The sequence below is a fragment of the Mycobacterium sp. Aquia_213 genome (assembly GCF_026625985.1).
Lineage (GTDB): Bacteria > Actinomycetota > Actinomycetes > Mycobacteriales > Mycobacteriaceae > Mycobacterium.
The window spans coordinates 5,774,918-5,830,269 of sequence record NZ_CP113116.1; the positions used below are offsets into that span (position 1 = coordinate 5,774,918).

Consider the following 55,352-nt stretch of genomic DNA (forward strand, 5'->3'; position numbering starts at 1 on the left):
ATACTTGATGTTTCGCCAGACACCTCAGTACACGCCCTCGATGACCGGCTCGCCCTCGAAGGTGGCGACCGGCCGTACCGCGCTGACCGAATCGCTGAGTTCCGCTGCGGGACCGGGCATCCGGATCGCCATGTCGCGTTCCAGGTTGTTCGGCAGGAACATGCCCTTGCTGATGTGGTTCATCACCACCTGGCCGAGCTGCCCATAGGGCACTTGCTCTCCGGTGTCGGGATCGATCACCCAGAACACGACGTAGGGTGTGCGCGGGTCGAAAACGAATGCGTCGCCGTCGGTTCGGGTGACCGCCTGCGACAGAATCATGGTGCTGCCGAACGCCATCGTGATCGTCGTCTCGGGGAAGATCTCACGCAGCAGGTCCAGCGTGTCGGCGTCCACGTGCGCACCGCTGAGCAACAGGTAACGAATCTTGGCGTTCACCAAGTCCACCAGGTCGTCGTTGCGGGCAATCGCCTCCAGCAACGGCGGCGTGGCATGCAGGTTCGCGACGTTCTGCGTCTGCAGAACGTGTACCGCCTGCTCGAGGACGTGGTCGACGTAGGCCGCCACTTCCCCGGCGGCATTGCGGGCCGCGATCTTCTTCACCCACCGGGGGTCAAGGTCGATCGCATGGAACGCCGCGCCCAGTCGCTCCGAGACCAGCCGTGAGAAATAGCTCACGCCATGTGGGCCGCTCGGCATCAGGCACAGAAAGCCCTGGCCTCGCACGAAGCCGCCGGTGGCGAAGTCCTCGGTTTGCCATTCGATGACTTGCGCGACCCAATCCGGAAGTTGCGCAGTACGTTTCGGAGCCCCGGTGGTGCCACCGGATTCGAAAACCTGCGGCACCGGCGGCGGTGAGCCATATCCGCGTGGGATCAGATCTTCGACCGGCACATTGCGCAGCTCGCTGAGCAAGTTCGGAAATAGCCGCAAATCGGTGAAGGTCTTGATATCGGTCAACGGGTCGAAGTCCAGCGTCTTGGCGATCCGCAGCCAAAAGGCGGAGCCGGTGTCCTCGCCGAAGTGCCAGGCGATCGCCGCACGCAGGAACGCATCAGGGTCGTCGACCGGTGCCGATCTCGGGACGTCCAACAACGAAAAGTCGGTCTCGGCCATGTCATCGATCCTGTCGCATGCCGGTCCCGCCCGCCACGCAGGCTCAGGTCTGACCGGGCATACAAAGACTGAACGTTAGGCCATACCGCAGCGAATTCTGGGTTACCGCAAGGGTTTCACTTGCCCGCGGTCCGCTGCCAGGCCGTGATCGCCTCGTTGAAGGCGGGATAGATGTCGTGATAGGTGCCGTCGCGCTCGGCGTAGCGGAAATTCTTGACGCGCTCCACCACGATCTCCGCGGCCTGCGGCTGCGACTGCAGCAGCGCCATAGTCTCGGCGACATACTCGTCGAGCGGCATCGCTCTCGGGTCCATTCCGCGCTCGCCTTGCAGCGCGGTCTGCACGTGGGGCGGAATGATTTCGATGACCTGGACCGCGGTGTCGCGAAGCTGGAAGCGCAGCGACTCCGTGTAGGAGTGCAGTGCGGCTTTGGAGGCGCAATACGTCGGCGTAAGTGCACTGGGCATGAAGGCCAGGCCCGAGGTCACGTTGAGGATCGCCGCGCGCGGCTTTCGCAACAGCGCCGGGAGCAATGTCGAGATCAGCCGGATCGGGCCCATCAGGTTGATCGCGATGCTCTGCTCCGCCGCGCCGGCATTGCTGGCGGTGAGGTCCTCGACGCGCTGAGTCCCGGCATTGTTGACCAATACGTTGAAGTTCGGATAACGGTCTGTCAGCTCGACGGCGAACCGCCTGACGTCGGCCGCGTCCGATTGATCCAGCGACAGGTAGCCGATGCCGGGATTGGCTTCGACGACGGCCTGCAGCAGCTCACGACGGCGGCCCGCGATCACCACCTGGTTGCCGAGCCGGTGCAACGACTCCGCCAAACCGCGGCCGATTCCGGTGCCGCCACCAGTGACCAGCACGGTATTACCCGTCATTTGCATGCTTGTGCTCCTCACGCTCGGGGCTGACGTAGCGCAATGCCCCAATCTACTGTGGGCTAGCCCACAGTTGCCGACCCGTATGCAGCCAGCTTGTATTCACTTCACGCATGTATGCCATGCGAGATATTCATTTCACAAATAGCGGTACCAAGCGCAGAGTCGAAGGAGGACCGAGCAATCCGACAGTGAGGAAAGCCGATGCGGTACATCGCCCTAGAGGAAGCGTTTTTCATCCCCGAGCTGGCCGAGCGCCAGCCCACCACCCAGCATCAGCAGCTGCAGAAGCGCATGGCGCCGGAATACGCCCAGCGCTGCGGACTCCGGCTCCCCGACCTCGGCGAACACCGGCTGGCGGAGATGGACGACGCCGGCATCGACATTCAGGTGCTTTCCCTGACGTCACCCGGTCTGCAGGTCGACATCGACGCCGAACGGGCCCGCGACAATGCCCGCTTCGCCAACGACCACCTGGCGAAGGCCATCAGTGAAAATCCGGATCGATTCCGCGGGTTCGCGGCGTTGCCCCTGCAGGATCCCGCCGCCGCGGTGGCCGAACTGGAACGCGCCGTCACCCAGGACGGCTTTTGTGGCGCCCTGGTCAACGACTGCATCACCGGACCCGGCGGCCGCTACCTGGATGCGCCCGAATACGACGAGCTGTGGGCAGCGCTGGAATCCCTTGGCGTGCCACTGTATTTGCACCCCGGCGCACCGCCGGCCGACCACTGGCAGGTCATCGAGGGGCGACCCGAGCTGTACGGCGCCACCTGGAGCTGGGCCGCCGAGGTCAGCGGGCATGCACTGCGAATCCTGTTCAGTGGCGTGTTCGACCGGCATCCGGCGGCGACGATGATTCTGGGTCATATGGGCGAGTTCCTGCCGTTCCAGCGCAGCCGAATCGACTCTCGATTCGCGTCGACGTCCCTAGGGGCGACCAGCACGCTTCGGCGGGCGCCGTCGGCCTACCTCGGCACCAACATCGTCTTCACCAACAGCGGGGTGTTTTCACCGGCGGTGATGCTGGGAGCCGTGCTGGAGGTCGGCGCCGACGCGCTGATGTTCTCCATCGATTACCCCTACGAGTCCTCCTACGACGCGGTCCGGGGATTCGAGCAGACGACGCTGTCCGCCGTCGACCGGGAGAAGATCGCGCACGGCAATGCCGAACGGCTGCTGGGGATCAGCTAGCCGGCGCGGGTGTGCAGCAGGCGCGGGTCAACGCCCGCCCGGCGCCATGCCGCCGCCGCCCACGGCGTGTAGAGGAACCACAGCGGAAAGCGGCGGAGCACCGGATTCAACGCGCGCACGACGGCCGCAAAACGCTGAAACCGCTTCTCCTTCTTGGCATCCCACTCCAGTTGGCACACCGCGCGCATCTGCGCCGGCATGGTTCCGACCAGCACGAGACGGGTGTAGGCGTTCAGCGGCGCGGACAGGATCTTCCACAGCGGCTTGGGCATCCAGCGCGGTCCCGGAATCCCCTTGCGGATGTACCCGGTGCCGTACAGAACGGTCTTGTGCGGCACGAATCGCTCGAGCATGTCGTCCCAATAGGTGACGAAGTCGGCGTAGGTCTCCGGTTGGCCGCGCCCGCTGACGCCGTAGAGGCTGTACCAGACCTTGCCTTCGGTGAAGATCTGTTCCTTCTCCGCGTCCGACAGCCGCCGGATGAACATGTCGGTGTTGTAGATGACCTGGTCGACGAAAGTGGCGTGCGCCCAATAGAACAACTCGGGATTCAGGGCGTGGTACCGCGAGCCGTCGCTGATGGTGCCCTTGATCGGTTTGTGGAAGTCGCGGACCTTGCGACCCCACTCGTGCGGGTCATCGGAGTAGACGGTCTTCATCAACGGCGGTGCGGTTCGCTTGGCGCGGCCCAACGTGTCGCTGAAGATCACCGAATGGTCGAGCACGCCTTGGGCAAGCTGCTCGATGCAGTTCTCGACACCGGCGACGCGCTGAAAGCCGAAGAATTGCGTGCGGTGATCGCCGTAGAACTTCCAGATCAGGGATTCGGGCCCCAGGCGCGGTGCGGTCTCGGCGATCTCGTCGTCAATTGGCATCGGGACCGCTTCGCGAACGCCGGTATCAAAACGGGTGCCGGCCGTCGGGCCGGCCAACTGGCCATTCCGGGCAGTCATGCCCACCTCCCCTGAAGCGTTGACACAAAAGTGTATCTTTGTTCCAAAGCTAGCATTCGTGCGCCGAAATAGCCGTGGGGGTGGTGATCCATGCAGAGCCTTGACGGCACTCTCGCCGAGATCGCCGATATCGACCGCACCATCCTGGACAACGCGCGGGCGGTCTTCGAGACCTACGGGGTGCGCCGCGCGAATATCGAGGACGTCGCCGCCCGGGCCGGGGTCAGCCGCAGCACCATCTACCGGCGTTTTCCCACCAAGGATGACCTGGTCGAACAGGTAGTGCGTCGGGAGGGCGAACTCTTCTTCGCCACCTTGGACCGGGCCACCGCCGGCTGCAATCCGGCCGAAGCGGTGATCGAGGCGTTCACGCTGGGTGTGCACCTGGTCCAGGACTCGCCGTTGTACTCGCGCATCGTGGAAAGCGAACCCGAGCTGTTCGGGCTGTTCTCCCGATCGCACGCCTTCCCGATCAGCCAATTCGCCGACGGGATCGCCCACACCCTGCGCAGATGCGGGGCGGACATTCCCGAAGCCGACCTGGCCAACATCGCCGACGTTCTGTTGCGCGTGGCGCTGGGCATCATCGTCTTCCCCACCGACCGGCTCGACATCTCGGATCATGCCGCCGTCCGGGCGTACGCCGCACGCTATCTGGTCCCCATCATCGGCGACTTGTCATAGCCCTGCATTAGCCTGATGACGTGGCGCCGGTTCCGCGGACCCGGTACGCCAGTTGCGGCGAGATCGACATCGCCTATCAGGTCTTCGGCGATGGCCCGATCGACCTGCTGGTGCTGCCGGGTCCACTCATTCCGATTGACTGTGTCGACAGCGAGCCGTCGATGTACCGCTTTCACCGTCGGCTGGCGTCCTTCTGCCGCGTGATCCGGTTCGACCAGCGCGGAATCGGCCTGTCGTCGCGGCTTCCTTCGCTGGACATGATCGGGCCGAACTCCTGGGCACAGGACGCGATCGCCGTGATGGACGCGGTCGGCTGCGAGCGGGCGACGGTCTTCGCCCCCGGTTTCACCTCGCTGGCCGGGCTGGTGCTCGCCGCCGATTTTCCCGAACGAGTGAGCAACCTCGTGATCTTCAATGGTGCGGCAAAGACGCTTCGTGGTCCCGACTACCCGATCGGCAGCGACGAGAGCGCCGCGGAACCGTACACGACGGTCGGGGTCGAACCGGACGCCGTCGAGCAGGGCTTCGACATGCTCGGCATCATCGCTCCGTCTGTGGCCGCCGACGACGCATTCCGCGCGTGGTGGGACCACGCGGGCAACCGCGCCGCGTCCCCGAGCATGGCTCGTCTCTTCATCGAGACCATCCGGCGCTCCGACGTTCGCGACACGTTGGAGCGCGTCGCCGCACCGACACTGATCCTGCACCGCGACAATGCGGAGTTCAGCCCGATCGAGCACGGCCATTACCTGGCCGAGCACATCGCCGGGTCGCGCTTCGTCGAGCTACCCGGCGAAGACGCGCTGTACTGGGTGGGCGACACCGCGCCGATGGTCGACGAGATCGAGGAGTTCATCACCGGCGTGCGCGGCGGCTCGGACGCCGAGCGCCTGCTCACCACGATCGTGTTCACCGACATCGTCGGCTCGACCGAGCGCGCCGCCCTGCTCGGTGACGACCGGTGGCGCGATCTGCTGGACAACCACGACGCGATCGTGCGCCACGAGCTGCAGCGCTTCTCCGGCCGCGAAGTCAACACGGCCGGAGACGGATTCGTCGCCACCTTCAGCAGCCCGAGCGCGGCGATCGCGTGCGCGGACGGCATCATCGACGCGGTCCGGGTGCTGGGGATCGAGGTGCGGGTCGGAATTCACGCGGGCGAGGTGGAGGTGCGCGGCGGCGCCGTGAAAGACGATATCGCCGGCATGGCTGTGCACATCTGCGCCCGGGTCGCCGCCCATGCCGGCCCCAGCGAGGTCTTGGTGTCGTCGACGCTGCGCGACATCGTCACCGGATCGCGGCACCGATTCACCGACCGCGGCGAAAGCACACTCAAAGGCGTGCCGGGTGAGTGGCGGTTGTACGCCCTGGTGACCGCGCACGCGGTCGTCAAGCGTTAACGAAGGCCACATTCTCGGCGGGTCGAGGCGACCGAAGGCCGCGCGTAGGCTGCGTTGGGGGAAGCGTCGCCATCGCGGCCCCCGGATTTCGGCGTACAGCTTGGCATTTGATCGAAGGAGTACGCATGACCGACGTGCACGTCTCGCTTCCTCCCGCGTTGCGCCGAGCGCTGGATCTGCTGACCGATCCGCCGGCGGACCCGGACGCGAGCAAGGGTTATCTCGATCTGCTCGGCAAATCGGACGACGTCCCGAAGAACACCGGTCCGATCCAGGCGGCGTGGGCATCGCCGATCGGCTCAATGCTGTACGACAACGCCCAGGCTTTCTCGCGACGGCTTTTCGCCGCGTTGCAACACCCCGCCGAATGGCTGGACATCCCGCCGGGCGGAACCGTGTTGGATGTCGGTTCCGGTCCGGGCACCGTCACCGCGTCACTGGCACGGGCCGCGGGCAAGGACGGACTGGCCCTGGGCGTGGACATTTCCGAGGCGATGCTCACGCGTGCCGTACGCAACGAGGCAGGCCCGCACGTCGGCTTCATCAGGGCCGACGCACAACGACTTCCGCTGCGCGACAACACTGTCGACGCGGTGGTCTCGATGGCGGTACTGCAATTGATTCCGGATCCGGCCGCCGCCCTGGCCGAGATGGCGCGGGTGCTGCGACCCGGCGGACGGCTGGCCATCATGGTCCCGACCGCGGGACGTGCCGCGCGGGCCTGGCAGCTGCTGCCCAACATCGGGGCGCACATATTTGGCGAAGACGAAATCGGCGACATCCTCGAAGAGAACGGGTTCGTCAGCGTGCGCGTCAAAAACATCGGCGCGTTCCAATGGGTGCGGGGCAAAAACGGTTGAGGCTCAGTCGTGTTTGAACGCCGGGTGACCGCGTACCAATAGCGGCAGCAACGACTCGGGCGGCGCGATTCGGAAGAACGCCGACGCGATCCGGTTGAGCCGGCCGGGGACCACGACCGCCTTGCCCGCGGCCAACCCGTCGATTCCGGCCTGCGCGACCTTGTCGGCGGGAATCCACATCACCCGCGGCAGAGCGGCTTCGGCTTCCTCCTTGCTGAAGCCCGCCGCCTCACCGAATCCGGTGTCCACCGGCCCCGGACACAGCGCGGTCGCGGTCACGCCGGTACCGCGCAATTCACCGCGCAGGCTGTGGGTGTAGGACAACACGAACGCCTTGGCGGCGCCGTACGCCGCCTGGCCCGGCAGCGGCCCGAATCCGGCCACCGACGAGACATTCAATACGGCGCCTCGACCCCGGTCGACCATTCCGGGCAGAAACCTGCTACACAGATCGACCACGGCGGCCACGTCGACCTCGACGAGGTTAACTTCTTTCTCGGGAACAGATTTCGCGACGAGCCCGAGTGTCGAGAGCCCTGCGTTGTTGATCAGGATGTCCGGAGTCAGGCCGAGGGCGGCGACGCGGTCCGCCAGAGTCGCACGCGCCGATCGATCGGACAGGTCGGCGGGCAGTGGGTGCGCGTTCGGACCGAGGCGTTGGGCGAGTCCGTCGAGGCGGTCGGCGCTGCGGGCTACCAGCACGACCTGATAGCCGCGTCGCGCCAGTATCCCGGCGAACTGTTCGCCGATGCCCGAGGACGCACCGGTAACGATTGCGGCGCGGTCGCTTCCTGCTGGGGGGAGAGGCATACCGAGTTCTTACTCGAAGCGCTGGGCGAGCATGGCGAGCTTGTCCATCGACTCGCGCAGCATCTCGGGCGTCATCGAACGCGCCTTCTCCAGCCGCTTCGCGTCGGTCAGCGCGGTGAAGTCGTAGGTGTGGGTGACCGTGGTCAGGGTCGAGTTGATCTCGCTGAGCTCCCAGCGCCACAGGTGGCCGGGCGGCGGCTTTCCGGGTTCCGCAGGCTGCCAGGCGATCTTGGTCGCTTCGATGAATTCCACGACGTGGTTCTCCCGCACGGCACCGTTGGTCAACGTCGTCTTGAACACGTCCCCGACGCCGCGGACGCGCTGCCCGGGAGCCGACGAGGCGAGGTTGTCGTTGCCGTCCCAACTGGGCTGGCTGGACGGCTCGGCGATCAGCTCGAAGATTCGCTCGGCGCTGGCCGAGATGGCGCGCGTGGCGCTGACAATGCCTTCGGGATCGGTATCAGCCATACGCCAATCCAAGCACGCCGAGCACGCCGATGGGGGCCGGCATCATGCCGACCCCCATCACGTGATTTCTCAGTGCGCGCCCACCAGCTGGGCCGGGCTCGACAGCGCCGCCTTGGCCTGGCGGCTGTCCTCGTCGGCCAGCACTTCGACCTGGCCGTCGCGGATGCCGTCGACGATTTGCCGTGCCACATCTCGCGGGTCGTTCTTCGGCACGTCGAACGCGGTGGTCATGTCGGTCTCGGTGTAGCTCAGGTGGACCGAGGTGACCAGCGTGTTCTGCTTCTCCAGCTCGATGCGCAGCGAGTTGGTCATCGACCAGATGGCCGCCTTGGAGTCACCGTAGCCGCCGAAGCCGCCCACCCAGGCCAACACGGAGCTGATGTTGACCAGCGCCCCGCCGCCGTTTTCGGCCAGCACCGGCGCGAACGCCTGGGCCACCCGAAGCGCACCGAAGTAGTTGGTCTCGAACACCTCTCGAACCTCGTCGATGTCACTGGTGACCAGCTTGGGCGCACCGAGGACGCCGGCGTTGTTGATCACGATGTCGGCATCCGAGGCCACAATCGCCAGTGCCGCAACCGAATCCGCCTTTGTAACGTCGAGCGCTACGCTGACGACGCGAGGGTCGTCGCTGGGCTTGGGTGACCGCGCCGTGGCGTAGACCTTGGCCGCGCCCTGGCTCAGAAACTCGTCCACGATGGCCTTGCCGAGTCCGCGCTGTCCGCCGGTGACCACGACCGTCGATCCCTTGATGTTGACCATGATCCGTACTCCTTGACTTAGGTGAAATAGCTTTGCTTCTGTCACGGTAATTGCTTGATGCGACATAGTCAAGTAGAATTTGGTTATGTCTGAATGGCCTGCGTCACACCGCTTCGAACTCGCTACAGCGCCCGGCGGCCTTGGGTTTGTCCACGACTTCCTGAACACGGCCGACGAGCCCGATCTCCTCGCCGACACCACGCTCGCGCAGGATTGGTTGGCCGGTGCGGTACCGACCTGGGCGGAGCTCCGCGGCGTTCCGGCCGAGCCGCCTGCCGTCACCGGCGCGGACCTACCGAAGCTTCGCGCTTTGCGCGCCACGATCGCGCAGCTGGTGCGCGGAGAAGCGCCGGGCACGGCCCCAATTTCCGCGTCGCTCGCGGTGTCCGAGAACGGTGAGGTCCGGCTGGAGCCCGCCGGCAGCGGGTGGCGCTGGCTGGCCTCGGCGCTCTGGGGGGAGATCCTGCTGAGCCAGCAGGCCGGCACCTGGCGACGACTAAAGCAATGCCACAACCACCCGTGCGAGTCGACGTTTTACGACCGTTCGAAGAACAACAGTGGCGTGTGGTGCAGCGTGAAGACGTGCGGCAACGTCGCGAATCTGCGGGCCTCGCGGGCCCGCCGGCGCGAACGTGAGCGCGCCGCGGAAGACGGCCGGCTCAGCCCAGCGCCGGGAGCAGGTGCAGCAGGACGCGCGCCGAACTGATCGCGACCTGCTCGACAAAGAGATTGAAATCGACGCCGGAGTCGGTGCCGGCCAGGTCGGATAGTGCACGGATCACCAGCCAGGGAATGCCGAATGCCTCGCAGACCTGCGCGAGCGCGCCGCCTTCCATTTCGATGGCGAGGCCGCCTAAGTCGTCGTGCAACCGGCTGCGGGTGGACTCGCAGTGCAGGTACTGGTCACCGGTCAAGACGGTGCCGTAGGTGATCGCCGGCGGGGTGCCGGTACCGCCCGCCGCCGGGGGCAGCGCCGGAAGGGTGAATCCCTCCAGACGGCGTGTGACGCGATCGAAGAGTTCGGGTTCGACCGGGTAGCCGAAGCGCTCGGTCGGGTTGATGAACGGAACATGCCCCGGCTGATAAGGCGTTAGCCGCCCGTCCTCGATGAGCCCGAAGTCGTGCTGCGCCACCCGGTCGGCGATCACGATGTCACCGATGTGCAATCGCGGATCCAGTCCGCCCGCTACCCCGGTGAAAACAATTGTGTGGCAATGGAATCGGTCGGCCAGCAGCGTTGCCACCAGCCCCGTGTTGACCTTGCCCATGCCGGCCGCGGCCAGCACCACCCGGTGCGCATCGAGTTCGCCGGTCTCGAACGTGGTCTGTGCGATCTGTTCGCGCTGCGCTTCCGACATGATGCTGCGCAGATAGGCCCACTCTTGCGGGATTGCGCAAATGACGCCGATCGTCACCGCGATCCGCTCCCGCGCAACTCGAACTCCAATCGCCGCGCACCGGCCCTGGTACCGCCGGCGATTGTATCGACCCGGTCAGGGGGTCAGCAGCGCTCCGCACCTCGGCGCATGACGCGCGAGTCATCTCCCTGCCCGCGCGACTTGCTTCTGCGCACAAGGTTCAGCGCGTCACAGGCGCGCGCTTTGATCGGGGCAACTACGTCAAGGTTGGTAGCGCTCTGGTTGATCAAGGTCTGCAGTGTTGGCACAGTCTCGACCCCTCCTCCACCGGCCTAGTCAGCCGACTCGTCAATTTCACCGCGGCTGTTTTACAAGTGTGCAGCAAGCGGGTAAACGCAGTGCTAATGCGGTTTGTGGCGTGGCGCACATTCCCGGGCGCGCTGTCCCGTCGACCACTTCCGCGGACCGCCCTGACCAGGGCTAATCCGGTTGATGCCCAGAAATCGCGGCGCCCGGCACACCCACGGCATCGTGGTACGCCGACGACACAAGGTTGGATTCACGCTGGCGAAAATGCTGCTGCCACAAGGGAAATCCCCTAAGCCCAACGCTGGACGGTTCCAGTGTGCCACATGCGGGGCCGCCGCGTTGCGAACGGACTGTTAGGTTGCCTATATGTCTGACGAGATGCTCTGCATTGACTATCGCCGGCTCGAATCGGTTTACGGTCCGCTGGCCGAGTCAATCCGGCGACTCGTCGACCTCAGCATCAGGACCGAAGCCGATCCCTCGACCGTCGCGGCTGCCAAGGCCAAAATCGACAGTGCCGCAGACGAATTGAGCTCCTCGGCGCGGCCGGGACCCTTCGGTGTACAGGTGACACCGGACGGCGAGACCATCGCATGGGGCAACGCGGTGGTCGGTCTGCGCAACCCGGTCGCCCCACCGCTGGTGCTCCATCACGAAGCCGACGGACTGGTGTGGTCCGAGTTCACCCTCGGCGCGGCATACGAAGGCCCGCCGGAGCACGCTCACGGCGGGGTGTCTGCCCTGATCCTCGACCACGTGCTGGGCGCGACGGCCCACAAGCTGGGTCGGCCTGCCTACACCGGCACCCTGACCTTGCGTTACCGGCGCCGTACGGCGCTGGGGCGTCCCTTGCGGGCCGAAGCGCACATTGACCGCATCGAAGGGGTCAAGACGTTCTCCGTCGGTCATATCGCCGACGAGGACGGCGTCACCGTGGCGGCCGAGGGCATTTTCATCAGCCCAAAGACGTGACCGTCAGGTCGTCATAGCGGCCCGCTCGACGTCGAGCAGCTGCTCGCCGCGTCGCTCCTCGTCGTAGGCCTTGCGGCCGCCACGCGCGCCGAACAGCCGTTTGGAGACCACTAGGTAGATCACCGCCAGGATGTTGATGCTGAACGTAACCAGGCGCGTCATCGTGATGCCCTTGGCCAGGTCATGGATCTCCAACGGCAGGAACACCGCGGTGGCGATCACCGCGAAATATTCGCCCCAGCGCTTGAGTAACCACAGGCCGACAGCCTCGAGCACCTCGATCAAGGCGTAGGCGGTCAGCATCAGGGTCAGCAGCGCCAACGTGGAGGGTTTGGCGGCCAGCGCCTTTTCCAGCTCGTGCACGAGCGTCATTTGGTCGACCTTGAATCCGGCGGCCCGCAAGATCGGCAGGTCGCGATCGAGGGTGGCCTGGATGGATCCCCGTGCACCGCGAAACGTCCACACCGCGTACGCCGCGAGCGCGATCACCACCGCCCGGAACACGCGCTCGACCGCGAGCGCACGAATGATGATGGCTTGCCGTAAGGCCTTGCCGCGCATGATCATCGGGGCGTCTTCAGCGTGACCTCGGCCATGCGGCTCGCCGATGACGAATTCCCCGCAGCGGAGGCAGCGCCAGACCTCGCCGAGTCCGGTGGTGCCGCTGAGCCGGTCGGCCAGTCGCTGTTCTTCGGGCGCGTAGGTGACGTGGCCTGCGAGCGCGCAGGTGACTAGCTCCCACCGGTTGATGCCGCGATCTTTGCGCATGGACGATCATTCAACGCGGGCAGCAAACGATGCAAGAGGGCGCGCGGGTCAGAACCGCGGCCGGCTGCGCGGACGCTGCGGCACCGCGCTCACCGCGCCCAACAGTCCGGTGAGCTCGCCGATGGCGATCTCGTCGATATGTTCGACGGCAGCGACGATGTCGGCCCGCAGCAACTCGTCGCAGAACGGCTCGGCAAGCCATCCGAACTTGTCCACCACCCGGTCCCACGTCATCGGCCGGGTTGGTGATCCCTCGTAATCGCTTTCTTCGCGCGCGAATTCCCGTCCATCGCGGGTGCGGACATACACCCGCGTCGCGGTACGTTGCGGATAGTCCGCGGTGAGGTCGGCCGCGGCGACGACGTCGACGCGAGCCAGCAACTCCTGGACATCGCTGCGCAGCACACGTTCGTTCTCCAGCTGTTCGGGGCCCACTCCACCGTCGAGCAGCGCAACGGCGCTGAGGTACTTGAGGTTGTAGTCGGCCTGTTCTTTGGTCTGCGGATGGTCTTTGGCGCCGTAGGCTCCCCCACCGGCGATGTCGTACGCGGTCTGAAAGACTTCGACGGTCACCCGCGCGACGTCGTCGCCGCGCAGATTGTTGTCCGTCCGAATCGCCAAGAGCGCGTCGATGATGGCCTGTCCGTGGATCAGTGCGCAGTACTGCTTGAGGTAGGTCTGTTCGACCGCCGTGAGTCCGCGGTCGGCGGTGTTGAAATCGATTGGCTGATCGAAGAGTTGGACCAGCCCGTGCGGGCCTTCGAACAACGACCTGGGCCCGGTGATCCCACGGCCGGTCAATATCGTCGTGTACACCGCGCGCATGCCGGTGATGGCCGGGGAAATGCCTTTCCAGTTCGAAACCGGCTCGGCGTGGACCGCGGCGACCGAGACGTTGTCGGCCGCCGCCGCCGCGATCGCGTGCGCGGTGCGCTCGGCGTCCAGCCCGAGTAACTTCGCAGATCCGGCCGCAACCGACATCGCCAGCTGCAGCGCGTGGTTGAGGCCGCGCGCCATCACGGGAACCTGTGCGCTGAAACGACATTGGACCTCGTAGGCGACCGCGAGAGCGAGCAGGAAATCGGCGCCGGTGGCATTGACGTACTCGGCCATCGCCAGGACGGCACCGAAGTTGTCGGCCGGGTGACATAGGCCGCCGACCGTCAGGTACGTGTCGAGCAGGTCGGGATAGCGCACCAGCACCGCGTTGAAAAATGCGGCCTGATCCACCGAGGCCCGGCCACCACCGACGAGCGTCGCCGAGGCGCTGCCGCTGAACTGTCCGGTGTGCTCCCGGATCGTCGCGATGAGTTCACCGTCGAGTGAACCGACGGCGCAGGCAATGCTGTCCAGCACGTTGCGTTTCAGCAGCGCCCGTGGGTGCGCACTCAGGTCCGACGGCTCGGCACCGACGACGAATCCTGCGAGATCGTCCACAACATACTGATGTGCCATCGCTTTTCGCCCTCCGCCGCCACCTGAGACCTTAGGCCCGGCGGCGACGCGCGCCGGTGTGCTCCTCGAGGTCCACCACCGGCGGGTGCTGCTGGGCTTCGCTGATCGTCGTCGTTTCCGCGGTGAGCTTGTTTCCGATGACCTGGATCTGCCGCGAGCTGAGCGGAGACAGCGGGTGCACGGCAAGCATCATGGCGACTTGGCCGCGGCGGTCGAAAACCGGTGCGGCGATGGTCACCACGGGCTGTTTGCGGCGACCGGGGTTGTCGTCCGACAAGAACCCGATGGTGGTGAACTCGACGAGCAGTTGGTCCAGAATGTGCCGGACCGGGGTCGGCATTTCGTTGCTGTCCAACGTGCCGACCACCTGGACGGCCTGAGCCAGCGCGGGCGTTGTCCAGTCGACGTCGAACCCACGCTCGCGGGTATGCGCGAGGATGCGTTCCAGCCGCTGGATGCGATCGGCATTGCTGCCCGTGCCGCGACGAATCCACGCGCGCTGCTCTTCGTCGGTGTCCCAAGCGGCGAAAGCGACGCCGAACGGCGGCGCGTACGGGATGCGATCGCCGGGTATCCCCGCGGGCTGGGTGGCGGGATCGCCTTCGAAAGCGGTGACTACCAACGAATCGCCGAACCGCTCGACCACCGAACCGGCGTAGCCGACCTCGCGGGAAAGTCGCAGCGCCGCCGAACGTGCGGCGTGCGCCAACGGCCGAGCGGTGTCCATCCGCGCCGCCACCACGGCGAGCGCCGGTCCCAGCGAGAAGGTCTTCGCGACGGGGTCCCGGCTGGCCCAACCACGATCGCACAGCGTCTTCAGGATCGCGTGCACCGTCCCCTGCGTCAGGTCGAGCTCGCGCACGATGTCGGAGAAGCGCATCCGCGTGTTTCCGGACCGCGCCAGCAACTCGACAACGTCGAGTACCCGCGCGGTCGGCGCCGAGGTGGATCCGCGAATGGCTTGACTCCTTTGAGACCGGGTTCCTACAGTTATAGCGAACATTCGACAGATTAACTCGATTATTCGAGAAAATGAGGCAGACGCTTTGCGTGCTGTGGTTTTGAGAGACGGTCGGCTGACGGTCCGCGAGACGGCCGACCCCGAGCCCGGGACGGGTGAGCTGCTGCTGCGCACGCTGAGCACCGCGATCTGTGCCTCGGATGTGCACTTCATGGACCACCCTGAACTCGCCATCGACGACCCGACCGGACGTTCGCTGTACGACACGGATCGCGACATCGTGCTCGGCCACGAATTCGTCGGCGAGGTCATCGGACATGGACCCGGCTGCTCGGACCAGTTCGCCGTGGGCACCCGGGTGACCTCGATACCGATACGCCTGGTGGATGGCGGGGCCGGCGGGGTGCGGATCATCGGCCAGCACCCCGAAGCGCAGGGGAGTTTCGGTGAGCTGCTGGTGATTTCGGAGGCGGCCGCGAAAGCCGTCGCCGGTGACATTGGCAGCGACGCCATCGCGGTGGTCGATGCCTTCGCGGTCGGCGAGTTCTACGTGCGCTCGGCAGACATCCAAGCGGGCGAGATCGCCATCGTCATCGGCGCGGGGGCGATCGGCCTCTCGGCCGTCGCCGCCTTGGCATCCCGCGGCATCGAGCCGATCATCGTGGCGGACTACAAGGCCGATCGGCGCGCACTGGCCCGAGACAGCTTCGGCGCGCACGTCGTCGTCGATCCCGCGGAGAAATCGCCGTTCGACGCCTTCAGAGATGTTCGTGCCGAGCGTGGATTGCCCGGCCCCGCAGTCGTATTCGAGTGCGTCGGTGCCGCGGGCCTGATCCAGAATATTGTCGAATCCGCCGAAATGCTGACTCGTATCTACTGTGCGGGCGGCTGGTACACCGGGGATACCCTGGACATCACCACCGCGACCCGCCAGGGCGTCACGATCCAATTCGGCGGCGGACCGCACCCCCAGGATTGGTACGGAACGCTCGATGCCATCGCCTCGGGGGAGCTGGATCCGCTTCCCAGCGTCGGGAAGGTGATCGGCCTCGACGAGGTTCCCGACGCGCTCGATCTCGCCCGCCGATCCGACGGGCCACCGCGCATCGTGGTCCACCCGAACGGAGACATCGCATGACCGAACGAGAAGACCGGCAGGACATCTCCGATCTGCTGGTGCGCTACGCCACCGGGATCGATCGTCGCGACTGGCCCTTGTTCCGCACCCTGTTCAGCGACGATTGCGAACTCGACTACGGCGAGATCGGCACCTGGCGTGGCGTGGACGAAGTCACCGACTTCATGGACAAGACGCACGCGATGGCGGGTCATACCCTGCACCGCTTATCCAATCAGGCCATCACCCTCGATGGCGACAAAGCAACGGCGCGAACCTATATCGACGCGGTCATCATGATGGGCGACAACCAATCCGGCGTCAACGCCTGGGGCTTCTACGACGACGAGATCGTCCGGACCGCCGATGGCTGGCGCATCGCGCGACGGCGCTTCACCCAGGTGCGCATCACGGCATTCGGGCCAATGACGGAGCAGGGGTGAATCGATGACCTTCGCAACCAAATACGGACCGTGGGCTCTGGTGGCCGGCGCCTCGGACGGCGTGGGTGCCGCATTCGCCACGGGCCTCGCCGAGCGCGGCGTGAACGTCGTGCTGCTGTCCCGCCGGCAGGCCGTCCTCGATCAGGTTGCGGCCCAGATCGAATCCCAGACGGGCGCCCAAACCCGCACTCTCGCGATCGATCTCGCCCGCTCGGACGCGGCCAGCGCAATCGCCGAAGCGACCGGGGACCTGGAGATCGGCTTCCTCGTGTACTGCGCGGGTGCCGACCCGAATTATCAGCACTTTCTTGATAATTCGATCGAAGCCGCCGAGGCGATGGTGCAGCGCAACTGCATGGTGCCAATGCAGCTATGCCACCACTTCGCCCCCGCGATGGTCGAGCGAGGCAGCGGCGGGATCGTCATCTTCTCCTCGGGCGCCGCATTGGCCGGCAGCCCCAACATGGTCGCCTACGGCGCATCCAAGGCATTCGACATGGTCTTCACCGAAGCGCTCTGGGCCGAACTGCATCCCAAGGGCGTCGATGTACTCGGTCTGATGCTGGCCAAGACCAACACGCCCGCATTGCGGGAACTCGAATACAGCCGTGGCCAGATAAGTTCGCTGGACGAGATTCCGGCGGGTGCATGCTCGGCGGACGAGGTCATTGCCGAGGCGTTCGAGAACCTGACCAATGGGCCGACCTGGATGGCCGGCGACATGATGCGCGCCGGCGCGCAAATGATCGCGGGGCTTACGCGGAAGCAGGCAGTCGAAATGTTCACCCAAGCCGCGGTTGCCGCGATGGGTCCAGACCACTAGCGACTTGCCCCGGCGGGCTTGACCCGGGCGATCAGGAAGCGGCCGTAGCGCGGCCGACGCCCTATCCGATGTCGAGGACTCGCAGGGCGTCGGACGGAACCCTGGGCTCCAGCAATGCGTCGTAGTGGACGTTGACGTTCCACGGCTGCTCCCCAGGCTGACCGAACACTCCCCCGAATCCGTCCCAAAGCCCCCAGAGTCCCCGCAAGACCCCTAGATCGGTTTGCCACAATCTGAAGTTAGTTGAGCCTAACTTTCGATATTGAGTACTCTGGCCAGCAAATATAGGTGGCCGACCGGCGCCGCGTGGCATACTCACAACGTTGCTGGATCTGGGTATAGCGGGGTACCTTTGGCGGGCAGGTCAAGCCACGGCCGCGAGCCAAGTAGCCATTCATGATCGGCACCCAGAGTGAAGGATGACGATGCTCGCCACTGACAGGGCCATCGCCTCGGCTCCGACGACGGCACGCTCGCCGCGGCGGACCCTCCTCCGTTCAGCACTGATCACCGCGATGTTCATCGCCCCCGCGGTCGTGGTCCGAGTCATCGGCCTGCGTCCGGACCCGGTACTCGCCCTGCTGATCTTCGGCGCCGCGGTCGTGTCGGCCAGCTTCCTGCTGGCGTGGGCCGCCGAGGCGGCGCAGATCGACGTCTCCGGCGGACTGGCGATCGCGGTACTCGCCCTGGTCGCGGTGCTGCCCGAATACGCCGTGGACCTCTACTACGCATTCGTGTCGGGTCACAACCCGGAATACACCCAGTACGCGGCGGCCAACATGACCGGATCCAATCGGCTGTTGATGGGCCTGGGCTGGCCGGTCGTGGTGCTGGTCAGCATCGTGGCGGCGCGACGGGTCGGCTCGGGCAAAACGACCGGCCTGACACTGGAGCCCGCCAATCGCGTCGAACTCGGGTTCCTGATGATCGCCGGCATTGCCGCATTCGCGATTCCGGCCGCCGGCGAAATCCACCTCACGCTGGGGTTGGCGCTGCTGGCCTGGTTCGGTTTTTACCTGTACAAAGTCAGCCACGGCGACGTCGAAGAGCCCGACCTGGTCGGTACCGCCGCAGCTCTCGGTGAACTGTCGGACCGGACCCGTCGCATCGTCGTAGTCGGCCTGTTCGTGGTGTCCGGGGCAGTAATCCTGCTGTGTGCCAAGCCATTTGCCGACAATCTTGTCGCCGCCGGCACCGAGCTGGGCATCGACCGGTTCCTGCTGGTGCAGTGGCTGGCACCGTTGGCCTCCGAGGCGCCCGAGTTCATCATCGCGACCATCTTCGCCGCCCGCGGCAAGGGCACCGCGGCCATCGCCACGCTGATCTCATCGAAGGTCAACCAGTGGACGCTGCTGATCGGGTCGCTGCCGGTCGCCCACATGCTCGGTGGTGGCGGCTTCGCCCTGGAGCTCGACTCCCGCCAGCTCGAGGAAATCTTGCTCACGGCCGCCCAGACCTTGATGGGTGTCGCGGTGATCCTGGCGCTGCGCTTCGGCCGGGCGGCCGCGTGGACGCTGCTGGGATTGTTCATCGTTCAGTTCCCGCTGACCTCGACCTCAGAGCGACTGGTGCTCTGCGGTGTCTACGCCGTGATCACCATCGGCGGGCTGATCGTCAACCGCCGCCACGTGGCTGCCACCCTGCAGGCGCCGTTCCTCGGAACGGCCGTCCGGCATGCCGGTCATCCGCACCACCCGGCCGAGGAGTCGGTGCTCCCGACGTAGCACGCGCCAACTGCTCGAAGGGCTGCGATAGCGTCCAGGTATGAATCGAGTGTCGGTGATCACAGGCGGCGCGGGTGGCATGGGTCTGGCCACAGCCAAAATCGTCGGGCGCGACCACGCCGTAGTGCTCTGCGATGTCAGGCAGGAACGGCTGGACGACGCAGCCGCAACCCTGAAAGAACTCGGGATGGATCCCACCGTCGTCAACTGTGATGTGAGCGATCGGCACGCGGTCACCGAGTTGTTGGACAACGCGAGCAACCTCGGGACGCTGGACTCGGTCATCCACACCGCGGGAGTAAGCCCGAGCATGGGCTCCGCCGACTACGTGATGCGCACTAACGCAGTCGGCACCGTCAACGTCAACGAGGTGTTCTACGCGACGGCCGGCGAGGGCTCCGTGATCGTCAACGTGGCGTCGATGGCGGCCCACCTGTTGCCCGCGGAACTTGTTCCGACAGCGCAATTTCCGCTGGCGCTCAGCGACGGCGACGCCTTCTGGGACGCGATGATGGCGACGTGCGACCCCATTCCCGAGGACGCGCGTTCCGGTTTCGCCTACGCCGTGAGTAAGAGCTTTGTGAAGTGGTACAGCGAGTCGCAGGCCGAGCGATTCAACGCGCGGGGATTGCGCATCGTCTCGCTCTCACCGGGGTCCGTCGACACCGAGATGGGCCGGCTCGAGGAGCAGGCGGGCGCCGGGGCAATGGTTGCCGACTTCGCCGTCCCGCGGTGGGGCAAGGCGGAGGAGATGGCCGAGCTACTCGCCTTCTGCGCCAGCGACAAAGCGGGCTACCTCACCGGCACCGACATCCTCAACGACGGCGGAGTAGTCGCCTCGATGAGGGAGCGAGCAAGGGTGGCCGCGGCCGGCGGCTAGACCAGGTAGTAGAAGTTGGTCCGCTCGGGCCCGATCGGGGACGGTGCCCTCAATTTCAAGTCAGCCAACTCGCTGTGAGCGTAACGCACCGCCTTGAGCGTCGCCGAGAAATCCTCGTCCTCTTCGGGGAAGACATGCTCTGCGGTGAACCAACTTTGGAATCCGACATTGTTCAGCACCCCGAGCGTGTCGGGACGCACTCCGGCGAGTAGCACGGCGACACCGCGTGCGGTCTCTTCCCGGAGGAAGTGCTCGATGCGCTCGATGCACACGACGTCCGGGTGGCGCACCCGTTTGAGCCGCAGCACCACGAACTTGATCTCGTCATCCGCGATCCGCTTGCCGATCTCGGACAGGTAGCGATCCAATTCCGGTGCGGCGCCGAAGAACAGCTCACCTTCCAAGTCATAGATGACTACCAACGGGTCCGCGTCTTCACCCGGAATGCGCTCGCGCACAACGCGTTCAGGCGTAACAATGAGTTCCCGGGATTTCAGCTTGGCAGCACGGGGCACGAACAACAGGATCGACAGGACCACACCCAGCAGGACTGATTTGTCGAGATCGATCGCCACACCGGTGAATGCGGTAACGATCACCAAGCCCGCGTCGTAACGCGATGCCTTGACGGTGTAGATCAGGCGCTTGAAGTCGACCAGCCGCACCGCGGTGACCAACAGCAGGCCCGCCAGCGCCGGCTGCGGCACGTAACGCAACAGCGGCGCGAACAACAGCAGCGCGGCGGCAACCGTTGCGGCCGAGACGATCCCGGAGAATCGCGTTTTGGCGCCGGACTGAAAATTGATCGCCGACCGCGACAGCGAGCCCGAGCCCGGCAGGCTTTGGAAGAAGCCGCCGGCCAGGTTCGCGAGGCCCTCGGCCATGATCTGCCGGTTGTAGTCGATCTTCTGCTGCGTCTGGTAGGCAATGGCTTTGGCGATCGACAACGCCTCGATGATGCCGACGAAGGCGATCGCCAGCGCGCCGGTGGACAGGTGTGGCAGGAACTCGGTGTGGACTTCGGGAACATGCGCGCTCGGCAGGCTGCGCGGGATCTTGGCGGCCACGGAGACCGCGGTATGACCGCCGGCCCCGGGAATCGACCATCCCGCCAGGTAGGCGATCACCGAGGTGATGATCAGCACCGCAAGCATGTCGATCTGCGGCCAACCGTACCGCTGCACCAGCTTGCGCAGAACAACGGCCAAAACCACTGCCGCCGTACTCAATATCACGGCGCGGTAGTTGACGTGATCGCCGTGCGACAGGGTCAGCCACACCCGGTGCAACACCTGCATGTGCCCGTTGCCCTTGTCGCGCACACCCAGCGCGTTGCCCAGCTGTCCCACGGCCAGCAGAAATGCGGCGGCCGCCATGAAACCGATGATGACCGACTCCGAAATGTAGCGGGTCAGGTTGCCGAGCTTGAACAAGCTGATCACGATCTGAAACACGCCGACCAGGACAGCCAGCAGGAACAGACCTTCGAACAGTTGGGTGCTGTTTTCCGAATCGATGAAGGCAAGCGCGGTGAAAACCAGTAACGATATGGCGCTGGTCGGCCCGTTGATCAGATGCGAGGACGACCCGAAAATCGAGGCGACGATCGTGACGACGATTGCCGAATACACGCCGAACCTGGGATCGACACCGGCAATCAGCGCATAGGCCATCGCCTGAGGGAAGGAGATGGCGGCGACGGTCAGGCCGGCGATGACGTCATGCCGGCCTTTCACCGAGTCGTAATTCAGCGCGAAGCCCACCTTGCCCACGTCTTTCCGCTAGGCCCCCGCCGCCGAGGCGGGCGGCGCCGAGATCGTGTCGAGAATTCCGTTGCTGCCGAAGAACTGCTCGCGCGCATCGCTCCAGTCCTTGGCGATCTCGCCGATTCCGAAGAGCGCGAGCGGGGGCAGGCGGTCGGCGTGTTTGGCGAGGATCTCCGGTTTGAACGGCCGATAGCCGAATTGCGCGGCCTGCTCTTGTCCGGCATCGGTGAACAAGTACTCCAGATACGCCTTGGCGTAGGTCGCGGTCTTGGGCTCGGTGATGTTGGCGTCGACCCAGGCCACCGCCGGTTCGGCCCGGATGCTGACCGGTGGATAGACGAGCTCGAGATCGTCGGAATTGGCGGCGACCTCGCGCAGCGCCTCGTTCTCCCACGTCAGCTGCACGTCACCGATCTTGGCCAGGGTGAAGCTGTCGCCCGCACTGCGCGCACCGGCGTCGGACACCGCCACATGTTGCAGCAGCGACTTCACGTAAGTCTTCGCCTGGGCCGGGGTACCGCCGCGAGTGGTCACCGAACCCCACGCAGCCAGAACGCTCAGCTGGCCGTTGCCGGAGCTGCGCGGATTCGGTGTCACCACGGAAACGCCGGCATTGACCAAATCGGGCCAGTCATGAATGCCCTTGGGATTGCCCTTCCGGACAACGAAGACGACGGTCGACGTATACGGCACCGAACTATTCGGCAGGCGCTGCCGCCAGTCCGGCGCGATCAGCCCGTGCTTGCTCAACGTCTGGATATCGCTGATCAACGCCAGCGACACCACGGTGGCTTTCTGGGTGCCGTCGAGAACACTCCTGAGTTGGCGGCCCGAACCGCCGTGCGACTCCTTGATGTCCAGGGTGACGCCGGTCTGCGCCCGATATTTCGGGATAAACGCCTTGTCGATCGCCGCATACAGCTCGCGCGTGGGGTCGTAGGAGACGTTCAGGATTTGATTGGCTCCCGCGGCGGGGACGTTCTTGACCACAAGGGCGGTCGCGGCGAAAACGATCGCCACCACCCCGAGGACGTTGAGCCAGGGAATGCGGGGCAGGAAACGCTTCAGCGGCGGACGCGCTTTCAACATCCAGGCGTCCTCTCAAAACAATCTCCAGACGATGCGCCTGGCACCCAGCATTTTCAGCGATGTTAACCAAAAGGCCACGTCATGACAGCGTTGAGAATCAGTCTGACGCTAAATGCGCGTCGCTACGTATGCTGAGCAGATGCCGCAACGGGCGTTGCGTGACCGCCTTATCGACCTCGAAGTGCCGGGCGAGGATGTGGCGCGCGGCCGGACTCTACGCAAGACCGTCCCGCGACGCTCCCTCGCGCAGCTGACTCCCTCGGCGCGATCCGCGACGGACATTCTCGTCGCCCAAAATGCCGGGCGGCTAAGCGAACTCGTTCCGTTGCGGTTCGCCCGAATGCTCGCCGACCCGTTCGCTTTCTACCGAGGTTCGGCGGCGGTCATGGCCGCCGATCTCGCCGCGAGCCCGTCGAGCGGAATCGAGATCATGTGCTGCGGCGACGCGCACGTCTCCAACTTCGGCTTGTACGCCGCCCCGCACCGCTCGATCGTCTTCGACCTGAACGACTTCGACGAGGCCGCGGTGGCGCCGGCCGAGTGGGACGTCAAGCGGCTGATCACCAGCGCGATCATCGGGGGCCGCCATGCCGGCTACCCGGCCAAGGCCATCGCCCGCTGTGTCGAACAGGGACTGATCGGATATCAGCGGAGCCTCGAGGCGATGCTCGAGGAAATGGACGTGCTGGAGCGTTACTACCTGCGGGTGGAACCCGAGCACTACACCGGCACGGTCTCCAAGGGCCTGCAAGCGGTGATCCAGAAGACGATTTCCCAGGCGCGCACCCGAACGTCGGCGCGAGTCTTCAAGCGAATCACCGAGATTGGGGCCGACGGCACACCGCGCCTACGGGAAGCGCCCCCGGTCCTGCAGCACGTCGACGAGGACGTCGAAGCCTTCTTGGTGGAGTCGATCCAGGAGTACCTGACCGCGGTCCCGGCTGACATCGCGCTACTGCTGTCGCACTTCCGAGTCACCGATGTCGCGCTGCGGGTGGTCGGCGTCGGCAGCGTCGGTACTCGCTGTTACCTGGTCATCCTGGTGGGACCGAACGACACGCCGTTGATCCTGCAGATCAAAGAGGCCAACCGGTCGGTGCTCGACGAATACGGCGGGTGGGGTCAACCGGACGGCCTGACCGCGGCGATCGAGGCCAACGGCCAGGGGGTACGGGTCACCGACGGCCAGCAGATCCTGCAGGCGATGTCGGATGTGTTCCTCGGTTCGACCCGCAAGGACGGCCGCGACTACTACGTGCGCCAGTTCCACGACATGAAGGGCACCATCGAAACCGAAGGCATGAAACCTTCCACCTTCTCCGACTACGTCAGTGCGTGTGCCGTGCTGTTGGCGCGGGCCCACGCACAGAGCGCCAATGCGTCGATCCTGCGCGGGTACGTCGGCACCAGTAACGCGGTGCACGACGCGGTCGCCGAATGGTCGTACGCCTACGCCGACAAGTCCCTCGACGACTTTCATCAACTGCGCGCCGCGGCCGCGGCCGGCGAGATCGAGGTCGCCGAGGATCCCGCGCGATAACCCAACGCCTACTGCCGAAGGTCGATCACGAGTTGTAGGTCATCGGCACAGGTTTGGACGACAGCGGTAAACGCCGGCTCGGTCCCGGCAACGCGTTCGCGGGCAGCGGCAACCCGGGCGCTCGCCGCGTCCGGATCCGTCTCGCCGAGGATCAGTCCCGCCGCGAGGTCGCCGATCGCGTCGTGCACTGGTGGGGGAACCGACCCGCTGACGGTGCAGGCCGTCGTCACAGCACGCGCCAGGTAGAGCAGCGAGCCGGCGAGCAGGGCCAGCTGGGCGGCTTGCCGATCCGCGCCTCGAACGCTGCCGCGTGCGGCCCATCGCCGCGGCGCGATCCACGCGAGATGACGAGCGTGGGTGCGGGCCTTGTTGAGTACCTCCAGCCGTTCGTGCAGCCGATCGACGCCTGCGTACTGCCAGCCCGACGGGATCACCGCGCGGCCGCCGATCCGGTCCGCCGTCTCGGTGAGCAGGTCGTGCAGGGCGGCCAGTACGCCGACCCGGGCGTCGCGCACTGCGGTCCGCGGATTGGGCGGGAACAGCAGGATGCTCAACACAAGCGCCACACCGCCGCCGATCAACGCCTCCTGGAGGCGTTGAAAAACACTGTCGGTGCCGACCGACAACGCCATCACCAGAATCGCGGACCCAGCGGTCTGGTTGGCGAACGTCAAATCTCGTGCCAGGACTCCCCTCCCGAACAGCACAGCGACGCACAACGTGGCAAACACCGTGGCGGCCATGGCAATCCACTCGGTGCCGAACAGTTGCACCACGGTGGAGCCCAGGCAGATCCCCAGCGCCACACCGACAATGTTCTGGACCGCACGTTGTGCTTGAAACAGATTGCTCGCCGACAAGCACACCGCTGCGGCGATCGGTGCGAAGAAGGGGTCTGCGTGGCCCAGCACGTCATGGGCGATGTACCACGCCACGCCCGCGGCCACCGACGCCTCGGCGATCGCCCACAGCACATCACGCAACCGTCGAACAGCCGCAACGCCGCTGTCTATCGTCCTGGTAAGCGAAGCAGTACTCACGCTTGCCTACCCCAGCACAACCCGCGAGTTGACGAAAGGCCGAATATCGATGCGAAGCCGCGCGGCGATCCGCTACGAGGACGGCGGTCCCTGGTCGGTAGAGGAGTTCGAGCTGGATCCATGGGCAACTACTCCTCGACGAAATGGTCACCAAGCGCTACGGGCTCGACGAGATCAACGATCTACTCCGCTCTAGCCGCCGGTGAATTGATCCGCGGGGTAATCGATTTCGGTATCGGCTAGCCGACGCCCGCCGGCCGGAGCAACCCCGGTGCGGTGCAGCCAGTCTTCGGGTCGCAGCCGCCAAGTCCGGCGCGCGTACTCCAGTTCGGTGTAGGGCCATTGGGTGACGATGCGGCCGCTTGGCGACCGAAAGTAGCTGTCGCATTTGGTCCAGATGGTGCGCTCCAAGTCGGCGGAAAGCAGGTCGTTGTACCGCTTTTCGGCCTCGGGACGCACATCGAGATAGCCGCCGCGGCGCGCCAGCCGGCTTACCCCGCTGGCCACCAGTCGCGCGCCGGCCTCCAGGATGTAGACGATCGAGTTGCCGCCCTGGTTGGTGTTGGGTCCGTACAGCATGAAGAAATTCGGGAATCCGCCGACGGCCACGCCCAGGTACGCGCTGGGATCCTCGCCCCACCGCTGGTGCAAGCGCTGTCCGCCGCTTCCGACCACGTCGATGCCCGACAGGTAGCGCGCCGTCTCGAATCCGGTGGCCAGCACGACCGCGTCGACGTCGACGACGTCGCCCGCGGAGGTGACGACCGACGTCTCGGTGATCCGGTCGATGGGGTCGGTGACCAGCGTGACGTTGTCTTGCTGCAACGCCCGGTAGTAGTCGTCGCCGAGCAGCACCCGCTTGCAGCGGAACGGATAGTCCGGCGTCAGGGCGCGGCGCAGCCCCGCGTCGGCCACGGTGCGTTCCAAAAACGACGTGGCGATCTGGGTGCGCGCGGTGACGACCGGGTCGTCGGCGAAGGTCGCGGTGTTGTCGTGCTGGAATTTCCAGATCTGCCAGCGGGTGCGGGGCACCGCCAGCGGGTTATGCCGGAATTGCGCCAATTCGGTTGCGCTGTACGAGCGATCGTCTTTGGGAACCATCCACGGCGGGGTGCGCTGAAAAACCGTCACCTGCGCGGCGGTCTTCGCCAGTTCGGGAACAAGCTGTACTCCACTGGCGCCGGTGCCAATCACCGCCACCTTCTTGCCCGTCAGCGCAAGGTCGTGATCCCACTGTGCGGTGTGCATGACGAAGCCGCCGAATTCGCTCAGGCCGGCGATATCCGGAAGCTTCAACGAACCGAACAGCCCGACGGCGCAGACCACCACGTCGGCCGTCAGCGTGCTGGTGGCGCCGTCGCGTTCCAGCTGGCACTCCCAGCTCCAGGTAGCCGCATTCCATGCGGCGGAGCGCACTCTGGTCTCCAGCCGCAGGTGACGGCGCAGGTCGAAGTCGTCGGCCACCGATTCCAGGTAGGCGAGAATCTCGGGCTGCCGAGCATAGGTTCGGCTCCAGGATTTGTTGGGCGCGAACGAGAACGAGTACAGGTGGCTTTGGATGTCGCACGCGGCGCCGGGATAGGTATTGCGCCGCCAGGTGCCGCCGACGCCGTCGCCGGCCTCCAGGATCACCAGGTCGTCGATGCCGGCCCGTCGCAGCGCCACCGCCGCACCCAGCCCGCCGAATCCCGCGCCGATGATCGCCACCCTGGGCGAGCGTCGACGCCGGGTCGCCGCCCGGGCCCGGCCGAGCAGGTACTTCACCGCCCCGCCCCGCGAATGTCGAGGCCGGCCAAGTCTCCCTGGGCTCGCCAGGCCGCCAAGATGTCGGCGTATTCGGTTGGCGTGCCGAAGAAGAAACTGCCCTGGCGGGTCTTGGCATCGGCCTTGCCCTCGCGGTTGTAGTAACCGGGCGTGCAGGTCTTGGCGCGCTCGGCGGTCGCGGTCGAGCGGGCGACCACCGTGTCGACCCAGGCGGCTTCGGCAGCCGGCGACGCCTCGACCTCGGTGGCGCCGTGTTCGAGGGCCCACGCGATGATCCAGGCGGCGTGGCTGGCTTGGACGTCCAGCAGGTACGGGAAGTTCACCGTCAGCCCCGCCTGAGAGATACTTTCGATGAAGCAGTTCGGGAAACCGTTGGCGCACAAGCCCTGAAAGGTGCGCACGCCATCACCCCAGCGTTCGGTCAGGCTCACGCCGTCACGGCCGATCAGTTCGAAGCCGGTGCGACGGCTGTAGTCGGTGCCGACTTCGAAACCCGTTGCGAAGATCAGGCAGTCGAGTTGATAAGCCGCGCCGCCGACGACGACGCCGGACTCGGTGATGCGCTCCACGCCGCGACCGTGAGTGTCGACCAGTGTCACGTTGTCGCGGTTGAAAGTTTGCAGATAGTCGTCATGGAAACAGGGGCGCTTGCAGAAGTAGCCGTACCAGGGTTTGAGCGCCTCGGCGGTGGCCCGGTCGGCCACGATCCCGTCGACTCGGGCCCGGATCTCCTCCATCTTGGCGAAGTCCGCGAGCTCGATGTCGCGGCCGCGCTGCTCCGGGTCCACCGACGCGTCGTCGTGACGCATCACCGGGAGCTTGCGGGTGATGCTCGTCCACGCGTCGGCGACGAGATCCTCGGGCGCTTGTCCACCGGCGGTCAGGATCTGAAAGTTCTGGATGCGCTCGCGTTGCCACCCCGGCTGTAATGTGTTGGCCCACTGCGGATCCGTGGCCGCATTCGCGCGCACGTCGACCGAGGAGGGCGTGCGCTGGAAGACATAAAGATGCCCTGCGGCGGCACCCAGATGCGGCACGCACTGGACCGCGGTCGCGCCGGTGCCGATGATCCCGACGCGCTGGCCGGTCAGGTTCTCCAGCTTCGCGCCGGTGTAGCCGTAATCCCACCGGCTGGTGTGGAAGGTGTGGCCGCGAAACGATCCGAGGCCGGGAATGCCGGGCAGTTTGGGTTTGGCTTGATACCCGTTTGCCATCGACACGAACTTGGCTCGCATCTCGTCGCCCCGGTTGGTGCGGATGACCCAGCGCGATTGCGTTGCATCCCAACGGATCTCCTGCACGTCGGTGCGCAGGAGCGCGTCGCGATACAGATCGTATTGCTGCGCGATCCGCTGGCAGTGCGCAAAGATCTCCGCGCCCTTGGCGTACTTTTCCACCGGGATGTAGCCGAGTTCCTCCAGCAGCGGGATGTACACGTAGGACTCGACGTCGCAGGCGATCCCCGGATAGCGATTCCAGTACCAGGTGCCGCCGACGTCGGCGGCCCGGTCGATCAACCGCACGCTTTGCACGCCGAGCTCACGCAGCCGCGCCCCCGTCAGTAACCCGCCGAAGCCGGCGCCCACGATCGCGACGTCGACCTCGTCGGTACGGGGCTCGCGGACGAATTCCTTGTCGACCCAAGGATCTTCGGCGAACCGGGCGAAGTCACCGGCGATCTCCACGTACTGGTCGATCCCGTCGGGCCGCAATCGGCGCGCGCGCTCTTCGGCGTACTTGCGCCGCAGCGCATCGACGTCGAACGCGTACCCGACAGTTTCGGTCAAGATCCCGACTCCGCTCTTCGGCGTCGACTCTATAATCAATCACTTGATCGTATCAAGGAGTTTCCGCATGCTCCTCGAACAAAGTGCCTCTGACCAGCACCTTCGCCGAGCTCAGTGCGGCGTGGTAGTCCGCCGGCGGCAGCGTGGCCGCCAACTCCGTCAGGCCGTAGACCAGCCCATAGATCGCCGCAACGACGGCCCGCGAATCCGGATGGTCACCCAGCTCGCCACGCTGACGGGCGTCCTCGACGACGCCCTCGATAATCTCGCGGAACGCCTCGAACCCGGGATTTCTCGATCGCCCGCGCGCCGTCCGCCGCGCGGCAACGGTTTCCGCCCGGATCGCGAACTCGAACGCGGCCAGGTCCGGGTACTCACGCATCAATTGGCCGGATTCGTCGAGCACGGCTTCAATTCGGTCGACGATATTGCCGGGGCGTTGCGCGGCCCGGCGCAGCCGGGGCATCGCCGTGTCGGTTCTGGCCGCGATGGTCGCCTTGATCAGCTCGGACTTGTTCGGGAAGTAGTTGTACAGGCTGGCACTGGTCATGTTCGCCGTGCGGGCGATCTCACGGATCGTCGCCTTCGCGTAGCCCGCCTCGGCCACACATTTCATGGTCGCGACGATGATGCGCCGACGGGTCTGTTCACCACTGGCGCCGACGGGGCGGCCCAGCTGTGTCTTCGCGCGCATAGTTGCCCACCCTTCGACCGCGGGCGCAGTACATCGTCGAATATATTTGACCGACCATGCAATTCCGGAGGTGAGCGGCCGTGAACCTCGCGTTGGGGGAATTCTCGCGCGCAATCGACTTGGCCGGTGTGTTCGTCAATGCCGTGCTGGGCGGCGTCGTGGCCCGCGAATTCCGCATGGATCCAGTGGGATTCGTCGCGCTCGCGATCCTGTCGGGACTCGGCGGCGGCTTGATTCGCGACACGCTGTTGCAACACGGGCCGCCGGTGGCATTGACGGACTCGCTCTACGTCCTGGTCGCCCTGGCGGGCGCGGCGATCGCATTCTTGATACCGCTGCGCGCCCGGCTTTGGTCGCTGCTCTATCCGGTTGTCGACGCGCTGGCGCTGGGCACCTGGGCGGTGGCCGGCGCGGAGAAGACCTTGGGAGCCGGATTGTCTTGGCTCCCAGCGATTTTGCTCGGCACGATCAGCGCCGTCGGCGGCGGGGCGCTGCGTGACCTGGCGGTGAACCGCACTCCGGCGATCTTCGGCGGCAACACCCTTTACGCGACGCCCGCGGTGGCGGCCAGCGGCACCGTGGTGCTGCTCTCCCGTTACGGTCTTGCGCCGCTGGGCGAGTTGGCGGGAATTGCCGTCGGCTCGGGCCTGTGCCTGCTGGCCAGATGGCGCGGCTGGCGGCTCGGCGAGAGCTTGACCGCGGACTACTACCTGACTCGGCGCAAGCGGACGTGGCGCATCCGGATCGGCACGCGAGCACGCCGCCGCCACGACCAGTGACTCAGCTCGGCCGCCCGGTGGGGGCGGACAGCGAGGAGACCCGCCGCCGGATCATCACCGCCGCAATGCGCTGCGTGGCCGAGGTCGGCTACTCGCAGGCGTCCATCCGTGAGATTGCCCGGGCCGCCGACATGACCAGCGGCAGCCTGTATCACTACTTTTCGAACAAGTCCGAACTGTTGCACGCGACCGGCGAGGAGATCGAGGAGATCGTGCTACCGCGGCTGCGTGCGGCCGCCGGGCGGCACGAGCACGTCTTCGATCGACTCGACGCGGTGCTCGACGAGTCGACTCGGCTGGTCCGCGACTTTCCGTACCTGACCGGTTTCCTGCGGGCGCTGCGCGCCGCCGGCACGGCGGAATCTCCCGGATCCAGGGCGTTGCACGACGTCGTCTTCGAGATCGTCGCCGACGCCGCGCAAAGCGGAACACTGTCCGGCGAGACCAACACCAGGTCGACGGTCGAGGCGATCTGCGCGCTGACCCGGGGACTGTCGGAGCAGGCGGACAGCCTGGCTCCGCAGACCTACCAAGCCGCGCTGGGTTCAGCCAAAAGCCTGATCCGGGGAACGCTGTTCACGCAGCGCGTCGCCGAGCGTCCATAGCGCCACCCCGATCAGCACCAGGTCCTTGAGCAGGAACTGGCCCGGCAACGCCGACAGCACCGGCAATCCGGCGGCGTGGGTCGAGACCACGCCGGGAGTGGTGAACAAAAAGCTCAGCGTCCCCAGGAACAGCACCACCGCCAACGCGCTGCCGATCGCCGACACGCGTGGCCATACCGGGCGCAGCGCAATGAGAAGGGCGGCAACGATTTCCATCGTCCCCAGCCCGCGGGCGACGGTCGTGACGCTAAAGACGTCGTAGACCCAGCTCATCAGCGGGTTGTGTTCGATCAGCACGCGGGATTCCATCTTCACGTACTTGCCGAACCCGATCCAGGCCAGGACGACGACCAGGCCATAACGACTGATCAGATGGCCCAGCAGGATCAGCGAATCCGACAAGGAATGCGTTGCGTTGGTAAAGGTACGACTGATCATCGAGCCGGTCATTGCGGGAAGTCCTTCGGCAGGCGGGGCTGGCTATCCGAAGGATTCACGATTCACGCCCCGAGGGCGTTCAGTATCAGCCGGCGTAGCGATCGCGCAGCTTGGTCAGCGTCGCTTCGATACCCGACGCGTTGCCCTTAGCGAACCCCATCCGCTCGTAGTACTTCAGTTTCTTCTTCAACGCACCCGCGTCGCGGTAGTCGAACGTCTCGGTGACCCGAGTCAGGGTCGGTGAGAGCGACTCGAATTTCCAGCGCCAGCGATGACCCAGCGGATGGCGCCATTCGATCAATTCGTGCGGCTTCAGCTCGGTCACGGTGCTGGTGATGCGGTACGGCACGCCCAGCATCTTCATGCTCGTGCAGAACTTCGACCCGACGACCAAGGCCTCCGGCACTTTGATGTTGCCCTGGACGGTGCCCGATCCGTCCAGCTCGGAATGCCGCCGGGGATCGGCCGCCCACTCGTAAAGTTCCGCGGCCGGCGCGGCCACATCAACCGACCTGCTTACCTGCTGGGGGCCCGCGTCGACGATGACGACGGTCATGATGTCTCCTTCCACCTACCGGGCAGCGTAGCCCCGGCTACTGCGGCTCCGGAATATTCGGATCCCACACGGGTGAGGACGCGAAGCGCGCCGGCCACAATCCGGATTTGGTCAGCCGGGCGACCTCTTCGCGCAGCACAATCCCGATCTTCGTCGCGAACTCGCGCGGCAGTTCCAGCGCCGCGGTCGTACCGACTCCGAGCTGATGGTTGATCTCGGGCTCGCAGATCGGCGCGCTGCGCAGCCGCCCGGCTTCGACCTCGGCGCCACATGCCGCCGGTGGCAGCACCGCATATCCCAGGCCCGCCTCGACCAGCTGCTTGCAGACTTCCAGCGAATCCGTCGAAAATCGCGCTGTGATGGCAACTTTCATGCGCAGCGCGGTGTTCTCCAAGGTGTTTCGAATCCCGGTCTGAGCACTGGGCATGACGAGCGACAACGCGGCCAGGTCGGTGAAGCGCACCGGGCTCGCCGGCGAGAGATCCGATGCGGGCCCGCCGACAAGCACGAGGTCCTCGACGACGAGATTGCGATAGAACAACCGGTCGTCGGAGACCGGATTGATGACCGCAAGGTCGACCGCACGCTTGAGCATGCGCTGCATCAAGTCGTCGGTCTCGGCGACGGCGACATGAAAGTGCACGTTCGGGAACGCCGCGCCAAGGCTGGCCAACAGCGGCGCGGCCAGCACCCGTGCGGCGGTGGGCACCATGCCGAACAGCAGTCCGCGCTCGATACGCGCCAGCGGTGATCCGGCGTATCGGACGGCGAGCTCCAGTTGACGCAGCGGCGCGGCCGTCGACGACCGCAGGCGTTCGCCCTCTTCGGTGAGGTGCACGCCGCGGCGGGTCCGCTCGAACAGCGTGATGCCCAGGTCCTCCTCGAGTAGCCGGATCTGACGGCTCAACGCGGGCTGGGCGATGCCCAGCACCGTGGCCGCGCGCGAGATCGAGCCTTCCTCCGCGATCCGCAGGAAGTACTTGAGCCGGTGGGTATCCATCGCTTCCAGATCTACCAGTCATACAAAACTGGCATGACTGGTTTCCCGAATTGGTATTACCTCACGCCCCCGATCCGGTCATATCGTCGGCGATGTAGGCATGGCGGGCTGATGCGATGCCGTGCGGGTCTGACTGGGAGGTCGGCTTTAATGCAAAACGAGACGCTGCAAGACGAACAGGACTGGGTGCAGTTACTGGGGCTGGACCGGCTGCCCGAGCACATCATCGGCAAGCGGGTCACCGAGCTGATGGACCTGTCCGGCAAGAAAGCGTTCGTCACCGGCGCCGGGGGCGACGGCCTGGGCCAAGCGATCGCGAACCGGCTGGCCGGCTGCGGCGCCGACGTGGCGCTGATCGGCCGGACTTTCGAGAAGGTGGAGCGTCGTGCCAAGGAGGTCGAGCAGCGCTGGGGTGTGCGGGCCATCCCGGTCAAAGCCGACATGTCCGACTGGGACGAGGTGCACGGCGCGGTCGCGCAGGCGCACGACGAACTCGGTGGCCTGGACATCATGGTGAACAATCCGGTGATGGTCGCGGCCGGCCCCTTTGAGAAGCAGACCAAAGAGGAAATCGACTACACCGTGCTGGGCAGCCTCACGATGATGATGTACGGGGCGCACGCCGCGCTGCAGTACCTGCTGCCGCAGGGCTCGGGAAAGATCATCAACATCGGATCGGTCGGCGGCCGCATTCAGCAACGCGGCCTGGTCGTCTACAACTCGTGCAAGGCCGGGGTCATCGGGTTCACCCGCAACCTCGCCCACGAGGTCGCCCTGCGGGGCGTCAATGTCCTGGGCGTGGCCCCGGGCATCATGATCAAACCCGAGATGCGGCAGTACCTGCTCGATCCGCAGGACGACAAGCATCGCGCCGGCCGCGGCGCCATCCACGAGGCGATCACCAACCAGGTTCAACTGGGGCGGGCCTCACTGCCCGAGGAAGCCGCCAACATGGTCGCGTTCCTGGCCTCGGAGGCCGCCGACTACATGTGCGGCCAGACCATCGATGTCGCCGGCGGCCAGTGGATGGGTTAACATCTTGTACCGCAACGATTTATGCGACGAAGCCAGAGCCCAAACCGGGCTGGTCGACTTCGGCGAGGACTCCTACGCCGAAGGCCTCGACATCCTGCTCTCCGCGTTACGGGACGAGGCGCGGCTGAACGAGCGCGGCCAAGCGTTCTTGCATCAGCGCATCGTGGGCTACCTGTCGCAGCGCCTGCAGGTCGAGGATTGGTACCGCCGGCACCCGGAGATCGGCGACGTGCCGATCACCGCGCCGTTGATCGGCTTGGGTTTACCGCGCACCGGGTCCACCGCATTGTCGATGCTGCTGGCTCAGGATCCCGACGTCCGTTATCTGCGGCGATGGGAATCGTCGCAACCGTGCCCGCCGCCCTCCACGGTGCAGGGCGCGGATCCGCGCATCCCACCCGACCAGGGTGAAATGGTCGGCACCCGCCGCCACGTCCCCGGCGACACGCATGGGCCGATGGAATGCCATGAACTGATGGCCCTGGATTTCAAGTCGCACATCTTTCAGTCCTTCGCCGAAATCCCCTCGTACTCAACGTGGTTGGTCCAGCACGCCGACCTGACTCCCACCTTGCGGTATCAGCGCCGCGTGATGAAGCTGCTGGCGTGGGGCGAGCCGCACCGTCCGTGGCGACTGAAATGCCCGTCGCACGTGTTGTGGCTCGACGCCCTGGATGCCGCCTTCCCGGACGCCCGGTTCGTGATGACGCATCGCGATCCGACCGATGTCATCTTGTCCGTCGCCGATCTGTATGCCGACATCATCGGGACATTCAGCTCGGAGATCGACCGCCCGTACATCGGACGGCTCAATGTCGAGCATTGGTCGCTGGGCATGGCGCGGGCGCTGCAATTCCGCGCCGACGGCGCCGATGATCGGTTCTACGACATCGACTTTCGCGCCATGCAAGACGATCCGATCGGAGAGGTCACCCGCCTGTACGAGTGGCTGGGCGCACCGGTGGGTGCGCAGTTCGAAGTACAGATGCAAAGCTGGTGGACGCATGCTGCCGCCGAGCGTGAGCCGAGCTCGCATGCCGATCCGGTGGCGTTCGGCATTGATTTCGACGACGTGCGGCCCCGGTTTGCCCGCTATGTGGACTGTGCGCGCCGCTGGACCGCGCACTGAAACAGGTACAAACAAAGGATATTCGATGGCTGTTGACCTGACCGGGAGTATCGATCCGGCGCGCGAGTACATGCTGGCGCAACGACCGCAGGACCCGGAGATGCGCGATTCGGTGAGCTTCTGGGTTGTCGATGACCGCGGCGAGATCGGCCTGCCGCGCATCGGAATCGAAGCGGTGGGGGCCAATTGGGATTCGCACGACGTTCAGGTCAATGTCGCTTTCCCCGACGGCCGCGTCTACCGGCTACGCACCAATGGTGCGTCGCTGCCCGCGCAGGGTCCCGATGGGCGCGCCACCGTATTGGGTGCCGGGGGCCTGGTGTTCCACTGCATCGAACCCTTCGACACCTGGGCGATGTCCTACGACGGGCCGGCGGTGCAAACGTCGTCGTCCGACTTGGTCGACGGCAAGAAGGCGGGCCCGTCGGTCGACATCAGCTTCCGCGTCGAAGCGAAGATGGCCGTACCGCCCTGGGTGCAGGGAGCGCTGCAGCCCGACGCCGACACACAGCTCAAAACGACCGCGGTTGGCGACATCATGGGCGGACCTCGCTACGAGCAATTGTTCACCGCCACAGGAGAATTCCGCTCAGCCGACCGACACCACACGTTCTCCGGCAGCGGGCTGCGCATCCGTCGCACGGGTGTGCGCAAGCTCGCCGGATTCTGGGGCCACTCCTGGCAGTCGGCGGTGTTCGGCAGTGGGCGAGCGTTCGGCTATATCGCCTACCCGCCCCGGCCCGACGGCGAGCCGACCTTCAACGAGGGGTTCGTCTTCACCGGCGACGGCGGGCTGATACCCGCACGAGTGGTGCAGGCGCCGTGGCTGACCCGGCTGCAACCCCTCGGCGAGGACGTCTCGCTGGTGCTCGAGACGGTCGACGGGGCGGTCGAAATCGCCGGGCAAACAGTATTTTCCACGCACGATATCCACCACAACGACGACATGTATTCCATGAACGCGCTCAAGCAGGAGATGCCGAGTTTCCCCGCCCTGCAGCAGGCCGGCGTGCGCTACACGTGGGACGGCGAACACACCTACGGAATGCTCGAACGGTCCAACCCGCTCGACAAGATCACCCGTGACTAGGAAGGAACTCAACGGCCCTATGAGCCAACTGATCCCAGGGAAGGTGGCACTGGTTACCGGCGCCGCACGCGGGCAAGGCCGTGCGCACGCCGTGCGGCTGGCCGCCGAAGGCGCCGACGTCATCGCGGTGGATATCGCCGGACCGTTGCCGTCGAGTGTTCCCTACGATTCGCCGACACCCGACGACCTGGCGGAGACGGCGCGGCTGGTCGGCGCCAGCGGGCGAAAGGTCGTCAAGGCGGCGGTCGACATCCGCGACCTCGACGCGCTCAAGGCCGCAGTCGACCAGGCCGTCGGCGAGCTGGGCCGCTTGGACGTCATCGTCGCCAATGCCGGAATCTGCAGCCCGGCCCCCTGGGATCAGATCACCGCGCAGGCGTTCCGAGACACCATAGACACCAACGTGATTGGGACCTGGAACACCGTAATGGCCGGTGCACATCACATCGTCGACGGTGGCCGCGGCGGGTCGATCATCTTGATCGGATCGGCTGCGGGCATCAAGATGCAGGCGTTCATGATCCATTACACGGCAAGCAAACACGCGATCGTCGGGATGGCTCGCGCGTTCGCCGCCGAACTCGGCAGGTACAACATCCGCGTCAACAGCCTGAATCCGGGCGCGGTCGCCACCCCGATGGGCACCGGCCGGATGCGCGAGGCGCTGCAATCGGCCGCCGATGACTATCCGCATCTGCGCGGCTTGCACAAGCCGCTGCTGCCCGAAGGCATCGCGGAGCCCGAAGACATCTCCGACGCCGTCGCGTGGCTGGCCTCGGACCAATCCAGATTGGTTACCGCAACCCAGGTTTCGGTCGACATCGGCGTCGGATACGTCTGATGCGCGGGCTCAAGGACAAGACATTCGTCGTGGCCGGCGGCGCCACGGGCATCGGTGCGGCTACCGCCAAACGCCTTGCGGCCGAAGGCGCCCGGGTGTCCATCGGTGACATCAACATCGACGGCGCCACCGCCGCGGCCGAACAGATCACCGATTCCGGCGGCCGGGCCATCGCGATCCAATTCGACCTTGCCGATGCGCGATCCGTGCGGGATCTCGTCGACCGCACCATCCGTGAGTTCGGTGCTGTTCACGGTCTACACAACGTCGGCGCCGATCTCTCGGAAGACAACCTCGGCCGCGACACCACGATTCTCGATACCGGCATGGACGTCTGGCAGCGCACGCTCGACGTCAACCTGCTGGGTTACGTCCGAACGATCCAAGCGGTGCTGCCCCACTTGCTGGAGGCTGGCGGCGGCAGCATCGTGAACACCTCCTCCGGTGCCGCGCTGGGCAGCGACCCGCAACATGTCGCCTACGGTGCCTCCAAGGCCGCCGTGAACCACCTGACCCGTCATGTCGCGGTCAACTGGGGCAAACACAACATCCGCAGCAACGGCGTGATGCCCGGTCTGGTGATGGGCGAGACCCAGGAACGGCAGAACGACCTCCAGCTGCAGCAGGCCTTCCTGATGTTCGGCAAGACCAGCCGACTGGGCAAACCCGATGACCTCGCCGCGATCACCACCTTTCTGCTCTCCGAGGAGGCCGAATGGATCACCGGCCAGGTGTGGTACATCGGCGGCGGCTCACATCTGCGGCAATGATGCGCAACTAGCCCTCGTCGCCACAATTGCCAGGTAAAGTCGCCCGCCATGGGCGTCCTGCGCTTCGTCTGGCAACGCTTATTGGCGTTCGACCGGATCGGCTCGCGGATCCCACAGCTGATCCAGATATGGCTGACCGAGTTTTTCTTCGTGATGCCCTTGACGTTCTTCATCGGCAAAGTCATCGATATTCGCGGGGCATTCGGTGTGCCGGGAACGGGTGAGCGGCTCGACGGGGTGTTCTGGGGCGCGCTGGTGGTCTCGTTGATCTTCGGCTTCTTCTTCGTGCGCTCGCTGGTTAAGCCCCGGGTGGTGGAGGGTTCGTGGACTCCGGTGGTGCACGCCAATATCGGGTCGATGACCGTCTACGGCGGCAACCGCGCGTGGACCGTGACCTATCCCTTTCTGACCAGCCACCCGAGTTACGCGCTGCTGCTACTGATTACGGCGCCGATCCCGGCCGTGATGCTCGCCGCGACCACCAATCAGGGCGACAGCACGTTCTACTGGCGAGTGTGCGGGATCGTCGGCCTGGTCATCCTGGGCTGCATGGCGCTGGCCCGCATATTCGCCTGGTACGTCTTTCGGCTCGGGCGCCGGAAGCTGGATGTGCGGCTGGAGGGATTGCCGATCTCGCAACGCCGGCTCGGCTGGGAGATCGCGTGGAAGCCGGTGCTCGTCCTACTGGTGCTGATGTACGCGATCGTCTGCATCCCGCTTGGTGCGATGTGGTTCAAGGAACAACGCACGATCGCCGCGCTGCCCGTGGTGACCGTCGCGGACACAGACCACCCGGGCGACTATCGGCGGGTGAAAGGAACGGTCGCGTCGCCGGCCGTCTATTGGGCGCCGCGAGGCACCGGCCGCGGCGGCAACAACTACGCGGGCGCCGGGGTGCTGGTCAGCCTGGCCTCCGGTGGTGAGGCGCTGCTACTCGCCGAATCGCTGTCGGTGCCCGACTTCAAGGGCATGATGGCCCGCGTCCACGACGGCCAGCTCACGGCAACCGGCAAAGTGATCGACGCGATCACCGCCGACCAGCGCAAGTACTACGGCTTCAATCCGAGCGCCTTTCCCGAGGCGCCATCGGAGGGCCGGGTGATGCTGTTGTTGTCGCAGCCGTAACTGTAGGGCGCCCGGCAACCCGCCCACGTCGCCGACCAGGCAGAATGGCGCGGGTCACACGCTCTTGACGGCAATACCCCCCAGGGGTGTATAAGTGTGGTGGAGCTGTGCTACCCCCTGGGGGTATCTGGAAGGAGCGTCATGACCGCGAGCGCGGTGAGCAACCTGGAGCTGGACATCACCGGGATGACGTGTGCCTCCTGCGCGGCCCGGCTGGAAAAGGCGCTGAACAAACTCGACGGCGTGACGGCGACCGTGAATTTCGCCCTGGAGCGGGCTTCGGTCAGCCTCCCGGCGGGATTGGACCCGCAGTCGCTGGTCGCCGAGGTCGAAAAGGCCGGGTACACCGCCGTTCTGCCGCAACGGCACGACGAGCCCGCCGCCGATGGCCGCGAGCTGGCCTCCCTGCGTAACCGCCTGATCGCCGCGATAGTGCTCGCCACCCCGGTGATCGCGATGGCGATGGTCCCCGCATGGGAGTTCCGCAACTGGCAATGGGTATCGCTGGCGCTGGCCGCACCCGTCGTCCTGTGGGCGGGTTGGCCGTTCCATGCCGCCGCCTGGACCAACCTCAAGCACGGCGCCGCCACGATGGACACGCTGGTGTCGATCGGGACCCTCTCGGCGTTCCTGTGGTCGCTGTATGCCCTGTTCTTCGGGACGGCCGGCCACCACCACCTGCACCACCGCTTCACGCTGACCGTCGCGCCCAGCGCCGGCGCCAGCAACATCTACCTCGAAGTGGCCGCGGGTGTCACCCTGTTCGTCCTGGCCGGCCGCTACTTCGAGACGCGTTCCAAGCGGCGCGCCGGGGCCGCCCTGCGCGCCCTGATGGAACTCGGCGCCAAGGACGTCGCGGTGCTGCGACCCGACATTCTGCGACCCGATAGTCCAGGCGTCGAGATCCGCATCCCCGTCGAGCAGCTCACAGTGGGCGACGAGTTCGTCGTACGTCCCGGGGAGAAGATCGCGACCGACGGCATCGTGATCGCCGGCTCGTCGGCCGTGGACGCCTCGATACTCACCGGCGAGTCCGTGCCGATCGAGGTCGGCGAGGGTGACGTCGTCACCGATGCCACCGTCAACGCGGGTGGACGTCTCGTCGTGCGTGCCACCCGGGTCGGCGCAGACACCCAGCTGGCGCAGATGGCCAGGCTGGTCGAAGCGGCGCAATCGGGCAAGGCCAAGGTCCAGCGGCTCGCAGACCGCGTCTCCGGAGTCTTCGTTCCGATCGTCATCGCGATCGCCGTGGCCACCCTCGTGGCATGGCTTGTTGCCGGATTCCCGGTCGCCGCGGCGTTCACGGCCGCGGTCGCGGTGCTCATCATCGCCTGCCCGTGCGCACTGGGGCTGGCCACGCCGACCGCACTGTTGGTCGGCACGGGTCGCGCGGCCCAGCTCGGCGTGCTGATCAAGGGACCCGAGGTGCTGGAGTCGACCCGCAAGGTCGACACGATCGTGCTCGACAAGACCGGCACCGTGACCACCGGCAAGATGACGCTCGTCGAGGTCGTTGTCGCGCCGGACACCGACCGCGCCACGCTGCTGCGCTATGCGGGAGCGCTGGAGGACGCCTCCGAACACCCTGTCGCCCAAGCGATCGCCAAGGCCGCCAGGACGGAGCTCGGCTCGCTGCCGGCACCCGAAGGCTTCGCCAACGTGGAAGGCAAAGGCGTGCAGGGCGTTGTCGACGGCCATGCCGTCGTCGTCGGGCGCGAGAGCCTGCTGGCCGATTGGTCCCAGCACCTCGACCCAACGCTCTCGGCAGCTAAGCTCCGCGCCGAGAGCGAAGGCAAAACGGCCGTCGCGGTGGGCTGGGACGGCAGCGCCCGCGGCATCCTGGTGATCGCCGACACCGTCAAGCCCACCAGCGCCGAGGCGATCCGGCAGTTCAAGCAATTGGGGCTGACGCCTGTCCTGCTGACCGGAGACAACCAGATCGTGGCGGACCGCATCGCCGGCGAGCTCAGGATCGCGCACGTCATCGCCGAGGTGCTGCCCGCCGACAAGGTCGCCGTGGTTCAGCGTTTGCAATCCGACGGCAAGGTCGTCGCGATGGTCGGCGACGGGGTCAACGACGCCGCCGCGCTGGCCACCGCCGATCTCGGCATCGCGATGGGCACCGGCACGGATGTCGCGATCGAGGCCGCCGATCTGACCCTGGTCCGCGGTGACCTGCGCGCTGCCGTCGACGCGATCCGGCTGTCCCGCAAGACCCTGGCCACGATCAAGGTGAACCTGTTCTGGGCGTTCGGCTACAACGTGGCCGCGATTCCGCTCGCCGCGCTGGGCCTGCTGAACCCGATGCTCGCGGGTGCCGCAATGGCGTTTTCCAGCGTCTTTGTCGTCGGCAACAGCCTGCGACTGCGCTCCTTCGCGAGCACGATCCGTTCGGGCGATATGGGATAGTTGGTCTGGCCTACCGGGTTCCATAGCTTTAAGGTCTCGACGTTTTGCCCCAATTCCTTGGACAACTGTCCTTGCTGCATGGCTGGTTGCCAGTCGCAACGCAAGCACTCGCACTGCTCGTAGCGCTGATCGTGATCGATTGGCGCAGGCGCAGCTGGGCGAAGCGCGCGCTGCCCGTGGCGCTGATCGCAGCGGTAGCGCTGACCGCACTGGCGTATTGGTACATCGCCTCGCTCGGGGTAGCCGGGGACCCGGCACCGAAGTCTCTCTGGCTGTGGATCGCGATGAGCGGGTTGACGGCCGCGGTCCTGGTGCTGGGGTGGAAAGGCGCCCGCTGGTGGCGCCGCGGGCTCGCGTTTCTTGCGGTCCCGCTGTGCGTGTTGTGCGCGAGCATGTCCTTGAACCTCTGGGTCGGCTATTTCCCGACCGTGCTCGCCGCCTGGAATCAGCTGACATCCGCGCCCCTGCCCGATCAGATCGACCGGCTGCAGGTCACCGCGATGCAGGTGGCCGGGACCAAGCCGGACAAGGGCGTTGTGGTGCCGGTCAACATCGACTCCGACGCATCGCACTTTGCGCACCGCCAGGAACTCGTCTACCTGCCCCCGGCGTGGTTCAACACCAACCCGCCGCCCCGGCTGCCGACGGTCATGATGATCGGCTCGGCATTCAATCTCCCGTCCGACTGGCTGGGGCCCGGCGGCGCCTTCACGGCGATCGACGGCTTCGCGGCCCGCCATCACGGATTCGCCCCGGTCTTCGTGTTTGTCGACCCCACCGGCTCATTCGACAACGACACGGAGTGCGTCAACGGGGGCCGCGGCAACGCCGCCGATCACCTGACCAAAGACGTGGTGCCGTTCATGGTTTCGAATTTCGGGGTCAGCGCCGACCGCGCGAATTGGGGCGTCGCCGGATGGTCGATGGGCGGCACCTGCGCCGTCACCCTGGGCGTCATGCATCCGGAGCTGTTCAGCGCGTTCGTCGACATCGCCGGCGACTTCCGGCCCAACATCGGCAGCAAGGACCAGACGATCGCCGAGCTGTTCGGCGGCAACACCGCCGCCTGGGCGGAGTACGACCCGCTCACCGTGATGACTCGGCACGGCCGCTACACCGGGTTGTCGGGATGGTTCGACATCCCCACCCCGCCCGGTGCACACAACGTCGCGCAGGCGGCCAACCCGGCCCTCGGGAGCACCGCCGCGGCCAATCCGGAGGGCCAAGACGCGGCCGCCCATGCGCTGTGCACCATCGCCGAAGCAAACGGGATAAGTTGCGCGGTGGTGACCCAGCCGGGCAAACACGACTGGCCGTTCGCCGCGCAGGCATTCGACGCGGCATTGCCATGGCTCGCCTCGACGCTGGGGACCCCGAATGTGGAGCCGGCACAGCTACCGCAACGGGGCAGCGGTGTACCGCACTGATCCGATAGCGCGTCGTGACCGCGTCGTGACCTGCGCAGCTCCAAGCCTTTTTCGTACGGAATTCACAGCTGACCCTCCCGTAACGAAACCGACATATTAAGGCCGGGAATGGTACGGTTCGCTGCTGTGGCCGCGAAGTTTGGAGAGGTAGGCAACCCGTACGCGGGCCCGCCTGTCAGCCACCACACCGCAAACCAGTTGCCTGGCCGTTCGATCGAGGCCGTGTCATGGAAGAGATGAAACGCCGTCGATTCCTCGGCTCGCTTGCCGCGGCCACGGTTGCCGCGGTGGGCGCCGCGCGCCTGATTGTCGACCCGCAACCGCGAACGTTTGCTCAGGTGCCTCTCGACGCCGCCCCGACATCTGGCCCGCTCGCCCCGTCGCCGGTCGGCTTGTTGCCGCCCCCGCCGCTGAGTGCTCGGATCCCGCTGCCGGGTGGCGGGGCACTGATGACGATTCCCGGCGACGGCGACCTGCTCGCGCTGACCCTCGATGACGGAGTGAACAGCGACGTCGTGCGGGCCTACACGCAACTCGCCAAGGACACCGGCGCGCGGATGACGTTTTTCGTCAACGGGATCTATAACTCCTGGACCGACAATCTGGATCTGTTGCGACCACTGGTGGAGTCCGGGCAGATCCAGCTCGGCAACCACACCTGGTCACACCCGGATTTGACGACGGTGTCGCAGAGCAGGGTCGAAGAAGAGCTCAAGCGCAACGACGAATTCCTGAAGACGACCTACGGCATCGGCGCGAAGCCGTACTACCGCCCGCCTTATGGGAAGCACAGCCGCACTGTCGACGCGGTGGCCAATGAGCTCGGCTACACCGTCCCAACCCTGTGGTCGGGTTCGTTGTCGGATTCCACGCTGATCACCGAGGAATACATCCTCAAGATGATCGACGAGTACTTCAACCCCCAGGCCATCGTGATCGGTCACCTCAATCACCTGCCCGTGACGCACGTCTATCCGCAACTCATCGACACCATCCGCGAGCGGAACCTGCGTACCGTCACGCTCAACGACGTGTTCCTCAGAACGCCTTAACGACAACACGATTGGCCGCGACTATGCCCGATCCGCAGCGGCTTGGGGGGCTCGGCTGGGCGCGGCGCACCGGCGGCCGACTCGGGCGCGCGGAGCGGCGCCGTCTGCTGATCGCAACGGCGGCGGGGCAATGGACGAACGCGGTGGGACGAATCAAGCTCGCATTGGGCCGGATTCCGGAGGCGGCCGCACGCGTCGACCTCGATTCGTTACGTGTACCGGATTCAAAGTTCGCGCGGGAGGCCGAAGAGGCGTGTGCGGAATTGCCGCCGACCCTGCACGGGCACTCCTACCGCACCTGGCTGTTCGGGCATGCGCTCGCGGCGGTGGACGGGTGCGAGCTGGACGACGAGCTGTTTTACTGCGGAGCGCTGCTGCACGACTACGGCATCGTAAATCCCACGATGGAGCGCGATTTCACGCTCGGCAGCGCCGACCGGGCGCTCGCCTGCGCGCAGACAGCGGGGGTGGATCCCCAACGCGCGGACCTGCTCGCCGACGGTATCTGCGTGCATACGACAGCGGGAATCACGGTTGACGGCGACGGCGCGATGGGCTGCTATCTGCAATGGGGAGCGATGGTCGACGGCGCCGGACTGCGGATCTGGGACGTCGCTCCCGGCAACGTAGCCGAGACGTTACGCCGTTACCCGCGAGGCGATTTCAAACGCGAACTGGTGAACATGATTCGCGCGGAGGCGGCAGCGGTACCGGGGGGACGCATGAGCTTGCTCGTCCGGTGCGGACTGCCGCTGGCCGTGCGGCTCGCGCCGTTCGACTCCTGACGTCAGTGACCAGTGCGCGCCGATCGAGCCAGACGCCCGTCCAGTGTCGCGTGGAAGTGTCCAATCGCGCTCTCGTGACGTCCAAACTCCACGAATTCGTTTGCGCCGGAATGTAAGCCGCGTTGCACACCGGCCGACATCTCGTTGTCTTCCACCAAACCGCGCTCGATGAAGCTACCGGCACCCACCAGTCGGTCCGTCGGACTGAGCGAGGCGCGAGCGGCAACATCTGGCCGGGCCATCGAATAGGTGGTAACTGTGCTGTGGCCGACATCCACCGGGTCGATCACGACCATGGATATCACATCCGGAAAGGTAGCCAACATGACGTTGGGGAACAACTGATACAGATACGTCACCCGAGCATCCGTCCTCCAGGTGCTTTCCGGGCGATCGCGAAGCCGCTCAATGTTTTGGTACGGAAACGTAATTCGACTGTTCGGTCCGAATCTCTCCACCACGTTGAGATCGTCGTACTGCACCGGGAAGAAGGTTTCCTTATGCGTCGAACGGATGTGGTAGCCCTCCAGAAACTGCTCGGCCAGCACCTTCCAGTTCATCGCTCGCAGCGTCGAGTCCACGAAGATGAGTTGCTCAGCTGGAACCAACTTGTCCCGCCACGGACTTCCGTCGGTAAGCCACGCCATCGCCTCGTCGGCGGACCCTTGCCGGCCCGCATCGGCGGGGTCGAGCGGACCGATGACGATCAGGCCATCGACCTCGCGGCTGGCGACCTCGACCAGACCGCGCGTGGACACGTCCAGATCTGTGAACGCTTCGGCGTGCGGCACATGCGACAGCGAGCCGTCCAGGCGATACGTCCAGCCGTGGTAGCGGCACACCAACGCGTGGGCGCATCCGGGCCCCTCGACAAGGGCGAACCCGCGATGCCGACATGCATTGCGGAACACCCGGGCGCGCTGATCGCGCCCCCGCACCGCGAATAAGGGCGCACCGAACACGGTTCGTTCGACGTGATCGCCCGGGTGCGGAATGGTCGCCGAGGGAACGAACACACTCGGCATCGTGCGCAGTGTCCGGAGCTCCTCCGCGAATCTGCTTGGACTTAGGTAGTTTTCGACAGGCTCACGCCAGCTCTCACCCTCATCGGTGGTGCCGGCATCGATATGCGCCAGGATGCGTCTGGCGATTTCCACATCATCCGCGATCAGCGGCTCCGTGGCAGAGCTCATACGCGTCAGTATCACACTATGCATGTCACGCGTCAATGATTTGGTGATAGCGTTGCCCGCGTGCCCGCCGCTTCCCGGCCTCGCGTCGCCGACCTGCTCGACAACCGGCCGCTGAGCGCGCGCTCGGTACTCGCGTCGGCGTTACTGGGATCCGACGACGCTCGCCTCCCGGTCGCGGAGTTGGTTGCCGTGGCCGCCCTGTTCGGCATCAGCGCCGGTGCGGCCCGCACCTGCCTGTGGCGGATGGTCTCCAACGGCGAACTCACCGGGGACGACGGCAGCTACGCACTCGCGGGCCGGTTGCTCGATCGGCGTCAGCGCGTAGACGAAGCGGCCCGCAGCGGAGACGCGGCCGACCCCCGGTGGGACGGAACATGGGAATTGGCGATCGTCTCGCTGGATCGCCGGTCGGCGGCCGATCGGCTCGAGCTGAGGAAGGCAGCAACAGCACTGCACCTCGCGGAGCTTCGAGACGGCGTCTGGTGTCGCCCGGACAACCTTGACCCGCAACGGCTTCCGACATCGAGGGAAGTACTGGATCGGCAATGCATGCACTTTCATGGCGCCGCGACGGAGATCACCCCAGACAGGCTGCGATCCCTGTTCTCCCTCGATGACTGGATAGACGATGCCACGGCTCTGATCGAAGCGATGAATGCCGCACTCACCACGAGCAAACGCGATGATTCGACCGACAGCTTCACCTACGATTTCGCCTTGTCAATCGCCGTTGTCCGGCACCTCCAGCTCGATCCGCAACTACCCGGAGATCTCGTTCCACAGGGGTGGCCGGGACGTACATTGCGCAGCACCTACCGCCGGTTCGACAGAGTATTCAAACGACGAATGAATACCGCCTTCCGCGGCTGATGACGCACCGGGCGAAGTTGCGGCCTATGCCCGGTGCGTGATCCCCGGCCGCTGAAGCCCACCGACCACTGTGGCGACCCAACTCTGCACGTGGGCGCGACTGCGCCAGTCGCCGGCATTCTTCTTCGCCATCGCGCTGGCGGGAAACCCCTTTGCATCCGGTTCGAGTCGACCCCCAAACGTCACATGACCACGGGCACCGATGCGTCGGGCCAACTTCGCAACCTGCGCCGTGGGCGGGATGTCGCGCTCCTCCGCCGAACCGTCCAACGGGCCGCTGCTGACCAGCCAGACCGGCAATTCCCGCAACGCCGTGGCATTCCGGCGCACAAACCGTCGCGCGTCGCGATGCCATCTGTATGCGTACAACGCGCCAGCCACGATTACCGCATCGACGCCGCCGAGGTCATGGACATCTTTTGCCGGACTCACGACCGCATCGCAACCAAACTCGGTCAACGCGTCGCCGATCATCGCGGCCAACCCTGCTGTCCCGCCTCGCTTTGATCCAAAACTCACCAGAACGCGCGTCATCTACTCCTACCTATCCGCCGCCGCCTCAGCGTCGGCTTTAATCGTGTTTAGCGTCGCGCGCATAATGTGCGCGACAAACGGCCGGATCAGCCACCAGTAGCGCTTGAAGCGCCGGTATGAATCCGGATCGGTTGTGACAGTTCGGCATTGGTAGCTGAGCAGCGTCCGGCTTGCACCGTAGGGCGCGACCGAGAAATTGGCGGCGATCTTTCCCCAGCCAGGTTCATTGAAGCCGGCGAAATCCGCTGCGGCTACGTCACGCCACTCGATCACCGGCTGCCAGAACTTGCCGACCGCGCCGAAAGCGAATTCGCAGTTCGATCGATCGCCCAGAACTAACCAGCCCGGCAGTCTGTTCTCACCAATCACCAAGCGCGGCGGCGGGGGTGCGGCCCGACCCGTCAGCCGAGCCGGCAAATTCCGGATCCACATGGACGCCGCCAGCAGTGGGGTGCGCACTGTGAGCAGGTCTAGAGCCCTCGCGGCCCAGAACGTGGTCGGCGGGTCAGCGGCTACGACTACATGCTCGGCCACCATCGCATCGAATGTAGGAACCGCCGATTCGATGAGCATGCGTTCTGCGCCAGCGGTTGTCATGGCGCCATTGTCGAATCGGCCGGCGCCCGGGGCCTAGGGTCCCTTGTCCTTTTTCCGGGGGCCGCTGGGCACTTGAGCACCCGCGGACTCGGCGCGTTGTTTGATGCCCAGCATCATCTTGCGGACCATGACAAAGTGCAGTGGCTCGCCGACGGCGTAATCGATGGCCGCACCGAGCGCGCGAAGCAGTCCGGAATCTCGCGGGGCCAGCAACCGCAACCACCCTGCGTCCCGTTCACGAACAAGCAGACGAGTGCGGTCTTCATTCATCGGCACGAGGATGAATGCCCAGGTTCCGATGACCAGAGCACGGTTGGGCTCGAGGACCGTGACGGTGCTGCCGATCCGCACCGAACCGATCGACCCGGTGTTGATCCGGTCGCCGACCGCGAGCCCCTGCAATTCATCGTGGATACGGGTCGCGGAGTGACGACCTTCGACATAATGCACAGTGCCGGGGAACAGATAGCGCTCGACCCAGTCGTAGCTGTAGAAGCCGGCTCTATGATCACCAATCTGCACCAGCCACGGCCAAACTGCGGCGGGCACGGCATTGATCGTCACCGCCCTGGTGTGATGACTCATCACATCCCGCACGATGTCATCGCCGGGTAACCGCATCCGTCGCTCGGCAGGTGTGGCGCCCCAATCCAACTGCGCAGGCCGGATCAACGCGTCATAACCGACCAGTCCTACAACTGAGGCAGCCAGCCGCCATCTCATCGGGGGCTCCCCTGCCAGGCCGACGACATCGCGTGCATTGAACCGGTTTTCATGCCAGACACCAAGAGCTACGGCACGCCGCATTCAGTCACTGTATGCGGCGTGATCACGATGAATGCCGGCTGCGACTGGCCGTAGTAACGCATTCGCAGCGGCCACAGGCCGATATCACTCAGCTCGACTGCCGCGAATCGCGGTTGCAGATAGTAAAGCCAGCCTATCCGGGCCAACACCCCTGGCGGCGGTAGGCCCGCAACCGCTCGGGCACGTCCGCGCACGATGAGCCGGTTGGCGTTGTCGTGTTCCTCGCCACCGAGCAATAAAGCCACCTCCGCCGAAGCAGCTACATTACGCACCGTCCAGGACGACGCCGCGGTGTCGCGTACAAGCGGCCGCGGAAAGGAACGAACCACAGCGGCACCGCGAATGGCGTGCCCTTGAGTGAACGGCTGGCCAGAATCATGACTCGCGACCTGCGAACGGCCGCTTCCAGATTCGGTGAGCGGAACGGGTGAACGTCGTCATCCTCGTCCGCAGCCGAAAACGTTGTCTGTCGCGAAGTTGAGGCCACTGGTGGTGTCGGTACCTCACGAAGCGAACCGTAGTCCCACGCCACTATTCGCTCGGGCAGGACCTGATACCTGTGATCACCCCGGGACTTCGCTATCCCCCTGACAGTCAACGAACGCAATCGAAACCACTGCGGGCCGTCGTCGGCGATCACCACGACGCGGCGGCCGGCTAGGTCTACGCTGCCGTCTGTCACCTGCACAATGCGCGCCGACAATGCAGGATCGGCGGGCTCTTCGGTGGCTACATATACCGGAAGCAAAACGATCTCACCGTCCGCGACGGCGGCCAATGCCGCACGCGGTGGAGAAAGAGCCAAATCCGCTACGGCACCTACCTCGACATCGCGAGTTATCACAACCGCCGCCTCTCGGTAGACGCGCCTCGATTCGAAGGTACGCCGGTGCCGTGACCTGCCGGCGGCAGACCGGTTCCGGTCGCTAGTCTGAGCCGGATTCGGTCGATTCCGCCGACAACAGCATCACCAACGTCTCGCGAAACTCACCCAGCCGCTGCTCTCCCAGCAGCTGCTGCCATCGCTTCTCCAATTCAATTGCGTTGGAACGCATTACCCGCAGCGCCTGGCGACCGCGTGGTGTCAGCTCGATGATTCGGGCGCGGGCATCGACCGGGTCCGGCACGCGGGTGACGTATCCATGTCGCTCCAGCGCCGCCACCGCCTGGGCCACCGCCTGCCGGCTCACCCGGAGCCGGTCGGCCAGCGCGGACGCATGCAGTCCGCCAACCGCCAGTGGTACCAATGCAACCGCTTGCGCGGGCCTGATCCCGTCCAGTCCGGCTGAAGCGAACGCCGCTCGCAACTGCGGCGCACCCGATGCGGCAACCAGATTCACCAGCGCCGGCACGGTGGGCTTCCACTCGGCATCCACAACACGTCGCATGAACAGCAAGTGTGCCATTCGAGGCGAGATTGACAAGCTACTTGTCAAATATCGGCGCGGGTGCCACGATGGCGTCATGCGATCCGGCTACCTCCGCGCGCTGACCGTGTGCGTTCTGGCAACTCTGGTCGTCGTGCTCGGCGGATGCCTGGGCGGCGGACATGCATTGGGAACGCCCGGCTCTCAGCCGATCCCGGTCGGGCAATCCACCCAGAGCATCGAATCGGGCGGGGTCAGCAGGACCTTTCATCTCTACCGGCCGCAAGGCCTGGCCGATGCCGTCCCGCTGGTGGTGATGCTGCACGGCGGCTTCGGCAACGGCGCACAGGCCGAGCGTTCCTACCACTGGGACGATGCGGCCGATAGTGGTCGTTTCCTGGTCGCCTACCCCGACGGTCTCAACCGCGCCTGGAATGCCGGAACGTGCTGTGGGCAACCACAGCACGAGAATGTCGACGACGTCGGATTCATCACCGCGATGGTCGCCGCGATCGAGCAAGAGATCCCCGTCGATCGGGCCCGCGTCTACGTCACCGGCATGTCGAACGGCGCGATGATGGCGCTGCGGCTCGGCTGCCAGAGCGATACCTTCGCCGCGATCGCGCCCGTCGCCGGGACCCTGCTGACGGACTGCGCCGCGGCGCGGCCGACGTCCGTTCTGCAGATTCATGGCACGGCCGACGACCGGGTCCCCTATAACGGCGGACCCGGTAAAGCGTTCGGCGCCAATGGAAATCCCCGCGTGGACGGCCCGTCCGCGGAAGCCGTCAACGCCACCTGGCGCGCGATCGATGCGTGCGGCTCACCGACTTCGACGACGGCCGGGGACGTGACGACCCAAACGGCCGGATGTGCGGACGGGCGCACCGTGGAGTTGATCTCGGTGGCCGGTGCCGGACATCAATGGCCCGGCGGCGAGCCCAGTCCACTTGCGGAACGAGTCGGCGGCATTCCGGCGCCGTCCACCGCGCTCGATGCCACCGCCACGATCTGGCAGTTCTTCACCCAGAGCCGCCACTAACGTGTCGGGTCGTGCAACATCCCGTCGATCAATCGGTGTAGCACCTGGCGGGTCTCGCGGCGGGCGCGCTTTGGGTCATCGGAGGTGGCGATCAGCATCGCCGCCTCGTCGAGCGCGCCGATCAGCACATGCGCCAACGGTCGCAGTGGTTGCCGGGCCAGTTGGCCGGCCTTGACGGCCTCGGTGAGCATTTGCTCCGTCATCCCCAGGCTGTATCGCTGAGCGACGTCGCGGAAGCCCGCCCAGCCCAGCACGCTGGGCGCGTCCAGCAGGATCAGCTGGCGCACCTCCGGGTCACCGGAAACCTCGAGCCAGGCGTCCACGGCGGCGCGCAGCAGGTCGGCCGGTGTCGTTGCTCCCGACGTGGCGACAATGGTCGCCATCCGGGCCATCACGTCCTGTTCCACCACCTCGACGACCTCTGCGAATAGCGCTGCCTTGTCGGCGAATTGGTGATACATCGCGCCGCGGGTGACGCCCGCGGTCGCGGCGATCTCCGGCGTGCCCACCTCCGCGTAGCCCCGCTCGCCCCACAGCCGGCGGGCAGCCGAGATCAGCGCGTCGCGGGTGGCCGCGGAGCGCTCCTCCTGAGTCCGTCTCTTGCTTTCCATACAACCTGTTGGTAACTTACGAACAGACAGCCTGTTTGTAAATACACATCCCTGAGTAGGAGTTATCCATGTCGACGATCGACATTAGTGCCGGGACCATCCATTACGAAGCAACCGGACCCGAAAACGGCAGGCCAGTCGTATTCGTACACGGCTACATGATGGGCAGAGAACTCTGGCGCCGTGTCAGCGAAAAGCTCGCCGAGCGCGGGCTGCGGTGCATCGCCCCCACCTGGCCGCTCGGCGCGCATCCGGAACCACTGCGCCCCGGCGCCGACCGCACCATCAAGGGCGTGGCCCGCATAGTGGCGGATGTGCTGGCCGCCCTCGACCTCGAGGACGTGGTGCTGGTCGGCAACGACACCGGCGGAGTGATCACCCAACTCGTCGCGGTGCATTACCCGGAGCGACTCGGGGCGCTGGTGCTGACGAGTTGCGATGCGTTCGAACACTTTCCGCCGCCGATTCTCAAGCCGGTGATCCTGGCGGCCAAGTCGAAGACGACGTTTAAGGCGGTGGCCCAGGCCATGCGAGTGCCGGCCGCGCGCAAGCGCGCGTTTGACGGCCTGGCGCATCGCAACATCGACGATCTCACCGAGATCTGGGTACAGCCCGGGCTATCCGACCCGGCCATTGTCGAAGACCTGCGCCAGCTTTCGCTCTCGATGCGCACCGAGGTGACCATGGATGTCGCGGCCCGGTTGCCCGAATTCGACAAGCCCACGCTGATCGCTTGGTCGGGCGACGATACGTTCTTCGAACTCGCGGACGGCGAAAAGCTGGCCGCCACTATCCCGAACGCCCGCCTCGAGGTGATCGACGGTGCGCGGACGTTCTCGATGGTGGACCAACCGGACCGGCTCGCCGATCTGTTGTCGACGATCGCGGTGCGCGCCTAGGCGCCGGCTTGCAAGGCGGTTGAGGGGCGGCGGCGCCGGCCGTATAGCGTTTCGCCCATGTCAGACGTGACGCAGGCGCTCAAGGGCCGACGAATCCTGGTGACCGGCGGAGCCACCGGAATCGGTGCGGCCGCCGTCGGAGTCCTCACCGCGGCGGGTGCCGACGTCGCCGCGACCTATCACCGGACACCGCCGCCGGAGGGCCTTGCGGCCAGCTGGATCCAGTGCGATGTGCGCGACGCCGACGCCGTCTCGGCAATGGTCCAGCAATCCGCCGAGCAACTCGGCGGACTCGATGTCCTGGTGAACGCCGCGGGGCTCTGGCAAGCGGGGATACCCGGTTATGTCGGTGCCGACGACATTTCGTTCCTGTTGGACACCAACGTCAAGGCGACCATCCTGACCAATCAGGCCGCGTACGCCGTGATGAAGGATCAGGATCCCAAGGGCGGCCGGATCATCAACTTCGGATCCTCCGAAGCCATTATGGGCAGCCCTATCTCGGCCGTCTATGCCGCGACCAAGGGAGCGGTGCAGGCGTGGACGCGATCGGCCGCCAAGGCCTGGGCATCCGACAACATCACCGTCAACGCGCTGGCGCCCGCGGTGCAGACGCCGGGTGCGGACCGGTTGCGGGATTTCCTCGGGCCGGATGCCGCCGCGCTGATCGACCAGCAGATGCAGATGATGATTCCGCTCGGTGGGACCTTGGGAGATCCGGCGCGCGATGTCGGCCCGATGCTGGTGTTCCTGGCCGGCCCGGGGTCGGGCTTCATCACCGGGCAGCTGCTCGCCGTGGACGGCGGCCTGATGATGGTGGGCGGGTAGGTAACCACCACGCTCATGCGTGGTGGCGGCACGTGAATTGCTGCACCGCTCGACCCGCTAAGATAAGACGGACCGTCTCGTCTCGTAAGGGTGGGCAGAGTGAAGGTGAATCTCGATGGCTGACGACACGATGCAGGCGTTCCTGCGACGGCGCCTGTCCGATCCGAACGTCGCCGTGAAACACCGTGATCTGCAATGGAGTTGGAGCCAGCACCTGCAGCAGGCCACCGCGCGGGCCGCGGCCCTGATCGGCGCCGCCGATCCGCAACGACCACTGCACGTCGGCGCGCTGCTGGGCAATACGCCCGAGATGCTCAACCAAATGGCGGCCGCCGGCCTGGGCGGCTACGTGCTCTGCGGCCTGAACAACACCCGGCGCGGTGAGGCGCTGGCCGCCGACGTGCGGCGGGCCGACTGCCAGTTCGTGGTCGCCGACGCCGAACACCGGCCGCTGTTGGACGGCCTGGACCTCGAGGGCACCCAGATCCTCGACACCTCGACACCGCAGTGGGCCGAATTCATCGGTGCCGCCGGCGAACTGGTGCCGCATCGGGAAGTCGAAGCGACCGACGCGTTCATGATGATCTTCACCTCCGGAACGAGCGGAAATCCCAAGGCAGTTCAGGTTTCCCACCTGATGGCGATGTTCGCCGGCACCAACCTGGTCCAGCGTTTCGCCCTCACCGACCAGGACACCTGCTACGTGTCCATGCCGCTGTTTCATTCCAACGCCGTCGTCGCCGGATGGGCGCCCGCGGTGTGCTCCGGCGCTGCGATCGTGCCGGCGAAGTTCTCGGCGACCAACTTCCTCGACGATGTCCGCCGCCACGGCGCGACCTACATGAACTACGTCGGCAAGCCGCTCGCGTACATCCTGGCCACCCCCGCACGCGCCGACGACGCGGACAACCCGCTGCGGGTGGCGTTCGGTAACGAGGCCAACGACAAGGACATCGAAGAATTCGGGCGCCGGTTCGGGGTCCAGGTCGAGGACGGCTTCGGCTCGACGGAGAACGCGGTCATCGTGATCCGCGAACCCGGCACGCCGAAGGGCTCGATCGGCAGAGGCATCGACGGGATCGCGATCTACAACAGCGACACCATCACTGAGTGTGCCGTCGCCCGCTTCGATGCCAGCGGCGCGCTCGCCAATGCCGATGAGGCGGTGGGTGAGCTGGTCAACACCGCGGGATCGGGTTTCTTCACCGGCTATTACAACGACCCCGCCGCCAACGCCGAACGCATGCGCCACGGCATGTACTGGTCGGGGGACCTCGCCTACCGCGACGCCGACGGTTGGATCTACCTCGCCGGCCGCACCGCGGACTGGATGCGGGTGGACGGCGAGAACATGGCGGCCGCACCGATCGAGCGAATTCTGCTGCGCCACAATGCGATCAATCGTGTCGCGGTGTACGCGGTGCCGGACGGCCATGTCGGCGATCAGGTGATGGCCGCCGTCGTGCTGAACGAGGGTCAGACGCTCGACGCCGACGAATTCGAAGCTTTCCTGGGCCGGCAGCCCGACCTGTCTGCCAAGGCGCGGCCACGCTATGTGCGTATCGCGACCGACCTGCCCAGCACCGCCACGCACAAGGTCCTCAAGCGTCAGTTGATCGCAGAAGGCACGGCCTTCGAAACGGGAGGAGTCGGGGACGAAACCCTGTGGGTGCGCGAACCGCGGGGCACCGCCTACCGGGACGCGGCTAGTTCCTGGGTGCCCGACGGCGGATCTGCCCCTTCGCCCGTGGGACCCGCGTAACCGGGTCTTTGTTTGTGCCGCTGGCGATCTCGTCGCGCAGCTGCGCGATGTTGGAGATCTCCGCGTACAGTCCGCGTATCGCGTAGTCCAGCACGGCGAACGAGAAGCGCTGGTCCGGATCGTCGGTGATGCCGAGGTCGCGCGAACGCTGCCGCGACCACAGGGCCTCGTCGAGGCGGG

General features: G+C 65.8%; 56 protein-coding genes and 1 pseudogene (1 of these 57 cut by a window edge). 30 read left to right on the forward strand and 27 right to left on the reverse strand.

The genetic code is table 11. The features are described from left to right. Positions 1 to 24: 24 nt before the first annotated feature. Both LMQ14_RS27010 and LMQ14_RS27015 read right to left on the reverse strand, forming a co-directional pair. Positions 25 to 1,116: a phenazine antibiotic biosynthesis protein gene (locus LMQ14_RS27010; protein WP_267732653.1), complete on the reverse strand. Its 1,092-nt coding sequence runs from the start codon at positions 1,114 to 1,116 to the stop codon at positions 25 to 27. A gap of 116 nt (positions 1,117 to 1,232) precedes the next feature. Further along, entirely contained in the window at positions 1,233 to 2,006 is a 774-nt protein-coding gene (locus LMQ14_RS27015; protein WP_267732654.1) for an SDR family oxidoreductase, read from the reverse strand. A gap of 198 nt (positions 2,007 to 2,204) precedes the next feature. On the opposite strand from LMQ14_RS27015, the gene LMQ14_RS27020 reads away from it, so the two are divergent. Further along, positions 2,205 to 3,194 (forward strand): amidohydrolase family protein, encoded by a 990-nt coding sequence (locus tag LMQ14_RS27020; RefSeq protein WP_267732655.1) that lies wholly within the window; start codon positions 2,205 to 2,207, stop codon positions 3,192 to 3,194. Here the strand turns inward: LMQ14_RS27020 and LMQ14_RS27025 are convergent. Continuing rightward, positions 3,191 to 4,147 (reverse strand): oxygenase MpaB family protein, encoded by a 957-nt coding sequence (locus tag LMQ14_RS27025; protein WP_267732656.1) that lies wholly within the window; start codon positions 4,145 to 4,147, stop codon positions 3,191 to 3,193. The genes LMQ14_RS27020 and LMQ14_RS27025 overlap by 4 nt on opposite strands. A 90-nt stretch (positions 4,148 to 4,237) precedes the next feature. Between LMQ14_RS27025 and LMQ14_RS27030 the strand changes: the two genes are divergently transcribed. From LMQ14_RS27030 to LMQ14_RS27040, 3 genes are all read left to right on the forward strand, one after another. Next, positions 4,238 to 4,831, forward strand: coding sequence for a TetR/AcrR family transcriptional regulator (locus LMQ14_RS27030; RefSeq protein ID WP_267732657.1), 594 nt, complete (start codon positions 4,238 to 4,240; stop codon positions 4,829 to 4,831). 20 nt (positions 4,832 to 4,851) lie between these two features. Beyond that, positions 4,852 to 6,231, forward strand: a complete 1,380-nt coding sequence (locus LMQ14_RS27035; protein ID WP_267732658.1) for an adenylate/guanylate cyclase domain-containing protein — start codon at positions 4,852 to 4,854, stop codon at positions 6,229 to 6,231. Positions 6,232 to 6,356: 125 nt separating this feature from the next. Continuing rightward, complete coding sequence (locus LMQ14_RS27040; RefSeq protein WP_267732659.1) at positions 6,357 to 7,091, forward strand: class I SAM-dependent methyltransferase; 735 nt, start codon at positions 6,357 to 6,359, stop codon at positions 7,089 to 7,091. 3 nt (positions 7,092 to 7,094) lie between these two features. Here the strand turns inward: LMQ14_RS27040 and LMQ14_RS27045 are convergent, their stop codons facing one another. The 3 genes from LMQ14_RS27045 to LMQ14_RS27055 form a co-directional block, all read right to left on the reverse strand. Beyond that, positions 7,095 to 7,901 carry an SDR family NAD(P)-dependent oxidoreductase gene (locus LMQ14_RS27045; protein WP_267732660.1) on the reverse strand — a complete coding sequence of 269 codons (807 nt, stop codon included), beginning with the start codon at positions 7,899 to 7,901 and terminating at the stop codon, positions 7,095 to 7,097. A 9-nt stretch (positions 7,902 to 7,910) separates the two neighbouring features. Further along, a complete protein-coding gene (locus tag LMQ14_RS27050) occupies positions 7,911 to 8,369 on the reverse strand; it encodes an SRPBCC family protein (RefSeq protein WP_267732661.1) in 459 nt (152 codons plus the stop codon). 69 nt (positions 8,370 to 8,438) lie between these two features. Further along, positions 8,439 to 9,131 (reverse strand): SDR family oxidoreductase, encoded by a 693-nt coding sequence (locus LMQ14_RS27055; protein WP_267732662.1) that lies wholly within the window; start codon positions 9,129 to 9,131, stop codon positions 8,439 to 8,441. 85 nt (positions 9,132 to 9,216) lie between these two features. Here LMQ14_RS27055 and LMQ14_RS27060 point away from each other — a divergent pair, with 85 nt between their 5' ends. Then, complete coding sequence (locus LMQ14_RS27060; RefSeq protein ID WP_267732663.1) at positions 9,217 to 9,837, forward strand: CGNR zinc finger domain-containing protein; 621 nt, start codon at positions 9,217 to 9,219, stop codon at positions 9,835 to 9,837. Here the strand turns inward: LMQ14_RS27060 and LMQ14_RS27065 are convergent. Further along, positions 9,791 to 10,552 (reverse strand): 5'-methylthioadenosine/adenosylhomocysteine nucleosidase, encoded by a 762-nt coding sequence (locus LMQ14_RS27065; protein ID WP_267735701.1) that lies wholly within the window; start codon positions 10,550 to 10,552, stop codon positions 9,791 to 9,793. The two genes, LMQ14_RS27060 and LMQ14_RS27065, sit on opposite strands and share 47 nt — an antisense overlap. A 612-nt stretch (positions 10,553 to 11,164) precedes the next feature. Between LMQ14_RS27065 and LMQ14_RS27070 the strand changes: the two genes are divergently transcribed. Further along, a complete protein-coding gene (locus tag LMQ14_RS27070; RefSeq protein WP_267732664.1) occupies positions 11,165 to 11,770 on the forward strand; it encodes a PaaI family thioesterase in 606 nt (201 codons plus the stop codon). A 3-nt stretch (positions 11,771 to 11,773) separates the two neighbouring features. Here the strand turns inward: LMQ14_RS27070 and LMQ14_RS27075 are convergent, their stop codons facing one another. The 3 genes from LMQ14_RS27075 to LMQ14_RS27085 are packed head-to-tail and all read right to left on the reverse strand — an operon-like array spanning position 11,774 to position 14,951. Then, positions 11,774 to 12,538: a DUF2127 domain-containing protein gene (locus tag LMQ14_RS27075; RefSeq protein ID WP_267732665.1), complete on the reverse strand. Its 765-nt coding sequence runs from the start codon at positions 12,536 to 12,538 to the stop codon at positions 11,774 to 11,776. A gap of 48 nt (positions 12,539 to 12,586) precedes the next feature. Then, positions 12,587 to 13,975, reverse strand: coding sequence for an MmgE/PrpD family protein (locus tag LMQ14_RS27080; RefSeq protein WP_267732666.1), 1,389 nt, complete (start codon positions 13,973 to 13,975; stop codon positions 12,587 to 12,589). 49 nt (positions 13,976 to 14,024) lie between these two features. Further along, a complete protein-coding gene (locus LMQ14_RS27085) occupies positions 14,025 to 14,951 on the reverse strand; it encodes an IclR family transcriptional regulator (RefSeq protein ID WP_267735702.1) in 927 nt (308 codons plus the stop codon). Between the two features lie 97 nt (positions 14,952 to 15,048). Here LMQ14_RS27085 and LMQ14_RS27090 point away from each other — a divergent pair, with 97 nt between their 5' ends. The 5 genes from LMQ14_RS27090 to LMQ14_RS27110 all read left to right on the forward strand — a co-directional run bounded on the left by LMQ14_RS27090 (position 15,049) and on the right by LMQ14_RS27110 (position 19,941). Beyond that, a complete protein-coding gene (locus tag LMQ14_RS27090; protein WP_267732667.1) occupies positions 15,049 to 16,092 on the forward strand; it encodes a zinc-binding dehydrogenase in 1,044 nt (347 codons plus the stop codon). Further along, positions 16,089 to 16,514 carry a nuclear transport factor 2 family protein gene (locus tag LMQ14_RS27095; protein WP_267732668.1) on the forward strand — a complete coding sequence of 142 codons (426 nt, stop codon included), beginning with the start codon at positions 16,089 to 16,091 and terminating at the stop codon, positions 16,512 to 16,514. Before LMQ14_RS27090 ends, LMQ14_RS27095 begins: the two co-directional genes overlap by 4 nt. Positions 16,515 to 16,518: 4 nt before the next feature. After that, positions 16,519 to 17,337: an SDR family NAD(P)-dependent oxidoreductase gene (locus LMQ14_RS27100; protein ID WP_267732669.1), complete on the forward strand. Its 819-nt coding sequence runs from the start codon at positions 16,519 to 16,521 to the stop codon at positions 17,335 to 17,337. A 419-nt stretch (positions 17,338 to 17,756) separates the two neighbouring features. Continuing rightward, on the forward strand, positions 17,757 to 19,061 hold the full coding sequence (locus LMQ14_RS27105) for a sodium:proton exchanger (RefSeq protein WP_267732670.1): 1,305 nt from the start codon (positions 17,757 to 17,759) through the stop codon (positions 19,059 to 19,061). A 40-nt stretch (positions 19,062 to 19,101) separates the two neighbouring features. Further along, complete coding sequence (locus tag LMQ14_RS27110) at positions 19,102 to 19,941, forward strand: SDR family oxidoreductase (RefSeq protein ID WP_267732671.1); 840 nt, start codon at positions 19,102 to 19,104, stop codon at positions 19,939 to 19,941. Here LMQ14_RS27110 and LMQ14_RS27115 read toward each other — a convergent pair. Together LMQ14_RS27115 and LMQ14_RS27120 are read right to left on the reverse strand one after the other, a co-directional pair. Then, the gene (locus LMQ14_RS27115; RefSeq protein ID WP_267735703.1) at positions 19,938 to 21,704 is read right to left on the reverse strand and encodes a SulP family inorganic anion transporter; all 1,767 of its coding nucleotides are present in this window, start codon (positions 21,702 to 21,704) and stop codon (positions 19,938 to 19,940) included. The genes LMQ14_RS27110 and LMQ14_RS27115 overlap by 4 nt on opposite strands. A gap of 18 nt (positions 21,705 to 21,722) precedes the next feature. Then, positions 21,723 to 22,796: a sulfate ABC transporter substrate-binding protein gene (locus LMQ14_RS27120; RefSeq protein ID WP_267732672.1), complete on the reverse strand. Its 1,074-nt coding sequence runs from the start codon at positions 22,794 to 22,796 to the stop codon at positions 21,723 to 21,725. Between the two features lie 139 nt (positions 22,797 to 22,935). Here LMQ14_RS27120 and LMQ14_RS27125 point away from each other — a divergent pair, with 139 nt between their 5' ends. Then, on the forward strand, positions 22,936 to 24,336 hold the full coding sequence (locus LMQ14_RS27125; RefSeq protein WP_267732673.1) for a DUF2252 domain-containing protein: 1,401 nt from the start codon (positions 22,936 to 22,938) through the stop codon (positions 24,334 to 24,336). Between the two features lie 8 nt (positions 24,337 to 24,344). Here LMQ14_RS27125 and LMQ14_RS27130 read toward each other — a convergent pair whose 3' ends face one another. Continuing rightward, positions 24,345 to 25,376, reverse strand: a complete 1,032-nt coding sequence (locus LMQ14_RS27130) for an FUSC family protein (protein WP_267732674.1) — start codon at positions 25,374 to 25,376, stop codon at positions 24,345 to 24,347. A gap of 122 nt (positions 25,377 to 25,498) precedes the next feature. Between LMQ14_RS27130 and LMQ14_RS27135 the strand changes: the two are divergent. Continuing rightward, a pseudogene (locus LMQ14_RS27135) lies at positions 25,499 to 25,619 on the forward strand (alcohol dehydrogenase); the annotation flags it as partial. Here LMQ14_RS27135 and LMQ14_RS27140 read toward each other — a convergent pair. The 3 genes from LMQ14_RS27140 to LMQ14_RS27150 are packed head-to-tail and all read right to left on the reverse strand — an operon-like array spanning position 25,569 to position 29,621. Continuing rightward, positions 25,569 to 27,140, reverse strand: a complete 1,572-nt coding sequence (locus LMQ14_RS27140; RefSeq protein WP_267732675.1) for a flavin-containing monooxygenase — start codon at positions 27,138 to 27,140, stop codon at positions 25,569 to 25,571. The pseudogene LMQ14_RS27135 and the gene LMQ14_RS27140 sit on opposite strands and share 51 nt — an antisense overlap. Beyond that, the gene (locus LMQ14_RS27145; protein ID WP_267732676.1) at positions 27,137 to 28,927 is read right to left on the reverse strand and encodes a flavin-containing monooxygenase; all 1,791 of its coding nucleotides are present in this window, start codon (positions 28,925 to 28,927) and stop codon (positions 27,137 to 27,139) included. The genes LMQ14_RS27140 and LMQ14_RS27145 overlap by 4 nt, the downstream gene beginning before the upstream one ends. Before the next feature lie 52 nt (positions 28,928 to 28,979). Then, positions 28,980 to 29,621, reverse strand: coding sequence for a TetR/AcrR family transcriptional regulator (locus LMQ14_RS27150; protein ID WP_267732677.1), 642 nt, complete (start codon positions 29,619 to 29,621; stop codon positions 28,980 to 28,982). An 80-nt stretch (positions 29,622 to 29,701) separates the two neighbouring features. Here LMQ14_RS27150 and LMQ14_RS27155 point away from each other — a divergent pair, with 80 nt between their 5' ends. After that, entirely contained in the window at positions 29,702 to 30,400 is a 699-nt protein-coding gene (locus tag LMQ14_RS27155) for a trimeric intracellular cation channel family protein (RefSeq protein ID WP_267732678.1), read from the forward strand. Next, the gene (locus LMQ14_RS27160) at positions 30,397 to 31,005 is read left to right on the forward strand and encodes a TetR/AcrR family transcriptional regulator (RefSeq protein ID WP_267732679.1); all 609 of its coding nucleotides are present in this window, start codon (positions 30,397 to 30,399) and stop codon (positions 31,003 to 31,005) included. Before LMQ14_RS27155 ends, LMQ14_RS27160 begins: the two co-directional genes overlap by 4 nt. Here the strand turns inward: LMQ14_RS27160 and LMQ14_RS27165 are convergent. The 3 genes from LMQ14_RS27165 to LMQ14_RS27175 form a co-directional block, all read right to left on the reverse strand. Beyond that, entirely contained in the window at positions 30,946 to 31,455 is a 510-nt protein-coding gene (locus LMQ14_RS27165; protein WP_267732680.1) for a YkgB family protein, read from the reverse strand. The genes LMQ14_RS27160 and LMQ14_RS27165 overlap by 60 nt on opposite strands. A gap of 73 nt (positions 31,456 to 31,528) precedes the next feature. Continuing rightward, positions 31,529 to 31,999, reverse strand: a complete 471-nt coding sequence (locus LMQ14_RS27170; RefSeq protein ID WP_267732681.1) for an SRPBCC family protein — start codon at positions 31,997 to 31,999, stop codon at positions 31,529 to 31,531. A 37-nt stretch (positions 32,000 to 32,036) separates the two neighbouring features. Continuing rightward, positions 32,037 to 32,999 carry a LysR family transcriptional regulator gene (locus LMQ14_RS27175; protein ID WP_267732682.1) on the reverse strand — a complete coding sequence of 321 codons (963 nt, stop codon included), beginning with the start codon at positions 32,997 to 32,999 and terminating at the stop codon, positions 32,037 to 32,039. Positions 33,000 to 33,149: 150 nt separating this feature from the next. Here LMQ14_RS27175 and LMQ14_RS27180 point away from each other — a divergent pair, with 150 nt between their 5' ends. The 10 genes from LMQ14_RS27180 to LMQ14_RS27225 all read left to right on the forward strand — a co-directional run bounded on the left by LMQ14_RS27180 (position 33,150) and on the right by LMQ14_RS27225 (position 44,662). Next, positions 33,150 to 34,034, forward strand: a complete 885-nt coding sequence (locus LMQ14_RS27180) for an SDR family NAD(P)-dependent oxidoreductase (protein WP_267732683.1) — start codon at positions 33,150 to 33,152, stop codon at positions 34,032 to 34,034. Beyond that, positions 34,006 to 35,163, forward strand: coding sequence for a sulfotransferase family protein (locus LMQ14_RS27185; protein ID WP_420714579.1), 1,158 nt, complete (start codon positions 34,006 to 34,008; stop codon positions 35,161 to 35,163). Before LMQ14_RS27180 ends, LMQ14_RS27185 begins: the two co-directional genes overlap by 29 nt. 25 nt (positions 35,164 to 35,188) lie before the next feature. Then, positions 35,189 to 36,253, forward strand: a complete 1,065-nt coding sequence (locus LMQ14_RS27190) for a hypothetical protein (protein ID WP_267732684.1) — start codon at positions 35,189 to 35,191, stop codon at positions 36,251 to 36,253. 19 nt (positions 36,254 to 36,272) lie between these two features. After that, positions 36,273 to 37,094 (forward strand): mycofactocin-coupled SDR family oxidoreductase, encoded by an 822-nt coding sequence (locus tag LMQ14_RS27195; protein ID WP_267732685.1) that lies wholly within the window; start codon positions 36,273 to 36,275, stop codon positions 37,092 to 37,094. Further along, the gene (locus LMQ14_RS27200) at positions 37,094 to 37,864 is read left to right on the forward strand and encodes an SDR family NAD(P)-dependent oxidoreductase (protein ID WP_267732686.1); all 771 of its coding nucleotides are present in this window, start codon (positions 37,094 to 37,096) and stop codon (positions 37,862 to 37,864) included. Before LMQ14_RS27195 ends, LMQ14_RS27200 begins: the two co-directional genes overlap by 1 nt. A gap of 48 nt (positions 37,865 to 37,912) precedes the next feature. Then, positions 37,913 to 38,989, forward strand: coding sequence for a hypothetical protein (locus tag LMQ14_RS27205; RefSeq protein WP_267732687.1), 1,077 nt, complete (start codon positions 37,913 to 37,915; stop codon positions 38,987 to 38,989). Positions 38,990 to 39,130: 141 nt separating this feature from the next. Then, entirely contained in the window at positions 39,131 to 41,398 is a 2,268-nt protein-coding gene (locus LMQ14_RS27210; protein ID WP_267732688.1) for a heavy metal translocating P-type ATPase, read from the forward strand. Positions 41,399 to 41,442: 44 nt separating this feature from the next. Next, positions 41,443 to 42,825: an alpha/beta hydrolase-fold protein gene (locus LMQ14_RS27215; RefSeq protein ID WP_267732689.1), complete on the forward strand. Its 1,383-nt coding sequence runs from the start codon at positions 41,443 to 41,445 to the stop codon at positions 42,823 to 42,825. 236 nt (positions 42,826 to 43,061) lie between these two features. Then, positions 43,062 to 43,877 (forward strand): polysaccharide deacetylase family protein, encoded by an 816-nt coding sequence (locus LMQ14_RS27220; RefSeq protein WP_267732690.1) that lies wholly within the window; start codon positions 43,062 to 43,064, stop codon positions 43,875 to 43,877. Between the two features lie 23 nt (positions 43,878 to 43,900). After that, complete coding sequence (locus tag LMQ14_RS27225) at positions 43,901 to 44,662, forward strand: phosphohydrolase (protein WP_267732691.1); 762 nt, start codon at positions 43,901 to 43,903, stop codon at positions 44,660 to 44,662. A 2-nt stretch (positions 44,663 to 44,664) separates the two neighbouring features. Here LMQ14_RS27225 and LMQ14_RS27230 read toward each other — a convergent pair whose 3' ends face one another. Continuing rightward, entirely contained in the window at positions 44,665 to 45,855 is a 1,191-nt protein-coding gene (locus LMQ14_RS27230) for an aromatic ring-hydroxylating oxygenase subunit alpha (protein ID WP_267732692.1), read from the reverse strand. A 60-nt stretch (positions 45,856 to 45,915) separates the two neighbouring features. Between LMQ14_RS27230 and LMQ14_RS27235 the strand changes: the two genes are divergently transcribed. Next, positions 45,916 to 46,725 (forward strand): PaaX family transcriptional regulator C-terminal domain-containing protein, encoded by an 810-nt coding sequence (locus tag LMQ14_RS27235; protein WP_267732693.1) that lies wholly within the window; start codon positions 45,916 to 45,918, stop codon positions 46,723 to 46,725. 24 nt (positions 46,726 to 46,749) lie between these two features. On the opposite strand, the gene LMQ14_RS27240 is transcribed toward LMQ14_RS27235, so the two are convergent. The 5 genes from LMQ14_RS27240 to LMQ14_RS27260 all read right to left on the reverse strand — a co-directional run bounded on the left by LMQ14_RS27240 (position 46,750) and on the right by LMQ14_RS27260 (position 50,051). Further along, on the reverse strand, positions 46,750 to 47,259 hold the full coding sequence (locus LMQ14_RS27240; RefSeq protein WP_267732694.1) for a flavodoxin domain-containing protein: 510 nt from the start codon (positions 47,257 to 47,259) through the stop codon (positions 46,750 to 46,752). A gap of 6 nt (positions 47,260 to 47,265) precedes the next feature. Then, positions 47,266 to 47,832 (reverse strand): hypothetical protein, encoded by a 567-nt coding sequence (locus tag LMQ14_RS27245; RefSeq protein ID WP_267732695.1) that lies wholly within the window; start codon positions 47,830 to 47,832, stop codon positions 47,266 to 47,268. Positions 47,833 to 47,889: 57 nt separating this feature from the next. Beyond that, positions 47,890 to 48,579, reverse strand: coding sequence for a hypothetical protein (locus LMQ14_RS27250; RefSeq protein ID WP_267732696.1), 690 nt, complete (start codon positions 48,577 to 48,579; stop codon positions 47,890 to 47,892). Between the two features lie 68 nt (positions 48,580 to 48,647). Beyond that, positions 48,648 to 48,908, reverse strand: coding sequence for a hypothetical protein (locus tag LMQ14_RS27255; RefSeq protein WP_267732697.1), 261 nt, complete (start codon positions 48,906 to 48,908; stop codon positions 48,648 to 48,650). Between the two features lie 681 nt (positions 48,909 to 49,589). Continuing rightward, entirely contained in the window at positions 49,590 to 50,051 is a 462-nt protein-coding gene (locus LMQ14_RS27260; protein ID WP_267732698.1) for a MarR family winged helix-turn-helix transcriptional regulator, read from the reverse strand. Positions 50,052 to 50,127: 76 nt separating this feature from the next. On the opposite strand from LMQ14_RS27260, the gene LMQ14_RS27265 reads away from it, so the two are divergent. Further along, the gene (locus LMQ14_RS27265; protein ID WP_267732699.1) at positions 50,128 to 51,072 is read left to right on the forward strand and encodes an alpha/beta hydrolase family esterase; all 945 of its coding nucleotides are present in this window, start codon (positions 50,128 to 50,130) and stop codon (positions 51,070 to 51,072) included. Here the strand turns inward: LMQ14_RS27265 and LMQ14_RS27270 are convergent. Next, the gene (locus LMQ14_RS27270) at positions 51,069 to 51,683 is read right to left on the reverse strand and encodes a TetR/AcrR family transcriptional regulator (protein WP_267732700.1); all 615 of its coding nucleotides are present in this window, start codon (positions 51,681 to 51,683) and stop codon (positions 51,069 to 51,071) included. The two genes, LMQ14_RS27265 and LMQ14_RS27270, sit on opposite strands and share 4 nt — an antisense overlap. 68 nt (positions 51,684 to 51,751) lie before the next feature. Here LMQ14_RS27270 and LMQ14_RS27275 point away from each other — a divergent pair, with 68 nt between their 5' ends. From LMQ14_RS27275 to fadD1, 3 genes are all read left to right on the forward strand, one after another. Next, positions 51,752 to 52,582 carry an alpha/beta fold hydrolase gene (locus LMQ14_RS27275; RefSeq protein WP_267732701.1) on the forward strand — a complete coding sequence of 277 codons (831 nt, stop codon included), beginning with the start codon at positions 51,752 to 51,754 and terminating at the stop codon, positions 52,580 to 52,582. A gap of 66 nt (positions 52,583 to 52,648) precedes the next feature. Beyond that, positions 52,649 to 53,410, forward strand: coding sequence for an SDR family NAD(P)-dependent oxidoreductase (locus tag LMQ14_RS27280; RefSeq protein ID WP_267735705.1), 762 nt, complete (start codon positions 52,649 to 52,651; stop codon positions 53,408 to 53,410). 115 nt (positions 53,411 to 53,525) lie between these two features. Continuing rightward, on the forward strand, positions 53,526 to 55,172 hold the full coding sequence (fadD1, locus tag LMQ14_RS27285; RefSeq protein ID WP_267732702.1) for a fatty-acid--CoA ligase FadD1: 1,647 nt from the start codon (positions 53,526 to 53,528) through the stop codon (positions 55,170 to 55,172). On the opposite strand, the gene LMQ14_RS27290 is transcribed toward fadD1, so the two are convergent. Further along, positions 55,117 to 55,352 carry the 3' end of a PadR family transcriptional regulator gene (locus tag LMQ14_RS27290; RefSeq protein WP_267732703.1) on the reverse strand. Its footprint extends 412 nt past the window's final position, so only the last 236 of its 648 coding nucleotides appear in the window; its start codon lies off the right edge, out of view — the gene reads right to left on this strand; the stop codon is at positions 55,117 to 55,119. The genes fadD1 and LMQ14_RS27290 overlap by 56 nt on opposite strands.

What these genes read in the sequence shown, in the direction of transcription:
- LMQ14_RS27010 (WP_267732653.1), bottom strand. Translation starts at nt 1,116, where the DNA reads ATGGCCGAGACCGACTTTTCGTTGTTGGACGTCCCGAGATCGGCACCG.
- LMQ14_RS27015 (WP_267732654.1), bottom strand. Translation starts at nt 2,006, where the DNA reads ATGCAAATGACGGGTAATACCGTGCTGGTCACTGGTGGCGGCACCGGA.
- LMQ14_RS27020 (WP_267732655.1), top strand. Translation starts at nt 2,205, where the DNA reads ATGCGGTACATCGCCCTAGAGGAAGCGTTTTTCATCCCCGAGCTGGCC.
- LMQ14_RS27025 (WP_267732656.1), bottom strand. Translation starts at nt 4,147, where the DNA reads ATGACTGCCCGGAATGGCCAGTTGGCCGGCCCGACGGCCGGCACCCGT.
- LMQ14_RS27030 (WP_267732657.1), top strand. Translation starts at nt 4,238, where the DNA reads ATGCAGAGCCTTGACGGCACTCTCGCCGAGATCGCCGATATCGACCGC.
- LMQ14_RS27040 (WP_267732659.1), top strand. Translation starts at nt 6,357, where the DNA reads ATGACCGACGTGCACGTCTCGCTTCCTCCCGCGTTGCGCCGAGCGCTG.
- LMQ14_RS27045 (WP_267732660.1), bottom strand. Translation starts at nt 7,901, where the DNA reads ATGCCTCTCCCCCCAGCAGGAAGCGACCGCGCCGCAATCGTTACCGGT.
- LMQ14_RS27050 (WP_267732661.1), bottom strand. Translation starts at nt 8,369, where the DNA reads ATGGCTGATACCGATCCCGAAGGCATTGTCAGCGCCACGCGCGCCATC.
- LMQ14_RS27055 (WP_267732662.1), bottom strand. Translation starts at nt 9,131, where the DNA reads ATGGTCAACATCAAGGGATCGACGGTCGTGGTCACCGGCGGACAGCGC.
- LMQ14_RS27060 (WP_267732663.1), top strand. Translation starts at nt 9,217, where the DNA reads ATGTCTGAATGGCCTGCGTCACACCGCTTCGAACTCGCTACAGCGCCC.
- LMQ14_RS27070 (WP_267732664.1), top strand. Translation starts at nt 11,165, where the DNA reads ATGTCTGACGAGATGCTCTGCATTGACTATCGCCGGCTCGAATCGGTT.
- LMQ14_RS27075 (WP_267732665.1), bottom strand. Translation starts at nt 12,538, where the DNA reads ATGCGCAAAGATCGCGGCATCAACCGGTGGGAGCTAGTCACCTGCGCG.
- LMQ14_RS27095 (WP_267732668.1), top strand. Translation starts at nt 16,089, where the DNA reads ATGACCGAACGAGAAGACCGGCAGGACATCTCCGATCTGCTGGTGCGC.
- LMQ14_RS27100 (WP_267732669.1), top strand. Translation starts at nt 16,519, where the DNA reads ATGACCTTCGCAACCAAATACGGACCGTGGGCTCTGGTGGCCGGCGCC.
- LMQ14_RS27105 (WP_267732670.1), top strand. Translation starts at nt 17,757, where the DNA reads ATGACGATGCTCGCCACTGACAGGGCCATCGCCTCGGCTCCGACGACG.
- LMQ14_RS27110 (WP_267732671.1), top strand. Translation starts at nt 19,102, where the DNA reads ATGAATCGAGTGTCGGTGATCACAGGCGGCGCGGGTGGCATGGGTCTG.
- LMQ14_RS27120 (WP_267732672.1), bottom strand. Translation starts at nt 22,796, where the DNA reads ATGTTGAAAGCGCGTCCGCCGCTGAAGCGTTTCCTGCCCCGCATTCCC.
- LMQ14_RS27125 (WP_267732673.1), top strand. Translation starts at nt 22,936, where the DNA reads ATGCCGCAACGGGCGTTGCGTGACCGCCTTATCGACCTCGAAGTGCCG.
- LMQ14_RS27150 (WP_267732677.1), bottom strand. Translation starts at nt 29,621, where the DNA reads ATGCGCGCGAAGACACAGCTGGGCCGCCCCGTCGGCGCCAGTGGTGAA.
- LMQ14_RS27165 (WP_267732680.1), bottom strand. Translation starts at nt 31,455, where the DNA reads ATGACCGGCTCGATGATCAGTCGTACCTTTACCAACGCAACGCATTCC.
- LMQ14_RS27170 (WP_267732681.1), bottom strand. Translation starts at nt 31,999, where the DNA reads ATGACCGTCGTCATCGTCGACGCGGGCCCCCAGCAGGTAAGCAGGTCG.
- LMQ14_RS27175 (WP_267732682.1), bottom strand. Translation starts at nt 32,999, where the DNA reads ATGGATACCCACCGGCTCAAGTACTTCCTGCGGATCGCGGAGGAAGGC.
- LMQ14_RS27180 (WP_267732683.1), top strand. Translation starts at nt 33,150, where the DNA reads ATGCAAAACGAGACGCTGCAAGACGAACAGGACTGGGTGCAGTTACTG.
- LMQ14_RS27185 (WP_420714579.1), top strand. Translation starts at nt 34,006, where the DNA reads ATGTCGCCGGCGGCCAGTGGATGGGTTAACATCTTGTACCGCAACGAT.
- LMQ14_RS27190 (WP_267732684.1), top strand. Translation starts at nt 35,189, where the DNA reads ATGGCTGTTGACCTGACCGGGAGTATCGATCCGGCGCGCGAGTACATG.
- LMQ14_RS27195 (WP_267732685.1), top strand. Translation starts at nt 36,273, where the DNA reads ATGAGCCAACTGATCCCAGGGAAGGTGGCACTGGTTACCGGCGCCGCA.
- LMQ14_RS27200 (WP_267732686.1), top strand. Translation starts at nt 37,094, where the DNA reads ATGCGCGGGCTCAAGGACAAGACATTCGTCGTGGCCGGCGGCGCCACG.
- LMQ14_RS27205 (WP_267732687.1), top strand. Translation starts at nt 37,913, where the DNA reads ATGGGCGTCCTGCGCTTCGTCTGGCAACGCTTATTGGCGTTCGACCGG.
- LMQ14_RS27210 (WP_267732688.1), top strand. Translation starts at nt 39,131, where the DNA reads ATGACCGCGAGCGCGGTGAGCAACCTGGAGCTGGACATCACCGGGATG.
- LMQ14_RS27220 (WP_267732690.1), top strand. Translation starts at nt 43,062, where the DNA reads ATGAAACGCCGTCGATTCCTCGGCTCGCTTGCCGCGGCCACGGTTGCC.
- LMQ14_RS27225 (WP_267732691.1), top strand. Translation starts at nt 43,901, where the DNA reads ATGCCCGATCCGCAGCGGCTTGGGGGGCTCGGCTGGGCGCGGCGCACC.
- LMQ14_RS27230 (WP_267732692.1), bottom strand. Translation starts at nt 45,855, where the DNA reads ATGAGCTCTGCCACGGAGCCGCTGATCGCGGATGATGTGGAAATCGCC.
- LMQ14_RS27240 (WP_267732694.1), bottom strand. Translation starts at nt 47,259, where the DNA reads ATGACGCGCGTTCTGGTGAGTTTTGGATCAAAGCGAGGCGGGACAGCA.
- LMQ14_RS27245 (WP_267732695.1), bottom strand. Translation starts at nt 47,832, where the DNA reads ATGCTCATCGAATCGGCGGTTCCTACATTCGATGCGATGGTGGCCGAG.
- LMQ14_RS27250 (WP_267732696.1), bottom strand. Translation starts at nt 48,579, where the DNA reads ATGAGATGGCGGCTGGCTGCCTCAGTTGTAGGACTGGTCGGTTATGAC.
- LMQ14_RS27260 (WP_267732698.1), bottom strand. Translation starts at nt 50,051, where the DNA reads ATGCGACGTGTTGTGGATGCCGAGTGGAAGCCCACCGTGCCGGCGCTG.
- LMQ14_RS27265 (WP_267732699.1), top strand. Translation starts at nt 50,128, where the DNA reads ATGCGATCCGGCTACCTCCGCGCGCTGACCGTGTGCGTTCTGGCAACT.
- LMQ14_RS27270 (WP_267732700.1), bottom strand. Translation starts at nt 51,683, where the DNA reads ATGGAAAGCAAGAGACGGACTCAGGAGGAGCGCTCCGCGGCCACCCGC.
- LMQ14_RS27275 (WP_267732701.1), top strand. Translation starts at nt 51,752, where the DNA reads ATGTCGACGATCGACATTAGTGCCGGGACCATCCATTACGAAGCAACC.
- fadD1 (WP_267732702.1), top strand. Translation starts at nt 53,526, where the DNA reads ATGGCTGACGACACGATGCAGGCGTTCCTGCGACGGCGCCTGTCCGAT.